We start from the raw sequence: 57,671 nt of genomic DNA, 5'->3' as shown, positions 1-57,671 counted from the left end.
CTAAGGGTGGTGTAGATAAAGGTATCGCTATTTATAATAGGAAATCAAATATAGCTGGTACATCTCAAAATGGTACCATTATACATCAAGCACCTAATGATGGTACAGGTTTTACTGTATCTCCGTTGCATCCGACTACCGTTTCATCAGCGACTGTTGTCCATGTGCGAGAGAATTATGGAAATAGTGGTGATTCACTTCGCGTAACAGGAACTTCCAATATAGATTACACTATTTCAGGAAATGGGCAACGCTACAAATTATATTTGAGATTATCTGGAGGTGGATCCGTAACTGTATCTGTTAATAATTCACAGATAGGGACAGTAAATGCGTTCAATACAAGTAATAATAACGATGGAGTTATAGATAACAATTCGAAATTTTATGATTTCGATTTACCTAACAATTTTGTTTTAAATGCTCAATCTCGATTAACTTTAAATATTAGGGGTACTTCATCTAGTCCAATTGATGTAATGAATATCATCTTGCTTTCAGTAAATGATTCTCCTCTTTATTAAATCATATATTTACTTTTGTCTTTGATAAGGTATGGAATTGTATGTATGGGTGAATAAGTAAGAATATTTGTTAAAGCCAAGAAGCTGCTTAATTTGTGCTCTTCTTGGCTTTAACTTGCAGTTGAGTATCTGGATTCCTGACGAGACATAATTATTTCACCCGCTTTTGCATGAATCCCCAATACTTTAGGTGAAAGTTTGTATAGTAGTGTTTGGGTATCTTATAATCGTTATTTTTTCATTGCTAACCCCAATTCCTTTATAATTTCATTCATTCGTTCTTCACGGGATTTCTTCGCTCGTTCTTTCTTATTTTTTCTCTTTATCCCATTTTTCATCTTCTGCACCTATATACCATTTGCGGCATGAGTAATATAGGAAAACGTTGTTAGGGGTCGTTACAGAAACATGCAGAAAAACGGCAAAAGTTGATGATATGGTAATGTAGAAGTTGACTTACACAGGTTAAAATAAAAGGATATATCCCTTTTTATTGTCAATGTAGAAGTGGAAACTAATTGTGAATAAACAGATGTTTTGAGCCTCAAGAAATTTCTATTTGTTGCATAGAAAGTATTTGTGTGAATCATGTCCTCTATAGTGTGGAATGCATCCCCCATCATCCTTTGGTTACCATAATGTAGTAGTCTACGCTTGAAAGCAATCTCTATACCTGAAGATCATTGTCAGTTCTTTAAAATTATGGGGAACTTTTAAATTCATTATACATAGGATAGATATCACCATAAGCTGGAACCATTTAGTTGGATAAATAGCCAAGCCCAATGACTATAAGGAGGGGATTGGATGAACAATAAGTTTAATGGAAATAACTTCAGCAGGAATAATTTAACTTCTATGAATGACCATTTTATTAGTGGTGATCTAGTTACCAATGATTTTATTCCCGTAAATACAATGAGAAAAAATCCTTTTCGCAGGAGAACTATACATGAATTATCAAATGAATGGACAGAATGGAAAGAAAATAGCCCTTCCTTGTTTACACCAGCAATTGTAAGGATCGTTACCGGTGTTCTTCTTGATGCATTAAAAAAAGAAGCAAAAAGAAGATTATTACAATACTTGAAAAACCTTTTATTTCCTAATTACAGCATACTAATGATGAAAGAAATTTTACGAGCAACAGAACAATTTGTTAAGCAACAACTTGATACTTTGACCTGGAATCGTGTGTCAGGAGAACTAGAGGGTTTGGAGAATAACATAAGAACCTTTAACGAGCAAGTAGATGATTTTTTACAAAACAGAATTGAGATTGCACCAGCCTCAATCATTGATTCTGTTAATACCATGCAACATTTATTTGTTAATAGATTGCCACAGTTCCGATTAAGTGGCTATGAAGTATTATTATTACCTTTGTATGTACAAGCAGCTACTCTTCATCTAACCTTTATAAGAGATGTTATCATTCATGCTGATGATTGGAGTATACCTGCAGCTCAATTGAACACGTATAAGGGATATCTTAAAAAATATGTAGTAAAACACTCTAATTATTGTTTAACCACCTATGATACTGAATTTAAAGCAAGATTTTATCCAAGAGCAACTTTAGATAACATGGTAGAATTTAAAACGTTTATGACATTAAATGTACTAGACTTTGTTTCAATTTGGTCGTTGCTTAAATATGAAAACCTATTTATAAGCACTAGTGCAAATTTATATAATATAGGAAATAATACTATTAACGAGGGCAGTTATCCGATCTCGTATTGGCCGTTCTTTAACTCCTATATTCAAGCGAATTCGAATTATGTACTGTCAGGGGTATCAGTGCGCGCCTGGCGCTGGTATTATCATAATCCTATCTTTGGACAGTACTCTCAAGATATCCTTTATAATATTAATACATCTTATGTAGGTGGGAAACTAGGAGCAACAGTTGGAGTTCAGCTTTCTTCAAACGAAATCAAAGAACAAGCTAGAGCTGATATACCAATGGACTTTGATAATATTTCATTTAATTGTGTATTACGAAATCCAATAGATGTACCATATTACTCTACCCGCTTCCATGAAATTACTGGTGGATCAGCAGGTGCTGGTGGATACCTTCGTAGTGACGGCTTCAGAAGTAATGATGGTACGTGTGGTCCCTCCTTTCTTGGTGATTGGACGTACTATCCAGATTATTATATTACGAATATTTCTGCAACTATACAAGTAAACGAAACAATTCAAGATACAAAACCGTTATATTTTGGAGAAAATAGACCCATAACTTCCACTTATGGTGTAGATAAAGTTATCGGTGTTTATAATAGAAAAGCAAATATAGCTAGTACATCTCAAAATGGTACCATTATACATTTAGCACCTAATGAAGGTACGGGTTTCACTGTATCTCCATTGCATCCGACTATTGTTTCAAGACCAACTGTTGTCCATATTCGAGAGAATTATGGAAATAGTGGTGACTCACTCCGCATAACAGGATCTACTAGTATAGATTACACTCTTTCAGGGAATGGGCTAGATAACTACAGATTATATTTGAGATTATCTGGAAGCGGAACTATAGTTCCAACTGTTGATAATTTACAGGTAGGGGCGTTAAGACAGTTCGACACCGGTACAGATAACGAAGGGGTTATAGACAACGATTCAAAATTTAAAGATTTCGTATTACCTTCCACTTTTGTTTTAAATGCACAATCCCGATTAAACTTGACTATTACTGCAAGTTCATCTAGTCCAATCGATGTAATGAATATCATTTTGCTTTCAGTAAATGATTCACCTCTTTATTAAATCATATTTACTTTTGTCTTTGAGAAGGTATGGGATTTGTATGTGTGGGTGAATAAGTAGGAATATTTGTTAAAGCCAAGAAGCTGCTTAATTTTGGTGCTCTTCTTGGCTTTAACTTGCTGTTTAATAAGTTTCTTGATTCCTGAGAGACATCGTTTCTCTGCTATTTTTGCCAAAAACAAGTAGCCCCATTAGTAGCTACTTCTCTTAATATTAAATGAATCTCTCATGATAACTCAATTTGTAATTGGCCAGTATCCAGAATGGCAACTTGTTGGCTACTTGATACTGGCTTTGGCTCAAGAAGATCAAAAAAACTAATCTGCTTATTCATTATATATACTTGATCTCTGGAAATGCCACTTTCCTTTTTCACGTAGGATATTATATAATTATACACTTTAGTTTCACTGCTTATTAAACCAAATACTTCTTTCTGATCAAAAGTTAGCTCAAGTGGATTGTAGCTAAAACCAGGTATTCCTCCCTTACGTATTTCTTCAATAATTTGATCTTTGTATGTGTTAAACTTTCTACGGAAGAACTGATTGAAGCTCTGAATCCAATTCATGAACAATACTTCAAAATTTGGTTCAACTGATTTATTTGGGGAAGGTTGGCACAGTTTAAGAGTTTCTTCAGCCAACTGATTCATTTTTAACTGTAAGACTTTTTTGAATTCCTCCTCAGATACAGTTTCTAATCCTTCATCTATATCTTTTGCAGCTAGCTTTTTCCACATTTCAGCTATATTAGCACTATCTAAATTCACTGCAAGTTCCGTCGCCATAGCTGTTTGAGAATCAATTCCGTATTGTGCTAATTCTGATCGATCAATTCTCCCTTCTACCAATAAGGCATGTGCTCTTTTTTGCATAATAGTTCTAAAAACATCCAATTGCTGACTATTCTCATAAACGGGATAATAAATTCTTACCTCTCGATCCTGTCCAATTCGCCAACCTCTTCTACTAGATTGTCTAATTTTATTGATAGAATAGTCTAATTGATTGTATATGTATGTTGGCCACGGCAATAGCGATAGGTAAACCTTTGATGTAATCACCAGTTTTTCCCCCGCTTCACACGGAACGTGACAGTTTCCCGTCATTCCGCGTTCCATCGAACAGATTGACCTTAACTACCCTTGTTGACTAACTTTCGATAGCTTTCCAGTTTCTTGTATTCTTTTGATCCTTTAAATTGCGTTTTCCGTTTTTGGCTTCCGAATATAGTTGATCCTGGATTCTTTTTAAGTCGCTATCTGTTTCCATTTTCAGTCTGTGATCCTTCATAGAGATCACCCCCATGTAACTTCGGGTCCCTCTAGAATTAGCTTTTTAACTTGCATACGACTGAAAAGTTAGCGGTTAGTTTTCCGTCCGACTATGCCCCTTCGCTCCACAGATATTATTCTGCTTCTATGCTACTACGGGCTGCTGCCCTTCAGATACAGTCGTCATTTCCTACGACTTAGTGGTATTACCTCTGATTAGGCTTAACATCCACTTCCGAAGTTCACACGTTGCATTGAACTTAGTATAATTTCACTCCTTTAGGTGCCCTTTTTACTCCGGTCGGTCTGATGTAGGTTTAACGGTAAATTCCTCCTACACCTGACATCCTATTTCAAGGATGCCGTCGATCATCCAACATGAACAGATGATCCACACTCAACTACCCTTTTTGGCTACTCTTTCGAATAGTGGCGCTTTACGAAGCTTCAGACAAGGGTTTCTTTCGTCACCATGGGAGCTACTTACGACCCGCACCACTTCACCATATCTCTTTTTAGAGACTTAGGTTACTTGGGTTACGTCTTCAACTGGCTTCATACATCTGCTGTATCAGTAACAGACGCATGCAGTAGATTAGCCTCGGAATTCTTACCGTTTATTCCGACAGGGAGCTTCCCCCTACAATTCAGTTCAATACTTCTCCTAGCTTAGCTAGTAAGCTAATCCTAGTGCCTCATTTCCCGCTAAGCGGTTATAGAGGAACGTGTCGCACTCATATCCAATCCAACCTCAACCAAAGACATTTGTGTAATTAGAACTTTAGTTCCTCTTTCTTCCTGTTTTTGAAGCCATTCAAAACGTTGGAGAGTTGACGTTGAAGTTGATAATATCTCAGATTCGATTCCCTCTTCCGAAAGATGTTCCTGGATATATTCATTTAGTCCGTAAGAATCTGTATATTTATTGTAGATTACAACTCCTCTATCTTCCTGTAGCTCTTTTTTTACGGTTTCAATTAACCATCTTAAACTAGCATGTTTATAGTTTAATGACGGGGCTGTAACGAAATATTCATGGCCCTTGTCATCCCTAAAAGAAATTTTTGGAGCAATATCTGGTCTATTGGCATAATTAATAGTGCCTGGAATGAAATTCCCCCATTTTTTTCTAAGTTTGCAGGTGTTATATAAATTTTGATGAAATATCCTATATTCCGCTTCATGAACAGAATCCATTTGAATAATATGAGGAATTTCCTTTAATTCTACCAGCGGTATTCCTAGATCACGTAGTTCAGTAAAGGCAGCTTTGTGCAGGATATGGTTAACCACAAGAGCAGGAGCAATACCTGGTTCCTCCTTAGGCTGTAAAGCCTTTCGATATCTCCTAGTTGTTACACCAGTGTCTCCTGCCTCTATTTCAATTACTTCCTTAAGAACACCATATCTTCTCGCCCATTGCACCATCCCAGTTTCATAATTAAATCCTTCTTCAATCAGTGATTTGGGATTAGCTCTCCATAAGATTTCTTTGATACTTGTACTTTTTCCTGAAGTTAACGTTCCTGTCAAATTTAAAGTTTGTTTAGCACAACGAACTAATTTGTCATAAGCATCGCCACGACCAGAAGATTCGGCAGCAGTCATTTGAACTTCATCTTGACAGAAAAGATCAAAGTATTTTTTAGTCTTTTTCAATATTTTCGATGGATTATATCTTGGCTTGTTTCTCGTTTCGAACCTACTTTTTAGTGCAGGTCTCCATAAAACACTATGACAATGAGGACATTTTCTTAATTTACTTTGATGATTCCATTTTGAAACAAATCCCATTGGAATCCCATTTGGCAGTAATAGGCCATCTTCGATCATAGATTTCCCGCTTAACATTTTTGCTGTTGTACTGCCAATTTTTTTAGCTTTATTGATATCCTGTGGAGTAGGATATCTCCCTTTAGAAACGATGTCCCAATAGAACGCTATTTTCCTCTCTTCTTTATCTGTAGTAGGAATCGATAAAACTTGGAAGCAGTCTGGACAATGCCAAGCATGATCAAAGTCATTTTCCATATGTTCTTTACTAGAAATTTTTTTGAAAATACCAGCAAAGTAAGGCTCATGACCTAGTTTAGCACGATCTATTGAGATCATATATACTTCTATGTCATCCTTATGAGGTCTATGTCCGGCTCTAATTTTATTTACTAACCGAATAACATCTTCTGTTGAATGTAATATTTCTACCTTAGCGAAATCGGGGATAGTTTTTTCGAACTCTTTACTTTTCCATTTTTGAAGGGTTATAGATGGGGCAGAAAGGATACAACTTGTTCCTTTAGTTCTCCCTCTTTCTTGTTTTATGAGGTGGTATAACAAAAGAACAGAAATTAAACTGATGGACTTTCCTGTACCCATGTCTCCAATATCGTATAATTCACTTTTGAAATCTCTTGATAACATGGCATTTACTAAGCCCTGGGCCTTATATGCTTGAGCAGGAAAGGGAGTCCGCTTCATTAAACGAAATCCCCAATGTAGAGTATCTGTAGATGGATCAAAATAAGGCTTAATAGTAGAGAGTTTTTTCGCGAATGGCACAGCGTTATTTTTAATAAACTCACGAAGTGTCCATTTAGGATCAAAAACCCCGTTTATTTTTTCCTTTTGTGTGGGAATTTGCAATATACCTTCTTTCATTGACTTTTCAATTAATGAAAGCATAGCTTTTTCAGATATTTTTAATCTTACTGCCTTTAACTTGTGCCATATTGGAAAGTTAGGATTAGAAGTTACTACAAGGGTTTCTCGCAGGTTATTTGGTATAAGATAATAGTAATCTTTTTCCCAACAATTTGGTAGATGAAATCTCTTAACAAGATATCTTCCTACTGCAAAGGAAATATCACCATCAGGTGCCAAAATTATTGGTTCTACATTAGGTTTATCTGCTAAATCATCCGTAATGTCATTCCATACACTGTTTCTAGGAATAATTATTCCATGATAAACATCTCCTAAACCGATCGGTTTCATTTTGTACCGATAAGCTGCGTTAGGAATCGATTTAAGCTGGATACCATCTACATATGAATTTCTTTTCTCAATAATTGCTGCAAAAAGAGCTTTGACAACTGTTTCATAACCCATTACTGAAGCAGATATTAGAGTCTTTTCTTTATCAGTAATGTAGTAGTGGAGAATACCTTCAAAGTTTCTTTCCGGAGTTTGAATTTCAATTGTCCAATTCGTGTTATCCATTTGGTTCCCCTTAGCAAAATAGATAAGTAGGCGGGCAGCCCTTATCTATTTACAAAGGGCTACCCTCCTCTCATTAATTTTGCTGACAAATTATTTTAGTTCTACTATTCCGTAGTGTGGATGAAAAATTCTTGCCAACGGAATAGGTTTAGATGTTATTTCCTCTCTTACTGGCTTCCCATCGTCATTTTCTATAATTTTTTTTTCTTTTTCAATTTTGGTGTAACCATTAACCCAAAAGTCGCCCATATTCCCGTCAATGGCATTTGCTGTAAGAACCAATGCCATATGAGCAGGTTTTAAAGGGAGTATCGGTCTTTTAAGCTTGCTATCTTCCTTGAGACCTGTAGGTAAAAATAGATGTTCGATCTCATCAAAGACAGCTGATTGTTGCAGATCCTCCCAAAGCTCTGTGTTTTTCAGCCGGTCCCCTCTAAAATAATCAATTTTATTTAAAGATGGAGGTATTGAAAATGTTATATTATCTGGAATATCAATAGGTGGTAAGGCTTCTGGACCTAAAATGGCCACCTCTTGCAGATATTTCTTTATCTCCAGTCTATTTTTCATGTTTGGCTTATTAAAATAACCAAAGATAATTACTTGTTGAAATCGCGGATAGTGTTCGTCTGTGAATCGGTACACACGAATTCCATCCAGTCTACTAGAAACAATTTCTGCAAGATCAGATAATACCTTTTGTTTAACACAAAAACAAACTAGAGCCCCTCTTTGGAGGATTTGTTTTTCATTTTTATAGGTGTGGAGTCGAAATGCACTTACTTCCATTCTTTCAAGATATCCGTTATCATATGGAGGATTTCCCCACCAAAATGAATGAAAAGGAGACGTTCTCAGGCTTTCATATCCACCATGTACTGTATGATTCAGTATCTTTTTTGCTTTTTCATATCTACTTTTTTCTAGTTCATTACCAAATGAGCAGATTTTGCCTCCCTGTTTTTCCAAAGAATCTTGAATAAATCGTAAGGCTTCTCCTTCACCTGCACATGTATCCAAAATATTAAACAAGCTGCCTTCTTCTATTTTGAGTTTATTGCATACATGCTTTAAGACCTCGAGAGGGGTTTTATAAAACCCCCCAAGACTTTGAGATGCAAGTGTAGACATCTTACATATTATCCCCTTCCTAAATAAAATTTTGTTTTCTTTAACAAATAAAAAAGTCCATTTGATGTACAAAAGCTCTCCTATACGGGAGCTAATGTCCAACAAATGGACTTTCTATTTTTAGAAACAAAGTCTAATCAAACTTTCCAAAAAGAAAACAAGTATTGTCCAGTATTATATCTAACAAAGAAAACAAAATAAACAATTTTTATAACCATAAGTTTAGAATACGTATTAGAGTTTAAATTCTTAATGTCAGTGCATGCGTGTTATTGTTTTTTACAAGTAATATATAGTAGTATGGAATTTTTACTACACAAAAGCCCCTTTGTGAGCGCACTCGATTTCATTTTTGTATTTGAAGAAATCGAGTTTTTTATTTGACTTTTTTAACTGTAAATCTTAGTCGAGGCTATTTTGTTGTTTATAACTATTGTTTCTCTATAGTCGTTTCCTTCAATGATTTCTCTAGCTTGTCCGAAATATTAAAAGCCTGTTTGAAGTTACTAAGTGTTTTTTCTTCTTCAGGTTGATCAGAAAGCCAATTTAAGAAGGTATCTTCACCAACATATTCAACGAGGGTATCTTCAAAATACCATTCAGGATTATCATAGTCTGGTTCAAGATTAGAATCTACATACTCATGTGGTACCAAGGTGGGACCATTGAAGATTCGTGGCCAAAAGTATTTAGGATCGATCGTATTCGATCTGGAGAACTTCTTTCCATCATAGGTTTCAGCATCATTGACATCAATATGCAGATGGTATCCATCTGAATCTTCACCAGTATTTCCTGATATAGCGATTTTTTGGCCTCTTTCTACCTTCTCCCCGGTCTTCACTTTTTTGGATTCTAAGTGTAGGTTTCTTATAACCAATTTTTTATTATTATCCGGAGATCTGTCAGTGGTCATAATAGCTACATAATTCCCACCATCCTTAAAATATCCGGCACTGAGAACTTTTCCATCCTGTGGACTGTAGACTGGATCTTTATATGCTAAAATATCCAGCCCTCTATGCTTTGAAGAGTAACCCCTACTGTATTCCGTTACGTCCGTCACGTAATACCAATTAAAATCAGCATAAGGGTTCTCACCTTTAGAGTATACTGGTTGATTGCTCCCCACAAAAGGTGAAGATAGCAGAGTAAGTCCCAGAGTACTTGCAATAAATTTTCTTATCATCTTTCCATTTATCTCCTAGAATTATATAATTTACCACAAGGGTAAAATGATTATAAGGGTGGTTGACAATGAAAAAAATAGTATTCTTATGTTCTGTATTTTTGAGCCTTTTTGTAATCTCAGCTTGCGGTAATGTAAATCAAGTTTCGTCTCAACAAACAAGTAAGAATTATCAGAAAAAAATTGACATCTTAGAAAAAGTAGAAAATAGAGACAGTACTTTGAGTAGAATGACAGATCTACTTATTGACGAATGGCCTGTTCTTTTCAAGCAACCTACTGAAGAAGAATTATGGAAATCTTATTGTCGGTTGACTTGGCATGTCGAGAAAGATCAGCAAGAACAACTCAAGAAGGATTTAATCCATCACCCTGAGTATCTTAGTTATGTGGAACTTCTAATGAGCGGGGTACTTCCAGCAAAAGAGATTTCAATAAAAGAAGTAAATTCCAAGCGTAATTCTGAAAACCTTGGGTACCTGGTAAAAGTGAACTATAATTTATTACTTAAAGATGGAACAACAAAAGAATTACAGGTGGAATTAAACGCTGATGACAATATGGAAACCTTTAATGATCGTTTCGTGCAAATGGTAGCTGGAGCAGATGAGGTAATTCCTGAGCCTGCAAATGAACAGGAAGAATTATACCGTAGGTTCCTGTTGAAGTTACTTGATTACAACGTTTCCAAGAAGATGACTCGTGAAGAATTCATTGAGATTTTGAATTAATATTCGTCTGAGGTATTTCTTGTATTCAGGAAATACCTTTTTATTTAATCTAAGGTCACCAAGAATTCCTTAGATTCTACTGCTTTATTTTTGGTTGCCAATTGCCCATCGCTTTTCATGTTGAATTTATTAATATCTTTTAATGAATACTGAAGAACATTGTTTGATAAAGTTCGGTTGTATACACTAGAAGTTCTACCCTCTTCTGTTTGAAGTGTTTGACAACTTCTACATTCAAGAAGCGTGGGATATGAATTACCCCAAATTAGACTCATAACGCCGTACCTCCTTAGTAAAATTCGCCCTTTTTTGGATGGCCACAATGTACTCATCTAGTTCCTGACTTATACGTAAGACTGCTGGACTTGAAAATGAACCTTCTTGGAAAAATACCTCCACCAACTTATTACGTAGGACTTCAGTAGTCTGTAAATCGTTATCATTTTGTTGTAAAGTGGTGGTAACGTGATGTAATGAATTGCAAGCGGGTGTTCCTTTACTATGGGGGTTAGAAATGTCCTGCTTTATTTCATAATTATATTTGATAGCAGCCTCCCTCCTTTTGAACCAAAATTTAGATACAACTGGATAAGATAAAAAATGTAATGGAAAAGGATAAGCCAATTGAAGTAAAAGAGTCATTTTGGAATGATTTTTCAGAAGGTTGGAGAATTATTGGTCATAACCGACGCATTCGAACATTGACTATCATTGATACATTGGACACGATTGGAGGGACAGCCTGGATTGGCGTGTTCGTCTTGGCTTTCGTCAAGCAAGTCCTGAATCAAAATGAAAGTTGGTTGGGCCTTATGAATGGCTCCTTCTTCGCTGGGTCAATTGTGGGAGGGATTCTTGTAGTGGCTCTGGTAAAACGTCTACAAAAGCGTAGTTTCCTCTTCATGTTATTTGGGCTTACCGTATATATCATACTAGCGGTGTTTTTTGCAATTAATACACATCCTCTACTTGCCCTCGTTCTTATGACGTTAACTGGTCCGCCTATAGAGATAGCTGCTGTTATAAGAGGGACTCTATTTCAACAAAGCATAAATGCTATTCAATTGCCTAAAGTATTAGCTGCGCAGGAGGTTTTGATAAATCTAACATTTGGTGTTTCTTTATTAATTTTGGGGTGGTTTGCGGAACAATTTGGTATGACGAACTTGTATCTTTTTGCTGCATTCTTAACGTCAGTCGCTGTTGTTGTTGTTTTTTTTAATCGCTCTATTTTTAATGATAGAGAAATGAAAAAATCAGAAGAAATAAGTACCACTATTTAGGTCTAATTTTCTAATGGAGGATAGTAAGACATAAGGTTTCGCAACCTCTGAGAAGGATAAAACGACTATTATAGTTGATGCATTAAAGAAAGAGTACAACGCTGTTCTTGAAAGTGAAAAACAATACACTTGAATAAAAAAAACGTGTGACCAGTATGTGCCACACGTTTTTTTGTTATACTATGCTATTCTATTCTACATATCTAACTACTACATAAATTCATAAAGCGAGTCGTTTATAAATACAAACAAGCTATTTCCAGTACAGAATAATCACCTACCGACAGGAAGAGAAATTGTGATATATTAAAAATAAGAACCTTTTGGTAAAGGAAGAGTTGGATGTTCAAATTATCTTTATTTGCGTTATCTAAAACAGCGGAATCTATTCCTCCATCCATCGTTGATCACTTATTTACTTACATTTATAAGGAAACTGATGGCATTTCTAAAGAAGACTGGCTAATGGAACATGTCAAAAATATACTAATTCAAACTTTTGGATACGATACTCCACACTTAGAGGATCATTCCGTAATACGAGAAAAAAATTATCGAAAAAGACAACAAAGTAAAAAATACTGGCTAAAAAAGTTCGAAAAAGAATTAGCGGAAGTCCCAAATAACCCTGTATCCATTGAAATTTCGTCGTGGAAATTGGCTCTCGAACAAATGAAAGCATCTTCTCCTGATTTAGACATTATCAAGGAATCTGAACGATTAATTGGAGTTAAAAACCTACAAGATTTGCCTAAACTTAGATTGGAACAAATCAAAAAATGGGCAACAACAAGCTCCACTTTTCTCTCTGATTATCGTTATCTATCTTCAAAGAAAAAAAATCAAATCGAAAAGGCACTTGATACTGACTTGAACTTCATCATTGCTGAAATCATTGACCAATATGATTTGACCAATGCTGTAGATATACAACCGCATGGTCTAATTGAAAATGTTGTATTCGCCGAGAAGTCTACAAGTTTAAAAATTAAGAAGGAAATCAATGCTATAACACAAAAAGAAACCTATTTTGATGACTATGAAATTAGCGATAATGAATTTCTTCGCACCATTATTAAAGTTGAAGATGGAGATTTTCTTTTAGCCGATAAAAGTCTCACAAAATCTTTAGATGCAACGGATCAAGAGATAATTTTTTATGTACTCTCCCAAAAAGATGAATCATTTTACACCGACAGAACGATTACAGTTGACATTTCTAAGCTGGTTGGGAAAGCTTACAAATCTCAAGGGGTTAAAAATTATGTGGAAATTGAAAAGAGATTAAGAAAGATCCGCTCATTTGGATTCCAGGCTGTCATAAAAAAACAATCTGAAAAAGCAAGACCTGGTTCAGCAGACTGGTCAATATTTGATTCTGTTGTCATCAACTCTAATCAAAATGGGAGACGTTATGCCGAAATTGTTATTGGGACCTATTTTCATCAGCAATATATCAATCAACAAACTGTAAAAATATACAGAGATAGCTTGAATTCCATTCAAGGAAATATATCTAAAATATTAGTACATGCTCTTCAAAAGGAACGGTTGGAACGTTATGTCCAAGGTAATAAATTTAAAGATGTGTTCCCTCTCAGCTTTTTCACTAGAAAAGTTCGCATGGACAAAAGAAAAACAGAAGCCAATATGAGAAAAATACAAGATGCTCTCGAAGAGTTCAAAGACTTAAATATTCTCATCGCAGATTACAAAAGAAACAGTCAATCTTCCTTTGAAATATCATTCATTCCATTAACAAATACCGAAATGCATGACTTTTTCGACCAAATTGACAAGCCCGTTCAGCTATCACTTCCATTACAAAACGAGCTAATCGAAGAATAAACCTATTCTTCTTAGCTCGTTTTCTTATTGCCTATGTCGTTCTCTTCTAATGATGGATCTTATTCAAACCTCATTCCTCATTACCAAAATAAATCATTTGAATTTATAAAAGCCCGAATTTTATTACCTAATTCTCGTACTAACTTAAATTTCTTACGCTTTTCTCGTACCAAAATTGACTTTTTTATGTAAGCAAATCCTCTTATTCGCCATTTATTACTTCGAAACATATCATTATTTATTTTTCTTACCCATTTTTCGTACCATCACTATTTTTTTACAATTTTCTCGTACTAAACTGCACTAATTATTTTTTTCTTACGTTTTTTTCGCACTGTAAAACGATTTACAGTCAATATGTATTATGGTTCTATTGTAAATTATTACGTTTTACTCGTACCAATATTTATTTTCTTACCTTTTTCTCGTACTCCATCAATTTTATTACGAAAACTTCGCACTCTCTGTCATGTTTTTATTTTATTACGAAAATCTCGTACTATTTTAAAAATATTTCAAGCTGAATGAAGCCAGAAAACAGTTCTATACATGGATTTTCTTACCTTTTTCTCGTACTCTTTTGATTTTATTACGCAAATCTCGTACTGAACTTTTTTTATTACCTAATCTTCGTACCAAAAACGACAAAAAAATATTCATATCTATCAAATTCTATATTAGCCCATAAAGATCAAACTTCAGCTGTTTTCTTACGTTTTTTTCGTACTAAATGAATACCCCTTGAGTTCTTATAAAACCCACTCTCATTCATTTTCTTACGTTTTTTTCGTACCTTTTCGGATTGTTTTCATTTAAATTCTTCAATGCTATAATCAATTTTGAGTTTGATAGATTCATAGAAGAAAATTATTCCTGTATACAAAAAAAAGAACCCAACCATAAGTTCTAATAAGTGGTAAGTTTGGCGACTGGCACTTATTAGACTTCGAAAAGTCGAGGTCTTGATTTTGTTTCTTAAAGATGTGTTTTCATTGTATCACATTTAAAAAAGGAACAAAAGCCAAACCTTTATTTTCCATTGCCTTTTTTTGTTGGGAACTAAGGAGAGGTCTTACAATGAAGCATCATCCTGACTTATTCGATGCTCGAACCCTACATAACGACACTCGATTGCTATTCAAGCTCAAATTATTACTTGGTAGTGTTTGTGCTTACGGCGGCGAGGTTCCTCTTTCTCATTCTGAAATTGCGAAAAGAATGGGCACTTCCAACTACAGAGTTCGCACTCTTCTACAAAAATTACTTTTCGAAGGTGTCGTACATTACGATGATTTCGGAACTCTATTTTTCAATCGATTTGTTTTTGTTCAAGAAAAAGAGAAGGCATCAGAAAGTGCTCTTTACTCCAAGAACTTTCTATTTTTTACATGCGAAGAGTTTTTAAATGAGGACAGAAATGTACAACGCTTCGTACTTCACTATGTTGGTAAAGAATTAACATACATACCCAGCAATTGGAAATGGGGACACATTAAAGATCTTTACGGTCCGGGAGGTTTACTTAACATCCGTACCCGTAAAGAAGCCTTAACGATTTTAGATAAAGCATCTAAATATTTGAAAATGAAAGTCTACCCCGAAAACTATCAAGTATTACATGTTCACCAAAAGTGGATAGATATGGGAGAAGTTTATTCAGAAGGTGCAGAGCTGTGGGTGCTAAAACAGCTAAAAAAGCATCGTTTTTGCTGTGACTTCATATCTCGCAAAGCTATCTGGCAACTGGCAAAGGTGATGGAAGATTACTATGCTAAATTTGGGTATGAATATGCAACTGAGATCTTCGATAATGCCCTTTATAATATTCAAAATAACAAAATGAGATCTCATGCTTTCTTCCATTTGATTTATAAAGATGAAGATGAGTATGTTGTAAATGAAGAAAAAAACGAACTGAATGAAATCAGTGCGTATTTTCGTGCTTGCATGGAATCTGCTGAACTTAGTTATTCTGTGCAATTATCTATGGATCTCGATGCTATTGACAACAAGAAACGCTATGCAGAATTGAATCTATTTGAAGATGATGTACTTTCTGAATGCAATCAGAAGGTTATTGAGGATGCAAATCAACAGCATGATGTCATTTGGAAGAAACTCCTCCACATGCAACGTTGCTGGTTACACCGTTTCACTCAAGATCCTAATTGGTTTATTAAACATCGTTATCAAATCGAAACCTTACCAGCACCTTTCTATGAAATCCAAAAGGAAATCAAGCGTTATATTCAGCAACAAGCATTGCAAGAATATAAACAAGATCATTTTGTAGTGTAACGCTTTAAACAAATAAAGATTTCATAGGCTTCTTTGTTGTGCTTTTAATTAGTCTTATAATCATGAAATAGCAGTGGCTTTCTATATCTGAGCGACTGCATTTTGACGTTCCTTTAATTTTCCCCTTTCTGCTCAATTCTTCTTTTATTAGTTAGCATTTTCTTCTATGAGAATTGCCCTTTTATCCCTCTTTTAACATCCATATATTGTATTTTTTCTTATAAAAGCTGTGGATAACGTTTTTTTTAGTATGAATAAATTATATCTTCTTATGTATAATGAGATGTCTGATAGGAATAAAGTTCTTATAGACGTGGATGAAGAATCTAAACATATTGATAAAGAGATTGCCAGTATGGATAAAATTCTTTCCCCTTTGGATTTCGAATCTCCTCTTCTTTTTCCAATTTGCTTACATTTCTAAATCCCTTTTCTACCAAGCGTTTTCGGTTCTAATAAACCCTCATATAAAGGTGTTAACTAATGGTATTAACCTTATGGTTTTATCTAATGGTATTAACGAATTGTTTTTATAAATTTTATTAAGGAATGATTTTAAAGAGGTATATTCAAAACATACTTACTTAATTTAACAAATCATTGATAAAAATAGGAAATCATTCTAGTAAAATAGGGATAATTAAGATATATTAGTTTGGAAAATTTCATACATAACAATAACTGAATCTTCCCGATTTTATGCAGCCTCTGTTCCTAAAGGCTATATTGGACTCGCATGTGCTTACGCTCTGTATACTGGAGCAATTAGTAGTTTAAATGATCTTGTTACAGATTATCTACCCGATTTGCCAATGGAATTATTACAAGGAACAACAATTCGTCAGCTTCTTACCCATACACATGGACTGAGTACAGAAATAAGTGGAGGCTTTTTTCGCAATTTTTGAAGAAGGATCTAATTGGCAGTATAGGAATGAAAATGTATTTATGGTTACACAAATTATTCAAGCTGTAACTGGCAAAAACGGTTGCTCAACTTCTTAAAGAATTAATTTTTGAACCGTCAGACTTTACTGAGACCGGATGGTGAAAAAACATCCTCTGATCAAATCGATGTAGTAGTAGGAAAATCGAAGCCATCAATTCCCCTCTCTAATTTTGGAGATAGTTCAGATGGTAGTCAGGCAAATCTCTTTGTTTCAGCCCGTGAATTGGCTTATTGGGGCTATTTACACCTCAACAAAGGTTGGTATAATGATCGACAAATTATACCGTAGCAAATGTACTTTTGTGCCCATAAAGAAGCACCTCCTTCGAATCATGGGACTGACCCCCGTTTGTAGGACAGGGATCAAAACACCTTACAAGTTTAAGCAGCCAGTCGTCGGAATTCAACCGGTGACTGGTTGTTTAGTTTTGTTTGAATGCGAATTGAGTTATAGTAAGAGATATATTCTCGAACGGTCTGTTCAACGATTGCCGTCGTTGTACAGGTTAATCCTTCGAGGATGAACGTTTCCGACTTGAGGCAGGCGTGAAACGATTCAATCGGGGCGTTATCAGCAGGTGTTCCCTTCCGGGACATACTCATGGTAATGCCTCTTTCCTTTACAGCTAATTGGTAAGCCGACGATGTATAGACTGACCCTTGATCACTATGCAACATGCATTGCTCCAGTGGTGGAAGTTGCTGCAACGTATCTAAAACCAAGGTAGTATCTTGCTTGTCTCCAATATTGTAGGCGATGATCTCGCCATTGTATAAGTCCATGATACTGGATAAGTACAACATTTTTCCGCCGTAAGGCAGGTAAGTAATGTCTGTGACCAGCTTCTGTAGCGGATGATTCGCCTGAAAATCCCGTTTCAAAAGATGATCCGCAACCTGTATCGGTTGTCCGATTCTCTTTCGCTTTTTTACTTTGACTCGACATTGCAATCCTTCTTCTCTCATAATTCGTTGCACTCGCTTATGATTAATTTGCATCACTCGTCGCAAAAGTGCAGTGATTTTACGGTATCCATAACGAAAGCGATGTTCCTGACACAATCTTCGGATATGGGAAACCAAAGGATTCAGAACCTGTACGTCTACTTGTTTTCTCCATCGATAGTACGTAGAGCGAGGAATGCCAAGCCACTGGCATGCTAATTGCGTTGATACTTCTCCCTTTATCTCGTTTATCCATTGAACTACTACTTCTGGTGGCACCTCCTTTCCCACTCCTTGTACTTTTTTAAAACATCAAGTTGTTGTTGAACCTATTTTCTTGTTTCAATTTCTCCAACTCTGATGTAAATTCCGCCCCTTTCCCATACGTGTACTGTTTACCTACAGGCTGCTCAAAAAGATGTGTCTCGCCATTTCTGTACCATCGCATCCATGTTTTAAGTTGTGTTTTGTTTTTAATACAAAGCTGATCCATCACTTCTTTCACGGGGATACCAGCCAATCTCATCTCAACAGCCTTCATATTGATTTCCATAGGGTAACTCACTCTCGTTGCCAAAGAAAAAACACCTCCAGGTTACTTCCATATCTTACGACATGGTTGCATTTTCTTGAAGGTGTTTTGATTTGTCTCACGTTATGGGGTCAGTTCCATACAGTAAGGTGTCTTGCTTCTTACTGTATTAACTTGGAGGGATAATCCCAAAGCGAATCTTTGACAAGCTCCCTTGGTCTATCGCTTGGCTATTTTGATGGGTTTTCTAGCAGTAAGAAATTATTAATATAGCTGTCAGGCTTTGAATATATTTTGCTAATTTTATGAGTCTTAAGATCATAATAGAATAGTCCATTCGGTGGACCATCTTCGGTTATGTCATTATTTTTCAAAGTCGATTTGAGGTTTCCTTTTATGAAAAGACCTTGTTTATCAGAAGCAAAATATGCCTCTTCGATTATACTTAGTTCTGGAATAACAAGTGGCTCTTTTTTGCCCGAATCAAAGTAATAAAGATACAATTGTTTTTCTTTAAAAACTTTAGAGCCACTTTTTATCAGTGCAACTTCTGTATTTGTTGAGACAGAGAATAATCTGATTACTTCTTTTGCTTTGTATAATTCTCTTGGTTTTTTTTGTTCTCCTTGATTCATATCGTATTCGACGACACGATGAGTGGCTGCATCAATGTCAGGTGCTTGTTCTTTTGCTGCTTTTCTGGTAAGTGTTTCATCTTCCTGATTAGAATAAAGAGTGGCATACAGCTTTTTTGTATATGGATTATACATTAGATGTTTTACTGAAGTATCATCATCATTTGGAGGAACCCAAAATGATAGTTTTTTTGTTTGTAGGTTATATGAAGCTAATTGGACCGCTGATTTTGTTTTTTCGGCAGCGGCTATAATAATTTGATTTCCCACTGGGATAATATAATTGATTGCAAATAAATTGGTTGTTAATTTCTCCTTCTTTTTCGTAGCTAGATCGAGTTTTACAAGTTGGTCAGACCCTGTAGAATCACGTTCGGAATAATAGAGTGACTTAGTATATAGATCAACAGCTCCAAGAGGATATTGAGCAGTATCAGGGGTTTTGGCCATTTCTTTTATGGTTTTTGCATCTATATCGTATGTATAAAAATGGTTTCCATTTTGTTTGTTTGTCACGGTGAGGGAAAAATATTCAGATTGGTTATGTTTTTCAGCATTTGAGTCAGAAGACGGTACAGTCGCAGTGTTGGTGGTGCTTGTATTTGGAGTACAGGCATTGATCGCTATAGATACGACAAGAATGAAGGTAGTTAAGATTTTTTTCATTTTTGGCTCCCTCCTATATAACAAATAACACTACATTTATTTTGAAAAAGAGAAAAGTGTCGTAAAATAATTCGACACTTATCAATCAGTTATAAGTAACATATTTTGTTAGTTATTTAGAAGAGTAGCTGTTCTACTTTTCGTAGTAGGTTCTTCCCTGAAATAGACCAGTTTTCTTTTTTCTGTTTACGGGAGAATCAAAGTCATCTTCCATTTTATCAGGCATGATATCTAGGACTGCATTAGGAAGGCCACCAACATCTGCCTTATATACATAGTCTACAATATCGTTCTTTAAGTTCCTGACAATTATAGGGAGGTCTTATTCTTTAATACTTATGTTTGGCATTTTCATTTTAGCTCTGCCTTACCTATCTAAAAAAGCAATGATCTCCCTTGAGCCTAGACAACTCGGGAAGTCACCCTTGGAACATTAGGTGAGTTGCCCCTGAAGGGGACAGTCTCTTGTACAAAAGACTGTAAGATGGCGCAACATCTTACGGTCTTTTGAAACTCTAATGAAAATGTTCGCTTTTGGAATACCCATAGTATTATCATCTAATATTTTTCATGATAAGGATATTTCAATTATTAGACAATATACTAATTTTCTGATGTAAGCAGCCCCATAGAGGGACGGATAACAAGATGCTATTAAGTCTTAGTCATCTAATTCATCTCGGTTTTGGGCAATACGTACCGCAAGTTTACCAGACATCTCCGCCTGACCTGATGTTAGTCCAACTGTATAATCGCCAATCCCCCAAGGCTTTTCACTATATCCTGTCCAAGGCTTTTCACTATATCCTGTCCAAGGCTTTCCCGGAGCTACCTTTCCGCTCATTTTCTCCTTGCCATTATCATCGGTAACGGAGATATTAATTGTCTTAGGTCCCGAGTTGTATGCATATACTTTGACCCACCCATACCCCTTATTGACACTAAATTCCTCTGCCATGTCGGTATTAGCTAGGTTTTTTGTAAGTATTTTTTTACTTTTCATAGGTTGAATGAGCGTAGGATTAGCATAAGATTTATTAGCGACTGTTCGATTTTCTTCAACTTGGTTAGCTTCAACAAACGTAGGCATAACGCTAACACCAGAGAGTACGCAAGTTAAGGCTAAAGCCCCAATCATTTTTTTCTTCATGATTATTTGCTCGCTCCTTCTAGTTTAGAAAATATTTATAAAGCACCCTTTTTCATTATAAACTTTATTTATGGTATTTTTACTATCTTCTCTGTTTAGCTTACCATGGATAGCTGAAAACGCCTGTTTAATTATTACCCCTACTGGGTTTCGTATATTTTCCCGTACAGCATACCCATGAAGCAATTCTGTAAATCGCAATCATTTTGTGTTAAGCTAATTGTGTGTCAATGTTTTATTGTTGGGCGTTCCTTTCTAGGCGGATAGGAACGCCAATTTATCCTTCCATCATTAATCACCTCCCTCAAAGCTAATTTATAGTCTCGTTCTTGTTGAGGTGTTGCGTGCTCTCGGTGTGTTTCATAAAATGCCACGCATTTTATAGACTCTCTATTACTATTTAAAATAGTAGCTAGAGTAAGACATCGTAAGGTTTCTACTATGCCTTCTTGAAATCGCTCATTTTTGAACAAATACATAGCTAACTGATATCTGAATTGCAGATGATAATCTACATTAGTTGGATCATAACGGCTGTTAAAAGAGTCTATTTTGTTTGAAAACTCATAAAGTACGTCATCTACAATGAATTCGTGCTTATTGGCTGATTCTAATATCGCTACTAAACCAGAAAGCACTCCATCTGGATGTTCTTTTAGATATTCAACGTAATCGCATAGAACGCTTGTATTTCCCATAAGCATATCCAGTCTAAACGCATACTCTAATCCAAAATGTTTATACTTTTCCACCTCTACTCGCCCCGTTTCATCAAGTAGCTCAAACCATTTAAGATCGGTGCAGTAGCCGACAAATACTTTAGCTTGTTCGTACAGCCCCTGTTTTTCGAGAGAAATAGCTTTTAACAGATACCCTTGTCCATAATATGCGACTAAGTTGTTCTCTAGTTTAAATACCTTAGTTGTTTTGTTTTTATTTCTTCTTTCCTCGTATAATTGATCATAGATTGAATCAGCTTGCTCCAATAATTTATCTGCATATCTACCTACTTCTGTCCATCTATGCAGTACCTTATAGCAACCAGCTAGTTGTAAAAGAGCATCAAGTTGTTGCCCTTCCTCTAGTCTCTTCCAATATGGTTCGAATTTAGCAACAGCCTTCCATACTGCCTCAGTATTAGTTTTTTCAAATGCAAGGAAAAGACGGTAGTGACTCAAAACAAAACGTCCTTTTCTACTAGGTATTTCGTTATCAATCACCAACTGGTAAAAATAAGCAGATTCTTTCTGTCTACCTCTACGGAATAATCTCTCTGCTACAAAAAAAAAGATATCAATGGCTTTATGAGAAGCTGGCAATCTGTCAACTACTAACTTGATGTAATCTTTTCTACCTATCTCCGCACAATGAATTAAATAGTTCTTGACTCTTCTAGTAGCAACTTTTCCGTCTGGAAAGCATTCATCAATATATAGGTCATACAGCCATCCGACAGGCTGATCAAAGACTTTACCAATCGAGTCAAGTTGATCGACTGTTAAGTCCCTTTCTCCCTTCAAGAATCCACACAAGTGCCCTGAATTAATATTAGTCAATTCACTGAGTTTACTAAGCGTGTAGTTATATGATCCGAGATAGTATTTGATTTCTGTTTGAATCGGGCGTAATACACGAAGATTCGGAATAGTCATGTAAAAATGCTTATTACGGTCGGATTTAAAAATGAGCCCTCTTTGAGATATTGCTCAACTAATTGTTGCTTGAGGTCTTCTACAGCTTTCAGTAAATCCTTCATGATTAAGGTACAAAAGCTAATGTCGACCACCTCCTTATTCCCTCTTATGTATTATTTTACCATGCGTCACGTAAAATACCCGATTACGAAAAAAACGAAACGTCTGATAAATTACGACAAAATTCTACAAAATCCACACAAAAAAAGAGCACTGATAACAGTGCTCTAGACATTAGAGAAAATTAATGACCGGGGTTGTCAACATACGATTTAGCGCTACTGTAGATTACATTATTTTCAGAATTATCGAAGGCTGTTACAGTGAAAAAAGAACTACACAATACCAGTGAAGCAGTCATCAGTACAGTTAAACGTTTCTTCACTTTTACCTCCCCTTTCATCTCCATTATTTACTTTATTATACACTTCTTTCATTTTTTTCAAAAGACCCAAATTCATTTCTTTGCCATGTTCGCAGTGGTATGCGTAAATCTTTTCCGAACATTCCATAATACCCTCACGGTCATTGATTTTGCTAAAGTAATTCATGCCTCTGAGGTATGAATCAATCCCCTTCTCAAACAATCCCTGATCTGTAAGAAATCCACCCTTATATTTGAAGTATTTCCCTAATTCGGATAAGTTATAGACATTGTCATAGTCAAACGCAAAATTATTCTCTTCTGTCTCAATGACTTGTTGCACTGAGTCAACATCATTGCTACTAAGTAGTGCTTCTAATAATGCGTTAACTCTTGGTAAGCGGTTAATGCTTTCAGCCTCTACTACGCATTCTTTCAATAATGGGATAGCATCCTCGAGCTGACCAGTTTTTGAAAGCAAAACTGAGCGAAAAACCTTAGTTCGTTCGACCATAGATTGATAACCTAATCTCTCATACATATCAAGATGCTCTTCTAATTTTGAAAAGTTGTCCGTTCGAAGGTAAGAATTACATATAGCTAAGGCAACACGCTCTTTTAACTCATTCATTGTCTCGTCTTCGGTATGACCTATCTCGCCTAACTCTAGGCATTTGTCATATTTTTTAATATTATGTGCGTGAAGCGACATCCTGTAATAAAGCATGATTTTTTCTTTTTGAGAAAGAAAATCTACATAATGAAGGCATTCTTCTCCAACTTTGAACGATTCCTCCAAACGTTTAAGGTTTTCTCTTTCAATCATGTATTTCTCATACAGCCCCTTGGCTATGTATTGAGATTCACCGTGTAATCTAGCGTACTTGATCACGGTGTTGTAAATAGTTAAGCTAACTTGACTGTTTTCAAAAGTTCCAGCAATTTCTACCAAGTTCTGCAACAACTCGTTGGTACTTTTCTTGGAGTTTTCAAGGAATTTCATTGCTATTTTTTCTATCAGTGAGAGATTCGAAAACTCAGCAACTTCTATCAAGAAGTCATGTAAAATTGCATTTCGATTCTCCGATTGAATATAATATTCGATGACTTCCTCATACGGCATTTCTAGCACATCTGTAATTGGTTTTACATGCTTCATTCTAGGACTTTTTATTTCACCCGTCTCTATTTTTGATATAGTGCCTTTAGTGACTCCAGTCATCCTACCTAATTCTGATAATCCAATCCCCTTTTCTTCTCTTTTCTTTCTTATCAACTCACCTATTGTTGTGTAAGTTAGGTTGTGACCCATGCTGATCTCCTTTCTAATCTTTACAAATTTCTTTGTACTATTTTATTAATCTTAACCTCAATTTAACATTAATGTATAATAATGTAAATATAAATAAAATTTCACAGATCGATTTGCTTTTCTTTATTGAAATCTAGTTAAATTCACTTCCTTTAATAATCAACGTAATATTCCATAGATATACCATTAAAGGCTAGATGAAAGGGAGACTTGTCTAATTAGGTCATGAATAGAAGTGATAACCACCCAACTATTAAGACTACCGTGAGCATCTTTTACTGTTTCCATCTCTATTCGTGTCTCTTTTCTAACTCCATCACTATAAATTAGTTCCATCGATACTCTATTAGAGATATTATCTAATAGTCTAATGTCTGTTAATGTTCCTCCTCTAGTTAATTGGTTAAAACAATCACTTTGTTTTGTACTCATTGATGCAGCATCAGGAAAATCAGTAATCCTAAGATTCGGATCAAATTGCTCATAAAATAACTCTTGTTCATCCATGATAGCCAATGTCCAGAAGTATATCGCTACATTACTGCTATCTTTGAAGAAGCGGGCAACTTGTTGACTGTATTTAGGGTCTCCGGTCTCAGTAGGTTGCTCAGAATCAGTGATTTGTACCACATGTATTTCATTTATTAAGCTTTTAACCTCTTTAAGATCCTCAAATGAATTATTATATTTTTGATATTCAAAGTAGAGATATACACCATAGCTACTTAAAACAATGACCAAAGATAGTATGGATGCGATCTTTGTGATTCTATACTTTTGTTCTCTGTTCATTAATACACACCTCTAATTTGGTCTTACTACAGTAAGCGGATCAATCCTTTTTCCACTAATAGTTGCACTGGAAGAATGATGTCCATTAATGATTACTTCCAAGTGAAGATGCGGTCCAGAAGAGGCACCTACTATACCATCTCCTATTTTACCGATGAATTGACCCTTTTTTACCTTATCTCCTGTCTTAACACCGTAACCATTGTACTGTAAATGGCCATATACCGAATATAGACCATTCCCATGATAAATATATATTGCTTGTGCAAATCCTTTAGGGTTTCTTGGTCCAGCATGTATAACTAAGCCATCTGCCATAGCATAAATTGGAGTGTGACCACTATGTCCATTTGAAATATCGATTCCTTTATGGAAGGTACCATTTCTAATGCCAAATCCACTACTAATCCTAGAAATTGAAGGAACTGGCCATATCTTATCTTTCATTAATAGTTCAGGTGGAAGATTATTAACAGGAGAAGTATCGATTTCTCCTACTAAATCATGATTATTAGTACCAGTAGTTGATATGGGAAGTCGATTCGTGTATTCAGGAGAATTACCATCTACCTGTGTATTATAAAGAATGTAGAATATTTTCTTATCGTTATTTCCCATCTTTAATTCCTGTAATTTCGCTAACAATCTTATGTAGTTTGAACTGTAAACTCTATTAATTTCGTTTAGATCTTCCTCCATTTCGAAAACTTTGGTTTCACCATCATCGGAAACTAACTTGTATTCAGTGGGGGTGATATCCCACTCCAACGTATAAATTCCTCTCCAGGTATCCACTGTTACAATTTTATTATGTTGAGTAGTGTCAACAACTCGTGGTTCTGTTTTTCTCGATATGTGACCACCTTTGCCATCGGGTACTTTTATGATTTTATATTGCCATTTTTGGGTTTCAAATTTTTCATATTGAAAAGATGGTTCTAAACCTGTAGATGCTTGTTTTGCCAACTTTACATATGGGACATCGCCAGATAAAAGAACAGATGAATCAACTTCAGGTTTTCCTATTTCTTTTTTTTCTTCCTCAATAGGGTCATTTTTTACTTGTAAGTATCCTTGTGCAATTGCTAGTACAGATTTCACATATTTATCACTATGATTGTAATTATATATTGCTCCATATGGATCACTTTTCACTTTGTTCTTCGACAAGTAATAGGATGCGGTAAAAACCGAATCCATCAGGTTCCAGGGATCAGCCCGACCATCTCCATCTCCATCAACGCCATAACCTGAACCGGTTTTAATGACACTTAAGCTAGTAAGATCAAGAAGCGGGTTCACATTGCCGACTCCATCAGTTGCATATTTCCAACCTACCCAAGTTGCCGGCATAAATTGCATATGTCCAATTGCTCCAGCTGAAGAAATCATCTTGTTACTAGTTGAAAACGTGGTTTCTTTATAATGTATAGCAGCTAAGATGTTCCAGGGTGTACCGTATTTCTCTTCAGCTGCTTTATAGATAGGGATAAATTTTGGAGGGATTTTTCCCCCAATCATTTCTGGTATTACTTCATCAACAACAGTAGAATTTTTACTTAATTGAGATATTTGAACAATGGCACCTATTAACCCTGTGGGGACTTTCCATTCAAGTTGTTCTTCTTTTGATTTATCAATAGTCAGTTGGGTTACTTGTTCAAAATCAACCTTTATGGTGTCAACATCACCTTTACCATCAAAGTTAATATCCCAAACAAGAAATGCCACAATGATGATAATAATGCCGAGACAGACGGCAGCAAACCCAAATATTCCGAGAAAACCAACGATAGAGCCAATTATTTTTACTAGAACATTAACAAGCATTTTCATAACTGCCTTAAAAAAGTTTGCAATAGCTTGCTTTGCAAACTTTTTAAGACTTGCTTTAAAAACTTGTTTATTAATTTGATTTTTAATCATTTTTTCAAGTTGTTTTTGTGCCTGTCTTCTAGCTACGTTTTGTGATATGCGTTTTATTCTTTCTTGTTGTTCATACATACCTGAGGAACTGGTTTGTCTTTTAAGTTCTTGACTCATCAATGACCTCCCTATACAATCCCTTGTTTAAAACGATTGCTTTGGAAGTATTTTTCAGAGCCGTCATTTCTATTTTCAAAATAATCATAAGGATTTGCATTGTAGTTTTTTGATACTTTCATTTTCCCCTGTTGCGAATCTTCATGATAAAAGTCTTTATTTTGGTCGTATGGACTATTACCATCTAATATTCTTCCTTGGGTGATAAAGAGATCCTTGTAAACTATTTTATTAGTATCTAGAGTGGCATCACCACCGCGAAAATTGGAGATTCTTTGCTGTTTATATGAACCATCATTTTGTTTGACATCACCAGTTAAACAAGAAAAGTTTCTGGTTATGTTTAAACGAATATTTTTTACATTATTAGCCTCAACTTGTTTATTTAAATCAGTAAATTCCCAGCCTTTGTCTTGTATTTTCCTATTAAGACCACTCATATTCCCTAAAGACTGTGAAATTTTCTGCCCCAACTCTACTCCGCTTTCACCTAGTAAGATTCCACCAGCGAAACCAGCATTTTCGAGCTGCTTTCTTTGATAGTTTGCTAAACCACCATTCTGTTCAATCTTCTCATTAGTCATAAGATTTACTTCTTGTTGAGCCGATTTATATGTCTCAGAAAAAACGGAAGGAACACTCCCTAATGACACACCATTTTTTGCTCCTTTATAAGCTGCTGATCCTACTCGACCTAATTGACTTAAGGAGGAGGGAACTATTCCTTTGGCCACTCCTTTACCTGCTGCATACATTCTACCAGCGGTATATTTCATTCCTTTGTACTTTGAAAAGTCTGTATTACCATCATTGGTTCCAATTTGTTGTATTTGATTTAATCCTAGATTTTTATCCAAGTTATCCAATTCGGAGTTAATATTGTTTACCATTCGATTTGCAGAATTTTTTGTGCTGGAGCCGATTGCATACAGACTTCTGCCGGCTAAACCTGCTGAAGCGGAGCCAATATTTCCACCTGTTATTCCACCGGAGATGACACCACCTGGTCCAAAAGGTATACCCATTGCTGAACCCATTAATGTACCTAATGGCTTACCAATTCTGTTTCCGATAAAGGTCCCTGTCTTTAACATTCTTTGTGTAGAAGTACTCGTAGGATTGGCTGGAAGAGAAGACCCCTGATTTTCTTGATTTAAACTTCCTACCCTATTGGAATTCCCAAGATATTTTCGTTGTAAATTATCAAAAGGAGAATCTTTACCCATAGCACTTTTGGTAGCTGAAAATACAGAAGCTAAGGAAGCACCACCTGTCATCATCATCATCGTTGCTGTTCGTCCAGTTAAAGTTGCTTGAAGACCAAATAGGCCTTTTATTCCTTCAGCTAAAGGGATGAAAGAACCCAACATAACGATTTTTACCAACCAGTTGTCAGTCACACTATCATCTAAGTTAAGAAACATCCAGAAAATCGATGCGTGTATAGCTTGAACTATAATAGTAGATACAAATTCTTTAAACCAGGTAAATGTTACTTGTCTCAAAGGAGCAAATAGAAACATGGTGATAAAGACTGGTCCAAACAGTATTAGTAAAAGTGCTGTAAATTTCCGCATTAGATAATAAATATTAGCCCATATGCTTAACCCTAAATAAACACACCAAATGAGTAACCATCCCAATCCTTTCTCTTGCAAGTTATCTATCGATAGGTTTCCGTTTGTTATGCTTAATTGTATTAATTGCACAAGAAACCGATTAACAGAGAAGACTAAACTATAAATGACATTTAAATTATGTAACAATAACGCTACTAAGAGGAATGATCCAGTCATTTCTAATAAACTTGTCCGAGTAGCAGGGTTAATCCCAGATTTTGAAATGCTCACAGAGATATACATAAGTCCAATAAGGAGGACGTAGTAAGCAACTTGAATAAATATGCGTACACCTTTAACAGCTAAATTGTTCCACTCGGCTTTTGTGAATGTTAACCACAATAATTCCGATCCGTCTGTATCGAGGCCAAAGACTAAATCACCCACCGTTTTAACTCCTTCTGTAAACGGAGAAATAATTGCTTTTATTAAATCGGCAAAGATTCCGAATATAACGTCTGGTAGAGAACTTATCCAATCCATTTCCTCACTCCTTGTTCATTTATTGAAGACTTTTACTTGATAGGCGAGGAATTTTCATCTTCTTCGATGTGTCTTATAAGTTTGTCTAGCTCTTCAGAATGGATTTGTATATTATTAGCTGCTTCTTTTTCGCGTAATTTTCTCTCTAATTCTTTCTTCTTCTTAAAATTGGATTCAAACAGTACTTTTTCATACTCAAAAGGATCTGTACGGATATGAATACTCTCATTCTTAATTTTAAATAACCCCTCGCCTTTTTTAGGATTACCAACCAAAATACTCATCTCTCCATCAGAAAGGTTGAAGGTTTTTTTTATTAGTTCATAACTGGAGCTATCTTGTCCTAATAGAAATTTCATGGTTGTGTTTCTTACAACACCAGCAGCTTGTTTATTTTCTAAAATCCTCTCAGCATCTTGACTGGCAATTACAAAGGAAGTGTTTCTTTTCCTACATCTTCGTCCCATTACTTCTGCAAAGGAAACCGTCTCAGGCTGATCTACCATTTGCCAAAACTCATCGGCAACAACAATTTTAAATAAATCTGAGTTCCTTTCACTTTTAACAAATTTTTGCCATATCCAGTTAAGGCACACATGATAACTTGCTTTTCTCAATACACTTCCAATCTCAAATTCAGATAGATCAAATGAAACTATTTTTGCGTTATCAATATCTGTAGAAATACCTTCACCAAAATACGTTTGACCATCAAAAAAACCACGGGTTCCATCTCTAAGCCATGTTTTAATGGCAGCTAGAAGTCGTTCTACTTTAGGTTCTTTTATTAGATGTTCACCGTTACTGCCATAGTAATAGCCATATTTTTTATTTAACTGATGGTAAATATCTGAAAGAGTTATTTCTGGTTTCATCACTAAGTCATGATAAATCTCTCCATCTCTTTCTACAGCTTGTTCTTGGTATAGCGACATGGGGGAAGAATTGATGCCTGCATGTTTAAAGCAATCTCGAATTGCCTCCATGACATATCCTTCCTCATAGATATCTAATACACTATTTCTACTTTTCATACCTTGAACTAGAACATTAATGAAAGCGGTTATTTCGTTTATTTTCTCCTTTATTGGTACAAAACGTATGTATTCTTTTCCATCCTTCTCTAGGATTTCACGTCCATCTTCCACAAACTTAAGTTCTTCATCATCTTCGTCTAGTTCTATTTCGGTTATGGAAAGAGCACAAGGATTTATTACAGCGGGATAATCAGACCCGAGTTTTATGTATAGACCGCCTATTCTTTTTACAAACTTTTTAGTTTCTCCCTCGGGATCGATGCAAACCGTATGGCAGCCTTTGAGCAAATTTCGTCCTATCAATGTTTGAATGAAGAAGGTTTTTCCCGTGCCTGACTCGCCACAAACAAAAACATTATAGTTGTTATTATCCTCTGCAAATAGATTAAGAAACACAAGATTGCCGGTCGTCTGATTCACAGCAAATGGGACTCCTCCTTTATACTTCATCTCTCCTGAAGCAAAAGGAAAGAGGGTTGTAAGAGACCTTCTATCTAGATTTCTTGTTGTGTCAGTTAATTCATTTTTCCCTCTTGGAAGTGTGGATAGATAACCGGAATCGATCCTCTCGTATGCTGTTCTTAAATGTATCCCTGCCCCTCCTAAATCGTCTTCTAAAAAGTTAGATAATTGGTCTAACATCTCCATATTTTCAGCATAAACACAAGCTTGGACACTGCAATGAAACAGATCGTTTTCTCCCATTGAAATATCTTCTAGTAAAGCATCAGTATCTTGAATTTTAGTTCCAATGTCATGTAACTGGTCTATGTTACCTCTCTTATTTTCTTGATTATAATTTGACCTTAACATGGTCATCATTCGTTGAAGACTTTGAATGGCATGACGTGGAAGAATTTTATCATTGTAAATAGTGACGTCTACTTCTCCAAGTCCCAGAAATTTAGAAATCCAGTCAGTACCTAATTTACGTGGCCATCCCGCTCTTGTTACGTATATAGGACGAAAAGGCCTTCTATCTGTCAATGAATCTGTTAGCCATCCATGATTCTGTGGTCGTACGTCTATTCCATCTGGGGATAATATATCCCAAATATCCCCTTTTCCTTTATCAAATTTTTTAGTAGGGTCAATAGAATCTATTACGTTTATATCAGTAGCTTCTTGAGTCGATTTCAGTAATTTATTTTTTTTAAAACGTATCCAGTTCATGTTTTTCTCCTTTATACAGCTTGGCCTACACACTCTTCTGCTTCTTTCTCTTCTTTAATTTCCTGTAGTACCTTTTGTATTCGAATAGAGTCTTGTGGTGAAGTACAATAAAGAGCCAACATCTCGTTTAGCTTAACGTCTTCAAATCTAGCCTTAGAAGCACGTTTTCTATTGAGAGAGTAATAAAGCATTTCAGCTAACATCTCAGTGGAACAAATTTCTGATTCAACTCCACACCCTTCTAAATAATTTTGAGTTGAAGTTACTCGTCTATACAATTCTCTAAAAGCCCTTTCTTGATTGTTAATTTTTTTTCCACTCAATTTTTGTATTTTGTACGGAAAGAGTATATAGCGGACGATCTCAAAGCGTGGCTGCATTAAGAGCCAAGAATTCATATATTCTAAAGTCATATAGCAATACTGTTTTGAGATTTCATTGAGGTTTTTATCCTTTTCAATGTTAGCTGTATACTCGTCTACTTGATGCTTTAAATCTAAATATCTACTTTGTAAATGCCAAACAGTGGGATAATCTTTACTTACCAGCCACTGTTCAAAACGAGTATCGATCCCTTCTTGTTCAAGATTGTTTCGTAGGTCATAATTAACGGTCCCACATTTCAAGGCCATGACATATTCATTTTTGTTAAGTTGAATCATGTCCATTTTGATATCATGTATACCAATAAAATTCCGAACCGTTTTTTTGTTTATGTTTCTAACGCTTTCTTTTTCCTCCTTTTTCCCATTTGTAGAAAAAGGAATTATTTTTTCTTGTCTATGAACTTTCCATGCAATCCAGGCACAAGCACAAATTAATATGAAAAATAGTATATTTACCATTCGATTTTCCTTTCGGATTTATAGGTCACTACCATGGCGGAAAATTTTGTTCTCTCTATTTAAGTTGTATACGATTTTAATAAATAGATATTTGTCCCAAAACATATCGTCCTCTTCTTTTTTCCAAAATCCTAAAAAGAAGACAATTCCCCCTATAATGCTGATGATTATACTGATGATCACCATGTTATAAAGGTCCAAAAGACTTCCATCTCCTACAATAATCCCTATTAGGTTGTATGCAATGGAACCACCGGATATAAGATAAATTAGCTGCCGTATGGAACAATAGCCTAGGATAACTTTTTGTTCACTAACAAGATCCACAGGAACAACTGCTCTTCTCAAATTTGAAACCCCATTTCATTAGAAAGCTATCCCCTTTAAAGGAGATAGCAAGGAGGAAAGTTTATTATAATTTTTGACCAAACTGTTGTGTCCATTTTGCGAGGGCACCTGTTTTATATAAAACCCAAGAACCTAAAAGAGCCATACCAAGTGCAACAAATCCTCCTGTTCTTCTATTTGGATTATTACCAGCAGTTGATAACATTAAAGATGCAACTATTAGAGATGCTAGGGTACCAAAACCACAAAGATAATATATGAGGTTAATAATACTATTTGCATCTTTATAAATTTGTTTTTCATCTACTGTTTGACTTTGATTTACGATATCAACTTCTTTTAAAGGATTATTCGTATTAGCAAAGGTATACGAAGGGGTAAAAGTCATATTTAGAACCATGCATAATGCTAAAATTTTTGCTAAAATACCTTTCAATTTCAAAAAATGAACCTCCCTTAGTTTTTCGAAGAGAAAACAAAAAAAGGCACACTTACTCTATTGATCAGTAAGTGTGCCTTTGGGTTTTCCATTCGGCTAATATGTTTTTTTATATATTATCATAGTTAAGAAAAAACTAGCAATGATTATTTGTTAATGCAACTTACAATTGTACTCATAAAGAATTACATTGTCTATGGTTTCTAAACTGTATAATTCATCCTCTATTAAATCCTTCTCTATAGTAAAAAAATATGTATTTCGATAAACTTCTGGAATTGAATTTAATTCAACCGTTTTTTCTTCAGCTTTAATTATTTCATAGTACTTCATTGTTTGATTGATTTCGTTAACATAATAAATTGTTGTGTAAACCATGTATTCTCTACCAGACAATTGTCGATAGGAAGCAGAAATTTTTAATCTTTTATTCAAATACACCATCTCCTTAATGTGATAACAACAAAAGGAAACGATTACTTACACTTGTTGTGTAGGCAATCGTTTCCTCCCTAAAGATAATGTATCAAACATATAAAATTTTGTCGTTTAAGTTCTTAATCTATGTTATACAGCTTTTTTAATATCAAGAATTTCAAACTTGTCTGAGTGAGTAATATAACCATTTTGTTTTAAGATGCTGAGTTCTTTCTTTAATAAGTCTTTTTCTAAACGTGTTCTTTGTTTAATGTATTTAAAACTAGGATATTTATCATATTTATTTTGAAATTTTTGAATGACATCCATTATTTTTATTCTATTTTTAGTGAGACGTTCTATTGGCAAGACTGTTATATCAAAGAAATTTTTAATCATATGCATTTCAAGGGTTGTAAGGTCCCATACCTCAGATAATTCTTCTTCTGTTCGATATTTTAAAGCTATTTTTAAAAAAGATCTAGTTAAATATAGTTCGGATTTAAGACTCTTAACCACAATACATTCTCGTGATCTAACTTCGCAAAATAAGGATAGTTGTAACAACATAGATGATCTCTCCTTCACAAGTTTATGCCCGTAAACTTATCCTTATTTTAGCAAGGAGAAGCTGTTAGGTCAATATGTTGTATTAATTATCGAATGATATCATAAATATAGTAGTTTAGTTCATCAACTAGTTTCTTATAGAATCTGATTTTCCTAACACCACCTATTTTAAATAAAAAACAGCGCTTAAACCTCAGCGCTGAATGTGACTGATATATTAAATACTAGTGCAACACGACCCCTTTTTATTTTCCAGAGTATTAAATAATTCAATAGTTTTTGATTCGATATATGTTCCTTTACTAAGGCATAATTTCGAGTTGAAATTAACGTAATGCCAATATATTGTTCTTGTATGGAATAAATTATTTATAAATGAATTAGCGATTTGCGCTGCAAATTTATTAGTATTACACCTTTGGGGATGATTAACTATTAGATCCCCGCAGCTTTCACCCGGAAAAATCGTATTATTATCTCTCATTATATTTTCATAAACTCTCGTAACTGGTTTTAATACAACACGACCTTTCCATTTTAAACCCGCGACGACTTGCCCGGAAAAACCTGAGCGATTTTGATCTTCTATAGACAGTGTTTCATCAACCCCTTCAATCCCCGCGTCAAGATAAATTAAAGATTCTAAGTAAGGCGAGTAAAAGAAATCATCAAAAAGTTGTCTTGATCGGTTGTAGGGTAAGCACCCGGCGCCTTATCATCTTTCGATGACAGGTTTCCAAGCACTCCCCCCCGAACCGTACGTACACCTTTCAGCGTATACGGCTCTCTAGATAAATCATTCGTCTTGAATTAGTCAAGTCTTCCTGCATGGAGATCAACGTGCCACCTTTTGCAAAGTACCATCGTCTTTCTTACCCTTGCAATCATGATTTTTTCCCATAGTCTTTTCCCTTTTAGTTCTTTCAGCTTCCGAACATGATGTACCTCAAACTGTCCTTCCTCTGTACCACACCACTCGCATTTGTTTGCTAGAATTCTATCTTCTAGTGAGGTCCCAGTGAAATAGGTCATCCAATTAGGGATGAAGTCTATTTGCTCGTTTGTATTGGGGACATCAACCCTCTCAAACGGTCCTTTAAACAAATATGCAATCTTCATGTTTCCTTTTTTATTCCGATACTCCACGCCCAGTTTTCCGTCGAAGGTATGACTGTCTCGAATTTTCTTCGAGGTAGTTTTTCCCTTGTTGGCTAGGGTTTTCTGGAAGCTTTGATGGATAAGGAAATAAGGATTGTGGAATCTGAAAATGTTATTAGCAAGCTTGTAATATTCATAGAAACCTTTTATTTGAGAGTTGTATGTTCTCAGTATCTCTAATTTGGAGTAATTGAGGTATTTTTTTACATGCGTTGCTTTCCAGGTTCCATCCTCTTTGATCTTCATGAAGCAGTTCCTTAACATGAAGTCTCTTATTCTGTCGTGGGGCATAGCAAGCAGTACGTTTCCGCTAAGCTGTCTAACTTTTCCTTTGGCAGTGTTGAGAACTTCTTGGCTGTGATTGATTTTGATGTCATAGCCTAGGAATCTGATCGGTTTTGTGTTGTGTGTGATAAGAGTTTTTTCTTCACTAAGTTCAAGTTTGAGTCCGTTTTGAAGAAAGTTTTTGATCTGTTCTTTGATTACTATCGCATCTTCTTTGCTCCCAATAACGCTGATTAGGAAATCATCGGCATACCTAAAGTATTTGAGTCTTTTGAAAGAGTCGTCCATATCATCCTTGGAGGATATGGAACGGTATTCTTTTTCTAATGCTTTGATTTCTTTCAACAACTGTTCTCTCCGAGATGGATCATCGCTTTCTTTGTACTTCTTCCTTCGCTGCCCAGCTTTGCTGGTTGCATTCATATAGGCTCGGCTGTAGCCCCTTTCTTTGCCTTTGTTGAAGGTTTCGATAAGGTTTTCCATGAACCTATCAAATTCGTTAAGATATATGTTTGAGAGAATTGGACTTAAAACGCCCCCTTGTGGTGTTCCACTATAGGTGTTTTCAAATTTCCAGTCTTCCATATATCCGGCATTGAGGAATTTACGAATTAGGTTGAGGAACCTCTCATCCTTAATTCGCTTGCGAAGAATACTTATCATGATCTCGTGATTAATTTTGTCGAAGAAGCCTTTAATATCGCCTTCAATCCACCATTTTGTGCTCTTTCCCAGTGTTTTGATCTGGGCTAAGCAAGTATGACAGCTCCTATTAGGTCTATACGCATGAGAGAAATCTGAAAATGTATCTTCATAGATCGCCTCAAGAATGACCCTAATAAGGTCTTGTACAACTTTATCATCAAAAGTTGGAATTCCTAGGGGCCTCTTTTTGTCAGAGTTCCGTTTCGGAATATAGATTCTTCGGACTGGTGCTGGTTGATAGCTTTCGTCGCGGAGTTTGGCGATCACTTTCATGATCCTCTCGGTTCCGAAGCCATCAATCGTGTTGCCATCGGTTCCAGCAGTCATATTTCCAGTGTTGGGAGCAAGTTTGGTATACGCCCTTAGATGAAAATTGGGGTTATACAGCATTCTGTACAGATCTTTAAAGACATAATCTTTGTTGCTCGACTTTGATTTCAAGACGCTTAGTAAAGTAGATGGTCCTTGCATGGTCTTTCACCAAAACCTTTCTGCTTTAATTAAGCGATATTATCCTGCTTTCCTTCGCCATGTGCTAGGCTTTCCCCAGCTCGGACTACTACGAAAGCTCCGTTACCATATTGGATATTCAGATTCTACAATCATAGCCCGTATAGGCGTTCCAACTTAGGTAATCCCCATTTAAACATGAAATGATAATAGCCGAGGTTGGTTAGGTTCCCATTTCGTTCAGTTTAGTTGCTTATTGCAACCGGCAAGACCTAGGAATGACTGATTATAGGGACAACAAACCTATGACCACCTGGTCTACCTGCCCACTTTCCCACGGTTACGAGCAGGGAGATGGTTCTACCCGCCTTAGAACTTGGGTTTAAGCAATCCAGCTTTAACCATACAACCTCTTTTCCCCCTCAGTTAAGCGCACCCATGCGTGGTTCATGAAAAGTGCCTCACCTTTACACCATGCTACACTCCCCGTCCGGTTTCCCTTTCGGATAAGGTGTTAGAAGATAGGAGTCATTGTCCTAGCGTTTTAAACGCAATCACTTCATGCCCTTATGGGCGCACGTTATCGACCATGCTAACTAAAATAGGTATCTCAAATGTCACATTTACATTCGCAAACAGTTTTTGTAACATTTCAATGTCTCTGCAATACTGAACTACTCTCTTAATATTTAAATCGTATGCTTCCCCGTATCGTTCCGCTAAACAAACAACTTTTGGCTCACCAATATCATCACTAGTAAAAACTTGGTTACCTATATTTTTTTGTTCAACTATATCTGCATCAACTATTGTTATATCGACGGATAAGTCATCTTTAACGTTTAAGTAACTACGAACATCCTGACACATGTTTCTAAAAAAATGTGAACCATTCCCACCAGCTCCTATACAAACGATTCTATATTTGACTTTATCTGAATTAGTAAGACAAATAAACTTTGACATGTTAAAATCCTCCTTGTAAAAAGGAGCAGGCTTTCACCCACTCCCTTATTTATTCAGTTGTTACTTTATTAGTCCATTCTGTTGGAAATGAAGGGATACTACTCCTTTGATCAAATTCAAATAAATCATTTATATTCACTTTGATAAAGGATCCTGACTTTCCAGCGCGGAAATTAATACCTAGTATTTCAGAATTTAACGTGCCAATAACTCCATATATTAAAAACGCTTGCTCATCTAAATCATCTGTTTCGGAGAATTCAGCTTTCATATAATGGTGACTATGAATATGCATAACCAAGATATGATCTTTGAAGTCTTGAAATGTACTGTCATAAACAATACTTGAAATAGATACCTTTTGCTGCGGAACCTTTATAAAGTACTCGTTATTTTTTTGGTCAAAATATAACTCTACCATTACTTCATATGGTCCTCCGGGTTTCTCACAATAGTATCTAAAAAAGTTGATAATTTGGTTTAATAGTACACCGGGCACTTTTGGTAGATGGAATACAAAACTCGATTCTATTTTATCTAACTCTTTTATGTGCGAAACAGGAGTTGTTATAGTACCCATTCTATTTCCATATTGTTCGTATATTAATCCATTCTGTGAAGCAAAGAGATTTATTTTTTTTCGTTTGTTAATATCAACTGCTTCAAACTCTTTTTTTCTCCAAAAAAATTGTTTAAATCCAGTACGTATTGAGCCTTTTGATTCTCCCCTTATTATAGGAAAAAGCATTTTCCTTTCTTCATCTATTTTCCAATGTGTTCTTGATTTCGAGAACTCTGCAAATTCTAACTCCATCTGTTCTCGAATTTGTTCTAATGTCAAACCAGATTCTGGGATCATATCATTGAAGAATTCAGCCACATTAAAGGTTTGAGTTGCATATGCTATTTTCCAACCGGTTTCTTTTATAAGAAAATTTTTGTGTTTTTCTTTAATGGTTGAACCTTTTTTCTTACTCTCCTTTTCTATGACACTCTTTGAAACGTTATTATTACCAGCTTCACAACAATCAGAAGTTGTATTATCAAATAATAAATCAGCCATACTTACTTGGTTTTTGTTGATACTCATATTCATTCCCCTTTTTTATAAAATGTCCTTAACTAGTATCCCAGTGAATACTAGCTCTTCGTCGTTAAAGTCATTCTCAGAAAGTGAAGCAAATTTATCCCTTACGTTACTTCCTTGATACCCATGGTTATTTGACGGGGATGTTAAAAAAACATGAGGCAATGTTGAAAGTTGAAATAATTTTTTTATTTTGTGATGCCTTAACTCCGGCCAGCAGGCTTTATGGTTCTCAAAAACATTTGTAAAAGGATATCTATATAACCTTGTTCGCTCTCTAATAATTGAATCTTTCACGGCATATATTGAGCAGCTTTCGATAAATTCATCTTTTATTCGAAAAACAAATATCATTTTCGGATGACCTACAGATTTGATTACGGAGTCATAGTAAGTAACGTTCCAACGTTGTTTATCAACTTCAATAATTATTTCCCTTAAACCCCCAGTGAGTTCTCGATAGCCAATGCAATTTTTAGGCAAAATTGGTGTACTTACTAAAGTTCTTCTTTCTTTTGCTAATAAATCCATCACTTCGTCTATCCATTCTTTTTTTGAATGCATAGCAAGTTTAAAAAACATACTATGCAACAACTCTTCCTCCGTTTCTTGCTCAATTCTTTTAGATAATTGTTCCAATGTGGAAGAAACAAGATCATGATTCAAAGTTGTTAGAATATCAGCCTTATTAAGTAAAGTTAGTAATAGTTTCTCAATAACGCTTGAATCATTAATGTCTTGTACTCTTGACAATATGCTTTTCAAAAAAATGTTCAAATTTGATTCACTAATCTGTTGTATATTGACGTTTCGACAAAACACAAGAAAAAGTTCCATTTGTTTTTTTATGTGTACATCATTTTCAATATCAATTGAATTCAATACTGAATCCAGAAATAAAACCAATAAATCTGGACCAGAATTAGCAATCATTTGTTTTTGGATATTCTCGAAATGCCCTTTATCTTTAAAAATAATTTTATATAGAGTTCTATATTCTATTAGATCAAAAAGCCCTTCTACTAAATCTTCTACATCTATTTTTGAAGAATATATACACAAACCATTCTCCCATTTTTCAATAGTGGGTAATTCTGTATAACTATTTGTATTAAAGGAGATTTTTGTAATAGGTTTATTTTGTACGTCCATCGTCTTTTATTTCCTCCTGGTTTGCTTCAGAGAAATTTAGAATAAGTCGATGTATCTCGATCATTTTTTTAAAATAACCAGAAAAAAATACCCAGTACCCCTCCCCTTCTAATATAAGCATCGTATCCTTTATATGGCCTAACATTACATAGTCAAGAAATCTATCACAATCATTCATAGTTTCTAGTTCTAAATTTATTTGTGCATATAACAAATTAACTTTCTCAGATCGGCCTGTTGTGTTCATGTCTTCAGAACCTAAAATGTCTAGTGGGATTTTGATTATTATTTTTATTTCACCCTCAATTTGTACTTGAACTGGAACAGAAAATAATCTTTCTAAGCATGAAACAAAAAAAGAACAATCTAAATATTGTTCTCCGATGTAATGTATTTCTTTTTCTAAAGGTTTCCCATAATCATATAATAATTTAGCCATCAAAAGGTTATCCGCAGTAAACTGATACTCATATAATTGAGTAACACTGACAAACACAACTTTACTCATTTTTTCACATCCTTAAATAAATTTTTTTCGTCTTTTTTTTGCGGGTTTTAATGAATTAATCAAATTAAAAACCCCTGCCAATTTGTTGATTTCTGTAAGTATATTGAAATCATTAATGTCTTGATATTCTTCGTCTATAGTTTCATCACTCTCATAGTACATAAGATGCTCAATTACATCATTCACATCATCTTGTGTAAAAAGACTCATATCAATATTTGTTATTTGATAATTGTCGGAATAACAAATTAAATCAATGACAAGAAGGTGTCTTTCTTTTTCTTTCAATCTTTCTTGTTGGTTACTCAAAAGTAAACTTCTCCCCTTTACCTCGTATTCTTTCGAAGATAAAAAAAGATCATCCTATTGAAAGAATAACGAAACAAGTCGCTTTCTTCCAAAGAAGATGATCTTTTAATGAAAACACTCAGCTTATAAGCTGGCATAATAAAATCTAAAATGTTTAGACGTCATTATACTATCAATTATTACGAATGAAAAGTGGTTTTATCTATCTAATTTTTATTGCTCTTTGTTACCTTCTGGTAAGTCATATTTAAATTCTTTCATTTTCTCTTCAACATACTTTTGAATGTAGACCTCTTTTTGCTCGTTTGTACTAAAGAGATTTTTCAATTTCCCTCTACGATCCCATTCAATCATAGCTTCTAATCTAAACTTCTCCCTCTTTCTTAACCGCTGATTCATTTCCTCGTCAATATTTCTAAGCTGATGCTTTATTTGATCTTCTGCTGCATCCAAATTTGTTTGTATAGTAGTAAGATCGTTTTGCATTTCTAATCGATTAGCTTCTAATTTCCGTTCCATTGTATCTTTTGATTGATGTATATCCGATTGTAGATCGCTAATGTTTTCTTGTACTTCCTGCTGAGCTTGCTGCACGTTTTCTGCAATTAATGTAATGGATTCTTTTATTTGTTCCATTTCAGCGAGTTTATCTTCATATTCATTAATTCTCTTTTCCGTAACCAGCGCGTAGTTAATAATTAGATCTCTTAATTCGGAATTGGAAATCCCTTGTGCGTTTCCACTTACAATAAGTGATACTACATTTTCTGTAGTTATTTTAGAAGGCTCGTAAAGGATCCCCGTAGCATAAATTTGAATCTGCTTTTGTGAAAATCCATTAACATACCTTAGTATTGAGACAATTTTGGCTCTAAGTATCCCGAAAACATCCCAAGTCCAGTTCTTACCGGTTCTTTCTATCTGTAAGTAAGCTAATAAATTATCATCTCTACCTTCAAACAACCACCATCTTATTCGATTATCATCAACATAATACTTTCCATTAGTTGGATTATACAAATAACTGTAGTTCTGGAGAATAGCTGCTACTTCAGATGTCGTATACCTTTTCTTCGGATTTAATCCCAATATATCATTCGATATTATTTCTTCTTCAAAATCTTTAACATATCTATACAAGGGATCTTTTTCAAGTGTTTCAATTAAAGTATTTTTCCATTGTATTTTTTCGTTTTCATCTATCTCAAAATTTCTGTCTATTTCACTACTCATAAATACCACCGCCCTATTCTTTCTATAATTAATTTTACCAATAGCTACGGATGCTTTCAATCATAGATAAAAAAATCTACATCTACGGTGGTATTTGTATTCATTGTCTAATCGTAGATAGTACTTTCTATAGAAATCAATAATAAATCTCAACTAGTTGATAATCTAGTTTAAACTGGTTGATAAACTAGTTGAGATTGCGCAAATCAACAAATAGCTGCATAGATATACTATATCGTAGATGTAGATTGATTATATTCAATCGTAGACAACGTTTAACATGTGCAATTGAACATAGATTAGAAAAAGAAATGAATAATTACTAAATAGGTTATCTAATTTTATTTATAGTATATAAAAATATAGTTAAATCAAATGTAGACTATGATAAACAGACATAATTAAACATAGAATAGATGATGAAATTTATAATTTCACAATAGATGATACGGTTTTATGTTTTAATCTATAAATATATAATCAAATCAAATGTAGGCAATGATATCTATGGAAATTTAGATTAAGAATCAAAGTAAAATATTGGTTATCTTGGAATTAGATAAGGATATAAAACAGAGGGGAGAGCCATTGATAGAAGATTTGAAGAAGAGAGGAACAGTTACATTGCTTGTTTCTTAATCAAGAGACAAACAATGTAAAAAACTAGTTAATTATTATAGAAGTGAAGTCACAGGACATTTGTGTTTTATTTCATGTGTTCAAATAGCCGCATCGATTCAGTTCAGTATCCAGAATAATGTTCAATTAGTTTAGGGGAATATTTCAAAGCTCATTCAGGAGAAAAATATTCTTTGAAAGCTTCGGCAGGGGTTAAATGGAAAAGATTACGAAGTGATAAATAGTGGTATTTATCAAATATGAAAGAGGGGTGAAAGAAAGATAAAAAATAATTCTGATTATTCGAAAAGGGTGACAAATTTATATTGATTTATGAGGTTTTTACATATCTAATAGATGAAGATATCTATTTCGTGATTAGAAAAGAGGGGATAGTTAGTAATAATGAGATGGCGGAAAAGAGAATTGAGAGATATAATTGATTTCGTTTATACATGTAAAACTCGATTTTTTGGGCGGAGGGCAAGACAAGTACATAAGAGGAAAGACCAACAACGTAGACGTAAATTAGGCATTACTAAAGTTATTAGCCATGGGTCACAAAAGGTAAAATGTAAATTAGTGTCTTTGCGAATTTAGTAGTCTAAAATTTAAAAAGGCTCTTTTCTTATTCAGATAAACGGGATCATTAGTTGAACAAGCTAATCAAAAAAAGTCGATTCCTTTGACTTCTTTTGATTGGAATTCGTTTAGTGAACAAAATTTCTGAAGGGGGGACATCTATAGGGCATTGTATTGGGATACACCGATGAGGCAGCCTTGAGCTAGGAGAACTACCGATAACAAACAATACTTGCGATTCCAAAAAACGACTGATAAAGAAGGGGAAGAGCTTACTCTTTTTATGGATGGAAGTCTTTAATATAAGGATTAGAACTGATCGAGATAGATAACCGTCGTCGAGAGATGAATCGGGGAGTAAATACTTATGTCATAGAAAATATATTATCTACAATAAAAGATAATAAGGCTTTTACTTTGAATAAATTCATACAAAGTAGAAGCCTTATTTTTTGGTATCTTTAGAAGTTATATTTTCATTGAATCAAGTAAAGCAAAAAGTTCATCTTCGACAGAACTTGGACCTTTTTTATCTGGTTCTTTGGAATCCACGGTTTTGATCTCAGTTGAAATATTATTAGTAGGGGGGGCAGGAATGGATTGGTTTATCTGGGTGTCTAAAGTAAATAATGGTGTTGAACCCATTCCGAGTATCATTTTTATAAGGTTTTTAAGAATTGTTTGTCCTTGATCACTTTTAAGCAAAGCAATTTGCTCAGGGGTAAAATCTTCTCCAGGAATAATAATGCTCGTACTGTTTGTAGCAAGGTTTTTCAGACCTTCTTCAATTAATTGCTCTGTTAAAGCATTCCGGCTTACTCTTAAACCAGAATTAAATTTATCCTGTAGTATTTTGTTAAATTCCTCAACCCATCCAGCGTTCTTAGATGGAGTAAAGGTTTTTCCTCTACCAGGTTCATAACCTTCTTGACCATATACTGCCATTAAATTCCCTCCAGGAAAAAGGGTTAAAGCCAAGAGATATGAAGCTCTTGGCCATACATATAAATTAACCTACCTTATGCTTTCTCATTTGTTCTGCATAATTAGCAATGAGGTAAGCGATGGAAGTAGTGTAAGCTGCGTTTTCTAGATCATCAGGAAATTCAAACCGATCTTTATAATTTCTAAGTACCAAGTAACCAAACAATAGCCCGCCACCAACAATAAATAGCTGATCACAATTGGTTCTAGCATAAAACTTGTTTAATTCAGTAATAGCATTCTCGGTATACTTTTCAATCCATTTAACCACGATGCTAGTTACATTGACATTCTTTACCCATGCCCAATCTACACTGAAGGTAGGATCGTATTCTTTCCCTTTTTTATCGAGCTCAATCATTGTTGAGACTTCAGGCTCAATTACTTTTTCTACAAAGATATCTCTCGAATTATAAGGACTAGCGGTTTGACTATCGACTTCATCAAAGGAGTTTCTTACTTCTTCAAATTCATCAAGTTTAGTTATTTCCCTAATCATTTCATCAATATACATATTAGTACCTAGATTGAGGTTATAGCTAAGCTCTTTGTTTAATCCGTTTTCATCAAATAGCGCTAGATCCATTGTTCCAGCTCCTAAATCAGCAATCCCATATTTCCCCCTAATTTTATCTGATAAAGAAGTGGCTGTTAACTTATTTCCTTTTATTCGGAATCGGAGCGCTAACGCGGTATGAACTCCTTCAACCAAAGCTAACGATTCTTCTTCTGAAATTGTAAGCTTAACATTGTGGCCTTCCAAAGGACCATCTAAAAATTCAATTTCATGCTGCCCAGCATATAAACGTAAAAACTTTTCTTCGCCTATTTCTTTATATTCATTTATAGGTAGGCCAGTTGAAACTGAATATGTTATTTCATCTCGTTCTTTTAAGATTGCAATGTAAGCTAAAGAAGTCAATGTTGTAACAATATGTAACTCGTTATTATATTTTTTATCAGCATCACCTTTGGATTCTAACATTTCTTTTTTTCCTTTAGCAGCTTCACCTACATAGTAGAAGGCGATTTTTTTGTTAGCTGGTAGGGCGCTACTGGATATTTTCACATGTAAAAAAGATGATGGAGATACATTTATGTTTTTATGAACGCGTTTACTTTCCAGTACAATTTTGGATGAAGGAGCTGGAGCAATCACTGTAGGTATTGAAAATGATTGAATATCTCCCTTGTCATCTATAAAAGAAGCTTTTACAGAGTCATTTCCAGCATCTATGCTAGTCAGTTCAACCACTTCTTGTGGACTTTTTTTAGTCACTTAAATCAACTCCCATTAATATATATTGTTATCTTACATGCAAAACACAAAGATGTAAATAAAAACTAGTTTAGATTTCGATGTTTTTTAAACTAGTTTAATTTTACCCATTTTCTAAACCAGTTTAAAGCACTTTCATCATTTCTACGATTAAAAAATCTACAATATTTAGAGTGAAACTTTAAATAGAATATCTACGATATGTTTTACTTTATCTTTACGTGTAGCAAATTTGAAATCATCCAATCTCTTATACTAATAACATAGAAAACCATAGATAGAAATGTAGAGATATATACCTTATAAACTACTAAAAACTCCGGTACAATAATGTTTATTCTTCAAGTCCATAGTTTATTAATAAAGAAGGGATAAACCGTTACTAAATACAATTTTTCTCATAGAATTTTATACAAGTATTTATCTATGCAAATCTACATTTAAATTCAAATAATTTCTGTTCTTTTCTATTCAAAAGAAATGAAGTATACTTTTGATTAATTAATATTAAATTGCTGAATGGAAAAACCAGAGGCAAATATGTAGAGTGGATATCTACGTATTTGCCTCTGGTTTTTTTGTTTAAGGAGGTAAATTAAAAATGGAATCAACTAAATCACATCATAAAGGGGTACAGGAAAAAATAAAAAGTAAAAAAAAGGCGTACAACCAATATAACGCTAGAATTACTAAATTGGATCGAATAATATTCTCAATATTATATCGTCATCGCATGTTAACTATAGAGTTAATACATCAACTAATTAAAATTCATACTAGCACTTACAAACTTAATTCATTAAGAGTTAGATTGAATAAATTAGAAGTCCATGGATATTTGAGGGGATGCTATATAGACCCGGTAACAGCTTCTAAACCTAACAAAAAATATGTATCGGAAAAGGCGTATGAACTAACAGATGATGGTGTTGCTATTGCCGTAGATGAGCTTAATCTTGATTATAACTTACTTAGTAGAGATGGTTTCTTCGAAAAAAATCATTACACCGCTTCAGAATTACGGATAAATAAGCAAATACCTCATCATTTTCTAACACAACGTATCGCTGTACAGTCAATACTTTCAATTATTAGTAGTTCTGGTATTGAATTTTTTGATATTGAGTATGGGTATGGAGAAAAATTTTCCCTTACTTGGATTGATAAAGCTGGGAAAGAAAAAAAGGTCCAACCCGATTGGATGTTTGTTAATGCTATTAATGGAACTGAGCAAAAGCATGTGATTGCCGTTGAAGCCGATAGAAGTTTTATGAGAGCAGAACAAATTGAGAGGAAATATTTGGGGTATTCTCATTACGTTCAAACTCTTAATAATACGATTCCTTTAGATTTAGTGGTGGCTGTTGAAAGTGAAGAGAATAAAAAAATTAAAAGAATTCGTTCCCTCCTGCATAATGCGTTAATAATAATGGAAAATTTACTTCTGGAGGATCTGATCCGAGTATTTGTCCTTCGAAGTGAAAATGCTTATTCACAGATATCAGATATATATCTAAGAAGAGAAAAAGAGAAAGGTGATGTCAAAAATGTTCTGATAAACCTAATGAGAGGGGTAGGCTATTCACTTCTAAGAATTGTAATGGATTATGAATTAGAAGAGAAGTATAGCTTCATTCCTTGTGCTCCAGATTATAATTTAAGATTTGTTAATGAAAATGGTAAGAAAGTCAATTTATTTGTTGTACATATGCAACATGGTCTTCTAAACGATCAGGTTAAATTAATACAGTTCTATAACTTATATACGAAAAATGTGAAACACATGGAAGAAATAAATATCATCTTAGGGGTTTATCAAGATAAAGAAGTACTTCAAGAGGAGGTATTTGTAGACTTAATAAAAAATGAACATGTACGTTTTTCCTTACATGACAACGTACTGCTTTCTTCCATAGATGAATTAGATTATGGCCATACATATAAGTTAGAAATCAATGATAAGAATACGCAACGTTTAAAGGGAGTGAGTTTATTTAGTGAGCTCTCTTAAACGATGGACCCCATTTGTTTGTATAAGTCTAGCCTACGTATTATTGCTTAGGATCTGTATTATAAGCATTAAACAAATATGCAGCATATTTATGTTAAAAGAATTTGAGAGTATTTCGTTACCACCAATTGAAAGCGCAGGTGATGTAATCTACGCAATTCTGTGCAAGATTATTTTTGTATCTCCACAATCTGTCGTAATTGGAGAAGGCTTTATAGATACGCTGATTGAAACAATTATCTCATGTACTTATGGGATATCATTGGGGATTTTCGCCACCTATACCTGGTTCCTTTCAACCAAAGTAGATTTGGATATTAAACAAGTGAGATGGTGGTCAGGGGAGATACCCCGTTGGATTATGTTCCTTACAGCATTAGCAGCTGTCTTTTTACAGTTTATTGTTTGGAGCCAGCTTCCTATCTTAAATAAATACTTACCAATAATTACAGCGGCCATCGAATCATATAACCATAGCGAGTTGAAGGAGTACCTAATAACCGAGATTAAGAATATTACATTATTATCCAGAGTGCTTCTGAGCATACCTGTTTTTTGTGTACTGGGCTTAGTATTTTTTATAAATAAAAAGTGGAAAGACCATTCTGAGGAATTAAATTCAATTTTTTATGAATGGACATTCCGATCAGCTAAAATGTCTAATCTCTTTAAGTATCAAGAAAAAGTTAAATATCCAGATATTGAAATTGGTTTGGATGCTAATACTGGAGAACCAGTCATTCAAAGCGGTAAAGATCGAAACCTTAATAACCTCATATGTGGATCTATAGGGACAGGAAAAACCAGTGCGAGGGGGATTCCCGAATTAAATCAGGATCTTAACTATTTAGTGGACTACATTAATAATTTCTCGCAATTGACAGAGGAAGAAAAACAAAATGGTTTAAATGGTATGATAGTTATTGAGCCTTCTAATGATCTTTGTAAAAAAATATATCAGCTAACGAAATCCCATAACATCCCAGAGGAGGCAGTTTACTATTTAGATCCTACAAACCCAGAAACGATAGGAATCAATCCATTAAGGGGTCCAGTAGAGAAAGCTGTTGAAACTTTTACTCAAGTTATTTCAGGTTTAGCAGCTAACTCTGAAGAGTTTTTTAAACAAGCTCAAAGATCACACCTTAAACATTATGTATATTTGTTGAAGCTAACCAAAAAAAATGAGGCTACCTTTGAAGACTTGATGGAGATGTATCATGATATATACGTTGTTCTAAACTATCTAGACGAATTAGAGAAAACAATCCCACATGATTATAACGAGCTTGAAAATAGAGACTTGCGTAATCATTGGATTATAGTCAAAGGTATTTCTGCTTGGTTTAGAGAACGAGGGATTCACGTTGTAACAGATCGACACGGTAGCCCAATGTATCATGAAACAGGTAAACATCGAGGAAAACCAATGATTTTAGATAAGCAAGCTGAATTTGTTCAAGGATTACACAATATCTTAGATGATCTTGCCGCTTCTAAGTTATTAAGACGTGTGTTATTTGGAAATAGTGACTTTGACATAGACACCCATTTAAAAGCTGGAGGAATTTTATTAGTAAACACTGCTAAAGGGGAACTGTTAGACCTATCAAATGCATTTGGCAAATTCATATTATTATTGTCAGCTAATGGTCTTTTTAGACGGAATCCTGAGGGAAAGGACCCATTTCATCATATTTTTATAGATGAATTCCCGGATTATATTTATGAAAGCTTCCCATCCATTCCTGCTCAATCTCGAAAGTACAAAGGTATTATTACAATTGCGTCTCAATCCTTGGCTCAACTAGCGCAGATATACGGCGATGACTATATGTATGTACTCATGAATACATTGCGAAGTAAAATGGTTTATGCCGATGTTGATCCAAAAACGGCACGTGCCTTTAGTGAATATTTTGGAGAGGATGAAGTATATGAGCAAACTTTTCAAGAGGCTACATCCGCTGCTAGTATGAGTTCTCCAGGAAGACGTGATGCTGTAACTGTTAAAAAAACACTAAAGGCCCGGTTAAGTGTCTCCGAAATCATTCATTTACCTGAATATCATGGTGCAGTGAAACTGGCAAAAAAGACGGTACAAATCGTTAAAGCAAATTTTGTGCCTGAGAAGGAATTCATTAAAGCAAAAAAGAGGGTTCATAAAGAAATGTCTCGAGAATGGCTTGAATATAGAAAAGAAATAATGGCTGACATGGAACAACAGTTACTAAAAGAAATGGGTATCTTACAAGAAGGAAAATCTAATCCTGTCGATGCTGTTCCCCTAAAAGAAATAGAAAGAATGTTTACGGTAGATGTTAACCATCCCATACATGTAACAGAATTAGATAAATCAATTATTAATAATGTACCATTTGGCACAAAAATTGTTTCTAGTGAAGAAGAAAATAATAAACGAAATTTAATTAAAGATACGATTACTTCCTCTACAGAACCCGTCATTTGTGAAAATACAGAGATCAATTTAGATGACTTCTTCTCAACCGAAGAGGAATCCATTGTAGATGAAATAAAAGAGACTGAACCAATTAATATATACGATGATTATTTCTTATCTGCTTTATTGGATCAAAATTTGGCTGCTCAATCAGAAAAAACAAGATCAGATTCATTAGAAGTAGCAACTCAATCAATTGACAATCGAGAACCTTTGTCTACAGACGAATTGTTTCAACATCTAACAGGTGAAGATTAATATTGAACTACTCCTACTTACTTCCTTGAAGTGGGAGTCTTCTGTCGGAAAATGATAAAAAGGCGGTTTCCATAAAGGACCGCCTTTTATTTAGGTTTAAAATTCATCAAGTCTGTCAAAGATACTAGTAAGAAGGAATCTTTAAAATGAGGTGCTAATTATGAAATGTAATTTATGTTCCAACAAAATATCAGTTAAAGATAGTAAGAAAAGAACGGATGTTTGTGCATCTTGCCTATCCTATATGAAGAAAGCTAGTAAGGAAATACAGATACTCAAGTTTTGATCCGCTGCCCCTCAAACAAACGTATTAGCTTACATCGTTTGTTCTCAAGGACCGGTACTACTCGTAATGGATGATCACCAGGAACCTTATACTTGTCCTGTATCCAATTAATAAAAGCAGGGGTCACAGTTACAATGTCCAAAAAATCTTCAGCCAAATCATGAATAGATACCTCTTTTTGTGTATTTACAGCTTGTCTAAGTAGTTCTAAATTTTCAGCTGTAGATTTTCTTAAATACGGATAAATTCTCTTCTTCTTATCGGAACGTTCAGTACGAATGTGAGTACCCATTGTGTACCATCTCCTCCATCAATGATTTACAATAAAATAGCCCCACTAAGTTACTACCTTACAACCGTAGTACTACAATACTAATTTGCTATAGTTATATGGTTAATTAGGACATCTTAGAACACGAACTATAAAGATGTTGTCATCATCCAAGCTTTACATTGAATAGTTGTATTTATCTGCTATCTTTTAAAAGACTGTCACCCAGTTTTAAGTTCTTTGTGAGTATAAATCCTTTTAAGTGATTTCCTAGGTCTTGGTATTATCCCCTTTAGGTAGACAGTAAGAAGAAAGCGCTCCTATAAAATGTCTTAGCATATAATATCCGCATCTTGCCTTCCACTAGTTTGACGGGCATGTGTCAGGACCCTTGAATTGATAAAGTATATGTCTCATTTGTTCATGATAATGCTTGTGCTAGTGTTATCATGCTGTTTTGCATTTGCTCAAACAACTCCAAGTGAGTTAGAAACTAAGAGCTCGAATGGAAGTACAGAATATAAGCCTCCCTAGAGAGTGAATCTTCAACCAGGGCATCGGATTTGGTGTCATTTCATGTGATAGCGAAGGGGTTGTGACTGGAATGTTAAGGGATCAGGTGATACCATTAGCTACGGGACGACGATACTACTACAGATTATCAATAATAATCGCAATTACAATATTCCAGTATCTGGGACTTTACAAAAAAATAAGCAGTCAGGCGAATCCTGACTGCTAAAGTTTGATCAAAGAACTATTTCTCTGTGGCAAAATAAAGCAGTGCTATGACCGGAAAAGCTATTCCAATCCATAATGCTGCACTCCATCCACCTAAGGCGTATGCCCATCCTCCGATAGAGGATCCAATAGCACCACCCAAAAAGAAAATAGCCATGAATAACCCGTTTAATCGACTACGAACTTCTGACCCCAACGAGAAAATCGAACGTTGACTGAGCACAAGGTTTGCGGATACTCCCATGTCCAACAGAATAGCTGTGACTACTAGAACAGCTATTCCGACGGGCGAGCTACTCCGAATCATGAGTGGTAGTAATAAAGAAACGAGGACAACAGCGAGAGCTATCCCAGTGGCAAGTCGAGTCCAGCCGCGATCAGCTAGACGGCCACCTACTGGCGCAGCTATCGCACCCGCAACTCCGACAAGTGCATATAGTGCTATAGCTTTCTGAGAAAAATTGAAAGTAGGGCTAGACAATAATAACGGAACAGTAGTCCAGAATAGACTGAAAGTTCCAAATACACACGCATGATAGATCGCCCGACGACGTAAGATCGGGGTAGTTCGCAGCAGTTGCCACATTGAACCGAGTAAGGCGGTATAGTTTGTGTTTGCAGTTGGCCTCCTAGTAGGGAGTACTTTTGATAATACGATCGCTAAGACAACAATTACTGCGGCAGACAAGGCAAATATTGCATTCCATCCCCAGATATCAGCTACTAGGCTTGATATCGGACGCGAAAGCATGATGCCAAGTAACAGACCACTCATAACATTGCCAACAACGCTGCCGCGTGTAGCTTCCGATGCAAGGTATGATGCAAAAGGTACGAGCACTTGTGCTGCGACCGATCCTAACCCGATGAAAAATGAAGCCACTAAGAAAAGTATTCCGTGTTTCACAAATACTGTGGCAGTCAGGGCGACCGCACTTAGAAGTAATGATATAACCACCAGTTTTCGGTTTTCAACAATATCTCCCAAAGGTACAAGAAATAGTAAGCCGACAACGTATCCAATCTGGGTTAACGTTACAATCAAGCCAGCACTACTAGTAGAAAGACCAATTGCAGTGCTAATTAACCCAACCAAGGGCTGTGCATAGTAAAGATTAGCTACAATGATACCACATGCAGTTGCTAGAAGTATGGTTAACCCTGCTGAAATACCCTTATCAATTATTTGATTTTTAAAATTAGACATAGTTAACTCCTTATTAGAAATAATCTTTCATTTCAAGACGTTTGAATTTTATTCAATATTTATTAACAGGGAGCGAATGATGTTCAATAGATCGGAAGGCTCCATACGTTTACTGTAGTCTGGGTCTGCAAGCCCAACCACGATTAGGTTTTTCGGTCCTGAGCGATATAAATCACAAAGCCGCAGAGAAATATAATCTTAAATTCGTAGTCCTTGAATATCTGCATGAAATTCAAAAAGCATTTGATATTCCACTTGATAAATATAATGGTGAAAATTCTTGGGAACTTCCAGTACCGGCTACGAATGTTATGCAATCAATTGAGCGCCAGCTTTTTTAATATCATTCATAATACGTTGGCATGCTTTTAACTCGGATTGCAGAACGGACACCATTCTCCACGATGGAAAACAAGGATAACAGGACCTTTAGCTAGTTCTTCAGATAATATTATTTTTTTTCATTAACATCTCCTCCAGTTTAAAATTAGGAGCTTTTACACCAACACTTAATCCATTATCCATAACTTGATCCCGAAATTCCTGAATCATCTTGGGAAATGCTGCTGTGGCATCAGGGGCCATTGTACTAAATTGAGTCTCAACTGCATCCAACTCTTCTAACAAGATTTTCAATTGTGCCATCTTTTTATTCTCCTTTTCCATGTATTTTTAGTAATAAGTTCTTGAGAGACTTAGGCTTAGCTGCAGCTTATTAACATCACAAGGTTTCTTAATAAATACTAAACGTTTAGTTTCTAAATTACAAATAAATAATATACTGAACGTTTAGTATTGTAAATAGGTTATTCTATTTTTCTTTTTTATTCATATTAAGTATACTAAACGTATAGTTTATACTTTTGAAAGGAATGATTAATGTGCAGGGCAAAAGAGGGCGTCCGCGTAATGTCGAAACGCATAAGTCTATCCTTTCCGCATCCTATGAGTTATTGTTGGAAAATGGCTTTAAAGAGGTCACATGCGATAAAATTGCAGATCGTGCTAAAGTTAGCAAGGCTACGATTTATAAATGGTGGCCTAATAAGGCTGCCGTGGTAATGGATGGTTTTCTTTCTGCTGCCGCGGCCAGATTACCTGTGCCTGATACGGGCTCGGTATTGAATGATATTCTAATTCACGCAACGAGTTTAGCCAGGTTTTTGACAAGTCGGGAGGGGACCATTATTACAGAGTTAATAGGGGAAGGGCAGTTTGATTCAAAATTAGCGAAGGAATATCGTATCCGATATTTCCAGCCCCGTCGACTCCAAGCTAAGCAGCTTCTTGAGATGGGAATTCAGAGAGGAGAATTGAAAGAAAATCTCGATATTGAATTAAGCATCGATCTCATTTACGGGCCGATTTTCTATCGTTTGCTCGTAACCGGCGAAAAGTTGGATGATTCCTATGTGCAACAATTGGTGAAGAACGCATTTGAAGGAATCCGATCGACCTGAATAACATTCGAACACAATTTATTTGCCACTAATTGCCGATTCTCCACTCCCCCGATATAATCCTTTCATCGGTTTAATATCACTGAGCGATAACGACCACCGAAGAGTCGACGAGCACTTTTCGAATCCGTACATAACCGAGTTCCTTAATGACCGCTAATCTTAATTAGCGGTCATTAAGGTGTTTTCAGAATAAATAAATGAGGGAGAAGAAACGATAAAAAAGTGCCAAACAAAAGTAGAGGATAACAAATACAAGAAAACAAATCAATTTCCTTGAAATACGATTTATGGTCTGATATCCTAATGACAATATTTAATATCGTTTTATTTTGCAACCGTGGGTTAGCGTTAAAAACACAAATACCAACTCTTTGCGAGAATTAGTCTTAGATTATGGACTTTTTTGCAAAGAGTTTTTTTGTGTGTTTAAAGAACAAGTACAAATAGGGATCAAAAAATATTCAGAAGGAGATGCACAATTTTGCATCTCTTATTATTTTAAGGAGGGAACTAAGTGAAGTCTTTGAATCAATTAAAAAAAGTTGTTATTGGTAATGAATCCACATTTTTAATTCAAAAGGATGGAATAGCAGTAGTTAGTGGTATTAACAGTCATAATAAATTTGGATTAAAAGAGGACAAACTGAAAGTTAGACCATATCAATCTGTAGACTTATTAGATATTTACGATATATCTACTTCTTCTTTTCATAGCTTATTCGTTACGAGTAAGGGGGAGGTATATAGCGGGGGATCAAACACGAGAGGACAGTTAGGCCTGGGGCATAACAAACCCCCATATGTAGGGCCACTTATCCAGATTCCTGAACTTAAATATGTAAAAGTGAAAAAAACATGTGCTTCTGAATTAATCAATATGGCCCTCACGTGTGATGGTGAAGTTTATGTGTGGGGAGAAAACAGACATGGAGCGATGGGAAACGGATCAGATAAATACTTTTTATCTAGTCCCATACCCTTACAGTTCAAAGGTATTGTTGATATTGCTTTAAGCGATAATACATGTTTTGTCTTAGATGAAGATCAGAAAGTATATGCATGGGGAGAGAACAGTTCCGACCAAATCTACGAGGTATCTGAATCTAATATTTGTAAACCCGTTTTAGTGCCTTATCCTGTTCCGATTGTGCAAATTGTTGCATCTCCTAATTTTATGGTAGCTTTAAGTCAACATGGGGATGTATTTTTTAATGGTCGGATGTTATCTCGAATAGAGAAAAAGATATATAGCACCGAAATTCCAATTGTTGAAATAGCGTGTGGGACTCAACATGTTGTAATGATTGATTTTAATAGGAACCTTCATGTGCTGGGGAGTAATTCTTGCGGTTGTTTAGGTGTTGGAAAGAGAGCAAGTGTATTACAGCCAGAAAAAATTGAGGATGTAACATCAATTAATGAAGTTTACGCTGGTGGTTACCAAACGTGGATAAAAATAAATGATCAGTGGTATGCTGCAGGTCAGAATAGTTATTTACAGCTGGGAATTCATTCAAGTAAGAATCAAAATAAATCTATAAGAATTCCGGCATCTCCACAGTTGGAAATGGTATTAGATGATTGGCAGCACGTTAACAACTTTATTCCGGTTGCGTTTTAGGCACAACCAAAAATGACCCACTTGACCTAAATAAGTATTAGGTTAAGTGGATTCCTCATCTGCAACTGTCATAGTTAGCATTTCAAATAATAAAAGCTCTTTGTGAGTATACGAAATAAGCCAGAAATTTCGCTTTCTCGTATGGTCACAAGGAGCTTTTTTTGCTTCTTGAAAACGGGTATCTAAAGGAGTGAGGATAATATGGCTAAAACAATCAATATCCTTTCTGTCTCAGGCGGGAAGGACAGCACAGCTATGTGGTTATATGCAAAAGAACAAGGTATAGAAGTATTGCCAGTCTTTGCAGATACGGGCCATGAGCATGAAAAGACCTATGAGTATCTGGATTATCTTGAAAATAAACTGGGGCCAATTCAGCGTGTTCGGGCAGATTTTTTAGAACGGATCGCAAAGAAGCGTTTGTACGTTAGAGATCATTGGCCGAGGAAATTGACACTAGACGTTGGTGGGCACTGGTATTCGGATAAAAAGGAGTCAGGTGATGCTCCAGACTGGGAACCAGAAGACAGATCTGCACAAGGTCTAAAGATAGGTAATTGGAAGTGGCTTCCGTTCCAAAAAGGTATGTCCGAATTAGAAGCTCCATCTGTTGTAAAACGAGCTTTAACAATTCTATACCCTACCGGTATCCCGTTCCTTGACCTCTGTCTTTGGAAAGGAAGGTTCCCTTCAACTAAAGCGAGGTTTTGTACTACATATTTAAAAGTTGAACCTATTGAGCAGCAAGTTTATCTGCCCATTTTATCAGAAGGAAACGATATATGTAGCTGGCAGGGCGTTCGAGCAGAGGAGAGTCCAGCAAGAGCAAAACTACCAGTTCATGAATATAACGAAGGGTTTGAAGTCTATAGACCCTTACTATATTGGACTGTAAAAGACGTCTTCATTATGCATAAGAAACATGGTATTGAACCAAATCCGTTATATAAATTGGGAATGGGCCGTGTAGGTTGTATGCCATGCATTAATTGTAAGAAAGGTGAATTGTATGAGATTGCGAGACGTTTCCCTAAAGAAATTGAGCGGGTGGCTGAATGGGAACGAGTCGTGGCTAAAGCATCTAAACGAGGGCTTTCTACCTTCTTTCCAACAGCAAATGGGAATGGAAACAATATTGATGAAGTTGTGGAATGGTCAAAAACAGCCTATGGAGGTAAGCAATACGATTTGATAAAAGCGATAGAGTTCGATAACGTTCCGGATTGCTCTAGTGCCTACGGGCTTTGCGAATAAGGTGCCATATGAGAAAGTTTCACGAATTTACTTGCCGAAATTGTGGTGGATATGGCCAGGAAATCAGACGAATTGATTTGATGCGCCAATGTCCTTGGTCAATAGTAGCTCAAATGGCCTGTAAGTGTGGTAACAAATGGATTACTTATATTCGAGATAAATCACGTTGTACACCGTTCGACGTTTAAAAGACAAAGAGAAAATAAATTTTTGGAGGATCAAATGGAACATAACATTAAACCTACAGAGATTAATCAATGGGTAACATATATTTATGAATGGGAAGTAGCAGAAGTTTTAAAAACAGGCTTACAACCAAATATGTATTCCAAACAATTTATACCCGCTATTCCTATTTTTTATGATTTACAGAAAAGAGATTTACTTTGTGAATATATAATGGATTTCACAACATTTGACAAAGTACCTGAACATTTATGTGAATTGGTACATTACAAGGACTTATTAAGATATATTTGCCCAGTAGTT

47 protein-coding genes (2 of these 47 running past the window's edge) are annotated in these 57,671 nt (G+C 35.2%); 14 read left to right on the top strand and 33 right to left on the bottom strand.

Annotated elements, in window-relative coordinates; all coding sequences use genetic code 11:
* Positions 1–524 carry the final stretch of an insecticidal delta-endotoxin Cry8Ea1 family protein gene (locus O0550_RS13435; RefSeq protein ID WP_258426594.1) on the top strand. The gene continues 1,480 nt to the left of window position 1, outside the view, so only the last 524 of its 2,004 coding nucleotides appear in the window; its start codon lies off the left edge, out of view; its stop codon occupies positions 522–524.
* Between the two features lie 807 nt (positions 525–1,331).
* Positions 1,332–3,305, top strand: a complete 1,974-nt coding sequence (locus O0550_RS13430) for an insecticidal delta-endotoxin Cry8Ea1 family protein (RefSeq protein ID WP_258426593.1) — start codon at positions 1,332–1,334, stop codon at positions 3,303–3,305.
* A 226-nt stretch (positions 3,306–3,531) separates the two neighbouring features.
* Here O0550_RS13430 and O0550_RS13425 read toward each other — a convergent pair whose 3' ends face one another.
* From O0550_RS13425 to O0550_RS13405, 5 genes are all read right to left on the bottom strand, one after another.
* Positions 3,532–4,371, bottom strand: a complete 840-nt coding sequence (locus O0550_RS13425; protein ID WP_258426592.1) for a hypothetical protein — start codon at positions 4,369–4,371, stop codon at positions 3,532–3,534.
* Positions 4,372–4,459: 88 nt separating this feature from the next.
* Positions 4,460–4,600, bottom strand: a complete 141-nt coding sequence (locus O0550_RS13420; protein WP_258426591.1) for a hypothetical protein — start codon at positions 4,598–4,600, stop codon at positions 4,460–4,462.
* Between the two features lie 686 nt (positions 4,601–5,286).
* Positions 5,287–7,800: a DEAD/DEAH box helicase family protein gene (locus O0550_RS13415; RefSeq protein ID WP_258426590.1), complete on the bottom strand. Its 2,514-nt coding sequence runs from the start codon at positions 7,798–7,800 to the stop codon at positions 5,287–5,289.
* A 90-nt stretch (positions 7,801–7,890) separates the two neighbouring features.
* The gene (locus tag O0550_RS13410; RefSeq protein WP_268900759.1) at positions 7,891–9,003 is read right to left on the bottom strand and encodes a DUF6094 domain-containing protein; all 1,113 of its coding nucleotides are present in this window, start codon (positions 9,001–9,003) and stop codon (positions 7,891–7,893) included.
* Between the two features lie 358 nt (positions 9,004–9,361).
* On the bottom strand, positions 9,362–10,120 hold the full coding sequence (locus tag O0550_RS13405) for a M23 family metallopeptidase (protein ID WP_258426588.1): 759 nt from the start codon (positions 10,118–10,120) through the stop codon (positions 9,362–9,364).
* Between the two features lie 68 nt (positions 10,121–10,188).
* Between O0550_RS13405 and O0550_RS13400 the strand changes: the two genes are divergently transcribed.
* Positions 10,189–10,851: a hypothetical protein gene (locus O0550_RS13400; RefSeq protein ID WP_258426587.1), complete on the top strand. Its 663-nt coding sequence runs from the start codon at positions 10,189–10,191 to the stop codon at positions 10,849–10,851.
* A 44-nt stretch (positions 10,852–10,895) separates the two neighbouring features.
* Here the strand turns inward: O0550_RS13400 and O0550_RS13395 are convergent, their stop codons facing one another.
* Positions 10,896–11,126, bottom strand: coding sequence for a hypothetical protein (locus O0550_RS13395; protein WP_258426586.1), 231 nt, complete (start codon positions 11,124–11,126; stop codon positions 10,896–10,898).
* Positions 11,107–11,493: an aspartyl-phosphate phosphatase Spo0E family protein gene (locus O0550_RS24530; protein WP_258426585.1), complete on the bottom strand. Its 387-nt coding sequence runs from the start codon at positions 11,491–11,493 to the stop codon at positions 11,107–11,109. Before O0550_RS24530 ends, O0550_RS13395 begins: the two co-directional genes overlap by 20 nt.
* Between O0550_RS24530 and O0550_RS13385 the strand changes: the two genes are divergently transcribed.
* The 5 genes from O0550_RS13385 to O0550_RS13370 all read left to right on the top strand — a co-directional run bounded on the left by O0550_RS13385 (position 11,457) and on the right by O0550_RS13370 (position 17,518).
* Positions 11,457–12,134, top strand: a complete 678-nt coding sequence (locus O0550_RS13385) for an MFS transporter (protein WP_258426584.1) — start codon at positions 11,457–11,459, stop codon at positions 12,132–12,134. The genes O0550_RS24530 and O0550_RS13385 overlap by 37 nt on opposite strands.
* Positions 12,135–12,476: 342 nt before the next feature.
* On the top strand, positions 12,477–13,982 hold the full coding sequence (locus O0550_RS13380; RefSeq protein WP_003345611.1) for a hypothetical protein: 1,506 nt from the start codon (positions 12,477–12,479) through the stop codon (positions 13,980–13,982).
* A 1,077-nt stretch (positions 13,983–15,059) separates the two neighbouring features.
* Entirely contained in the window at positions 15,060–16,280 is a 1,221-nt protein-coding gene (locus tag O0550_RS13375; RefSeq protein WP_258426583.1) for a hypothetical protein, read from the top strand.
* A 647-nt stretch (positions 16,281–16,927) separates the two neighbouring features.
* Complete coding sequence (locus O0550_RS24705) at positions 16,928–17,188, top strand: serine hydrolase domain-containing protein (RefSeq protein WP_396125769.1); 261 nt, start codon at positions 16,928–16,930, stop codon at positions 17,186–17,188.
* Positions 17,189–17,296: 108 nt separating this feature from the next.
* Positions 17,297–17,518 (top strand): hypothetical protein, encoded by a 222-nt coding sequence (locus tag O0550_RS13370; protein WP_258426582.1) that lies wholly within the window; start codon positions 17,297–17,299, stop codon positions 17,516–17,518.
* 92 nt (positions 17,519–17,610) lie between these two features.
* Here O0550_RS13370 and O0550_RS13365 read toward each other — a convergent pair.
* The 23 genes from O0550_RS13365 to O0550_RS13250 form a co-directional block, all read right to left on the bottom strand.
* A protein-coding gene (locus O0550_RS13365) for an IS3 family transposase (RefSeq protein ID WP_258426581.1) occupies positions 17,611–18,751 on the bottom strand; the annotation gives its coding sequence in 2 pieces (ribosomal slippage) (positions 17,611–18,483 and positions 18,485–18,751; 1,140 coding nt in all).
* Between the two features lie 185 nt (positions 18,752–18,936).
* Positions 18,937–20,007 (bottom strand): hypothetical protein, encoded by a 1,071-nt coding sequence (locus tag O0550_RS13360; protein ID WP_003345618.1) that lies wholly within the window; start codon positions 20,005–20,007, stop codon positions 18,937–18,939.
* A 661-nt stretch (positions 20,008–20,668) separates the two neighbouring features.
* Complete coding sequence (locus O0550_RS13355; protein ID WP_258426580.1) at positions 20,669–21,157, bottom strand: hypothetical protein; 489 nt, start codon at positions 21,155–21,157, stop codon at positions 20,669–20,671.
* 227 nt (positions 21,158–21,384) lie between these two features.
* Positions 21,385–22,809: a DNA-binding protein gene (locus O0550_RS13350; protein ID WP_258426579.1), complete on the bottom strand. Its 1,425-nt coding sequence runs from the start codon at positions 22,807–22,809 to the stop codon at positions 21,385–21,387.
* A 377-nt stretch (positions 22,810–23,186) separates the two neighbouring features.
* Positions 23,187–24,527 (bottom strand): helix-turn-helix domain-containing protein, encoded by a 1,341-nt coding sequence (locus O0550_RS13345; protein WP_258426578.1) that lies wholly within the window; start codon positions 24,525–24,527, stop codon positions 23,187–23,189.
* A 186-nt stretch (positions 24,528–24,713) separates the two neighbouring features.
* A complete protein-coding gene (locus tag O0550_RS13340; protein WP_003345623.1) occupies positions 24,714–25,319 on the bottom strand; it encodes a hypothetical protein in 606 nt (201 codons plus the stop codon).
* A gap of 12 nt (positions 25,320–25,331) precedes the next feature.
* Entirely contained in the window at positions 25,332–27,362 is a 2,031-nt protein-coding gene (locus O0550_RS24405; RefSeq protein ID WP_276565004.1) for a peptidoglycan DD-metalloendopeptidase family protein, read from the bottom strand.
* Positions 27,363–27,373: 11 nt separating this feature from the next.
* Complete coding sequence (locus tag O0550_RS13325) at positions 27,374–29,464, bottom strand: type IV secretion system protein (RefSeq protein ID WP_258426577.1); 2,091 nt, start codon at positions 29,462–29,464, stop codon at positions 27,374–27,376.
* 32 nt (positions 29,465–29,496) lie between these two features.
* On the bottom strand, positions 29,497–31,674 hold the full coding sequence (locus O0550_RS13320) for a VirB4 family type IV secretion system protein (RefSeq protein WP_003345629.1): 2,178 nt from the start codon (positions 31,672–31,674) through the stop codon (positions 29,497–29,499).
* A gap of 11 nt (positions 31,675–31,685) precedes the next feature.
* Complete coding sequence (locus tag O0550_RS13315; RefSeq protein ID WP_258426576.1) at positions 31,686–32,519, bottom strand: hypothetical protein; 834 nt, start codon at positions 32,517–32,519, stop codon at positions 31,686–31,688.
* Between the two features lie 18 nt (positions 32,520–32,537).
* Entirely contained in the window at positions 32,538–32,867 is a 330-nt protein-coding gene (locus O0550_RS13310; protein ID WP_035319192.1) for a PrgI family mobile element protein, read from the bottom strand.
* Positions 32,868–32,931: 64 nt separating this feature from the next.
* Entirely contained in the window at positions 32,932–33,309 is a 378-nt protein-coding gene (locus tag O0550_RS13305) for a hypothetical protein (protein WP_003345635.1), read from the bottom strand.
* Positions 33,310–33,459: 150 nt separating this feature from the next.
* Positions 33,460–33,741, bottom strand: coding sequence for a hypothetical protein (locus tag O0550_RS13300; protein ID WP_258426575.1), 282 nt, complete (start codon positions 33,739–33,741; stop codon positions 33,460–33,462).
* Between the two features lie 132 nt (positions 33,742–33,873).
* Positions 33,874–34,293, bottom strand: coding sequence for a hypothetical protein (locus O0550_RS13295; protein ID WP_258426574.1), 420 nt, complete (start codon positions 34,291–34,293; stop codon positions 33,874–33,876).
* An 810-nt stretch (positions 34,294–35,103) separates the two neighbouring features.
* The gene (locus O0550_RS13290) at positions 35,104–36,912 is read right to left on the bottom strand and encodes a reverse transcriptase/maturase family protein (protein ID WP_258426573.1); all 1,809 of its coding nucleotides are present in this window, start codon (positions 36,910–36,912) and stop codon (positions 35,104–35,106) included.
* A 546-nt stretch (positions 36,913–37,458) separates the two neighbouring features.
* Positions 37,459–37,857 (bottom strand): ThiF family adenylyltransferase, encoded by a 399-nt coding sequence (locus O0550_RS13285; RefSeq protein WP_258426572.1) that lies wholly within the window; start codon positions 37,855–37,857, stop codon positions 37,459–37,461.
* 49 nt (positions 37,858–37,906) lie between these two features.
* Positions 37,907–38,947 carry a hypothetical protein gene (locus O0550_RS13280; protein ID WP_258426571.1) on the bottom strand — a complete coding sequence of 347 codons (1,041 nt, stop codon included), beginning with the start codon at positions 38,945–38,947 and terminating at the stop codon, positions 37,907–37,909.
* A gap of 15 nt (positions 38,948–38,962) precedes the next feature.
* Positions 38,963–40,096, bottom strand: coding sequence for a hypothetical protein (locus tag O0550_RS13275; RefSeq protein WP_258426570.1), 1,134 nt, complete (start codon positions 40,094–40,096; stop codon positions 38,963–38,965).
* Positions 40,080–40,604: a hypothetical protein gene (locus O0550_RS13270; protein WP_258426569.1), complete on the bottom strand. Its 525-nt coding sequence runs from the start codon at positions 40,602–40,604 to the stop codon at positions 40,080–40,082. The genes O0550_RS13275 and O0550_RS13270 overlap by 17 nt, the downstream gene beginning before the upstream one ends.
* Positions 40,605–40,616: 12 nt before the next feature.
* Positions 40,617–40,913: a hypothetical protein gene (locus O0550_RS13265; protein WP_258426568.1), complete on the bottom strand. Its 297-nt coding sequence runs from the start codon at positions 40,911–40,913 to the stop codon at positions 40,617–40,619.
* A 213-nt stretch (positions 40,914–41,126) separates the two neighbouring features.
* Positions 41,127–42,146 (bottom strand): hypothetical protein, encoded by a 1,020-nt coding sequence (locus O0550_RS13260; protein ID WP_258426567.1) that lies wholly within the window; start codon positions 42,144–42,146, stop codon positions 41,127–41,129.
* A gap of 1,668 nt (positions 42,147–43,814) precedes the next feature.
* Positions 43,815–44,291 (bottom strand): hypothetical protein, encoded by a 477-nt coding sequence (locus tag O0550_RS13255; protein WP_050816558.1) that lies wholly within the window; start codon positions 44,289–44,291, stop codon positions 43,815–43,817.
* 64 nt (positions 44,292–44,355) lie between these two features.
* Positions 44,356–45,609: a ParM/StbA family protein gene (locus O0550_RS13250; protein ID WP_258426566.1), complete on the bottom strand. Its 1,254-nt coding sequence runs from the start codon at positions 45,607–45,609 to the stop codon at positions 44,356–44,358.
* A 601-nt stretch (positions 45,610–46,210) separates the two neighbouring features.
* On the opposite strand from O0550_RS13250, the gene O0550_RS13245 reads away from it, so the two are divergent.
* Both O0550_RS13245 and O0550_RS13240 read left to right on the top strand, forming a co-directional pair.
* Complete coding sequence (locus O0550_RS13245; RefSeq protein ID WP_258426565.1) at positions 46,211–47,620, top strand: replication-relaxation family protein; 1,410 nt, start codon at positions 46,211–46,213, stop codon at positions 47,618–47,620.
* A gap of 91 nt (positions 47,621–47,711) precedes the next feature.
* Positions 47,712–50,339, top strand: coding sequence for a type IV secretory system conjugative DNA transfer family protein (locus O0550_RS13240; RefSeq protein WP_258426564.1), 2,628 nt, complete (start codon positions 47,712–47,714; stop codon positions 50,337–50,339).
* Positions 50,340–50,614: 275 nt separating this feature from the next.
* On the opposite strand, the gene O0550_RS13235 is transcribed toward O0550_RS13240, so the two are convergent.
* The 3 genes from O0550_RS13235 to O0550_RS13225 form a co-directional block, all read right to left on the bottom strand.
* On the bottom strand, positions 50,615–50,917 hold the full coding sequence (locus O0550_RS13235) for a hypothetical protein (RefSeq protein ID WP_258426563.1): 303 nt from the start codon (positions 50,915–50,917) through the stop codon (positions 50,615–50,617).
* Between the two features lie 736 nt (positions 50,918–51,653).
* Positions 51,654–52,844, bottom strand: a complete 1,191-nt coding sequence (locus O0550_RS13230; protein WP_258426562.1) for an MFS transporter — start codon at positions 52,842–52,844, stop codon at positions 51,654–51,656.
* A 441-nt stretch (positions 52,845–53,285) separates the two neighbouring features.
* Positions 53,286–53,489 (bottom strand): hypothetical protein, encoded by a 204-nt coding sequence (locus O0550_RS13225; RefSeq protein WP_258426561.1) that lies wholly within the window; start codon positions 53,487–53,489, stop codon positions 53,286–53,288.
* 227 nt (positions 53,490–53,716) lie between these two features.
* Here O0550_RS13225 and O0550_RS13220 point away from each other — a divergent pair, with 227 nt between their 5' ends.
* The 4 genes from O0550_RS13220 to O0550_RS13205 all read left to right on the top strand — a co-directional run.
* Positions 53,717–54,304: a TetR/AcrR family transcriptional regulator gene (locus tag O0550_RS13220; RefSeq protein WP_081476766.1), complete on the top strand. Its 588-nt coding sequence runs from the start codon at positions 53,717–53,719 to the stop codon at positions 54,302–54,304.
* Positions 54,305–54,821: 517 nt separating this feature from the next.
* Complete coding sequence (locus tag O0550_RS13215; RefSeq protein ID WP_003345808.1) at positions 54,822–55,928, top strand: RCC1 domain-containing protein; 1,107 nt, start codon at positions 54,822–54,824, stop codon at positions 55,926–55,928.
* A 201-nt stretch (positions 55,929–56,129) separates the two neighbouring features.
* The gene (locus O0550_RS13210) at positions 56,130–57,182 is read left to right on the top strand and encodes a phosphoadenosine phosphosulfate reductase family protein (protein WP_258426560.1); all 1,053 of its coding nucleotides are present in this window, start codon (positions 56,130–56,132) and stop codon (positions 57,180–57,182) included.
* Positions 57,183–57,404: 222 nt separating this feature from the next.
* Positions 57,405–57,671: the 5' portion of a hypothetical protein gene (locus O0550_RS13205; protein WP_258426559.1), read on the top strand. 135 nt of this gene lie beyond the right edge of the window; only the first 267 of its 402 coding nucleotides appear in the window; the start codon lies at positions 57,405–57,407; its stop codon lies beyond the right edge, outside the window.

This window comes from Brevibacillus halotolerans (assembly GCF_026891775.1).
GTDB lineage: Bacteria > Bacillota > Bacilli > Brevibacillales > Brevibacillaceae > Brevibacillus_B > Brevibacillus_B halotolerans.
This window is presented reverse-complemented; position numbering and strand designations above follow the sequence as displayed.

Bases quoted from the DNA above. Each gene is read 5' to 3' on its own strand.
- O0550_RS24530 (WP_258426585.1), bottom strand. From the start codon at position 11,493: ATGACTCTTTTACTTCAATTGGCTTATCCTTTTCCATTACATTTTTTA.
- O0550_RS13225 (WP_258426561.1), bottom strand. From the start codon at position 53,489: ATGGCACAATTGAAAATCTTGTTAGAAGAGTTGGATGCAGTTGAGACT.
- O0550_RS13340 (WP_003345623.1), bottom strand. From the start codon at position 25,319: ATGAACAGAGAACAAAAGTATAGAATCACAAAGATCGCATCCATACTA.
- O0550_RS13270 (WP_258426569.1), bottom strand. From the start codon at position 40,604: ATGAGTAAAGTTGTGTTTGTCAGTGTTACTCAATTATATGAGTATCAG.
- O0550_RS13295 (WP_258426574.1), bottom strand. From the start codon at position 34,293: ATGTTGTTACAACTATCCTTATTTTGCGAAGTTAGATCACGAGAATGT.
- O0550_RS13360 (WP_003345618.1), bottom strand. From the start codon at position 20,007: ATGAAAAAAATCTTAACTACCTTCATTCTTGTCGTATCTATAGCGATC.
- O0550_RS13380 (WP_003345611.1), top strand. From the start codon at position 12,477: ATGTTCAAATTATCTTTATTTGCGTTATCTAAAACAGCGGAATCTATT.
- O0550_RS13420 (WP_258426591.1), bottom strand. From the start codon at position 4,600: ATGAAGGATCACAGACTGAAAATGGAAACAGATAGCGACTTAAAAAGA.
- O0550_RS13355 (WP_258426580.1), bottom strand. From the start codon at position 21,157: ATGAAGAAAAAAATGATTGGGGCTTTAGCCTTAACTTGCGTACTCTCT.
- O0550_RS13280 (WP_258426571.1), bottom strand. From the start codon at position 38,947: ATGAGTATCAACAAAAACCAAGTAAGTATGGCTGATTTATTATTTGAT.
- O0550_RS13400 (WP_258426587.1), top strand. From the start codon at position 10,189: ATGAAAAAAATAGTATTCTTATGTTCTGTATTTTTGAGCCTTTTTGTA.
- O0550_RS13430 (WP_258426593.1), top strand. From the start codon at position 1,332: ATGAACAATAAGTTTAATGGAAATAACTTCAGCAGGAATAATTTAACT.
- O0550_RS13285 (WP_258426572.1), bottom strand. From the start codon at position 37,857: ATGTCAAAGTTTATTTGTCTTACTAATTCAGATAAAGTCAAATATAGA.
- O0550_RS13320 (WP_003345629.1), bottom strand. From the start codon at position 31,674: ATGAACTGGATACGTTTTAAAAAAAATAAATTACTGAAATCGACTCAA.
- O0550_RS13345 (WP_258426578.1), bottom strand. From the start codon at position 24,527: ATGGGTCACAACCTAACTTACACAACAATAGGTGAGTTGATAAGAAAG.
- O0550_RS13220 (WP_081476766.1), top strand. From the start codon at position 53,717: ATGATTAATGTGCAGGGCAAAAGAGGGCGTCCGCGTAATGTCGAAACG.
- O0550_RS13245 (WP_258426565.1), top strand. From the start codon at position 46,211: ATGGAATCAACTAAATCACATCATAAAGGGGTACAGGAAAAAATAAAA.
- O0550_RS13255 (WP_050816558.1), bottom strand. From the start codon at position 44,291: ATGGCAGTATATGGTCAAGAAGGTTATGAACCTGGTAGAGGAAAAACC.
- O0550_RS13385 (WP_258426584.1), top strand. From the start codon at position 11,457: ATGGAAAAGGATAAGCCAATTGAAGTAAAAGAGTCATTTTGGAATGAT.
- O0550_RS13350 (WP_258426579.1), bottom strand. From the start codon at position 22,809: ATGACTATTCCGAATCTTCGTGTATTACGCCCGATTCAAACAGAAATC.
- O0550_RS13415 (WP_258426590.1), bottom strand. From the start codon at position 7,800: ATGGATAACACGAATTGGACAATTGAAATTCAAACTCCGGAAAGAAAC.
- O0550_RS13240 (WP_258426564.1), top strand. From the start codon at position 47,712: ATGTTAAAAGAATTTGAGAGTATTTCGTTACCACCAATTGAAAGCGCA.
- O0550_RS13375 (WP_258426583.1), top strand. From the start codon at position 15,060: ATGAAGCATCATCCTGACTTATTCGATGCTCGAACCCTACATAACGAC.
- O0550_RS13405 (WP_258426588.1), bottom strand. From the start codon at position 10,120: ATGATAAGAAAATTTATTGCAAGTACTCTGGGACTTACTCTGCTATCT.
- O0550_RS13325 (WP_258426577.1), bottom strand. From the start codon at position 29,464: ATGGATTGGATAAGTTCTCTACCAGACGTTATATTCGGAATCTTTGCC.
- O0550_RS13210 (WP_258426560.1), top strand. From the start codon at position 56,130: ATGGCTAAAACAATCAATATCCTTTCTGTCTCAGGCGGGAAGGACAGC.
- O0550_RS13290 (WP_258426573.1), bottom strand. From the start codon at position 36,912: ATGCAAGGACCATCTACTTTACTAAGCGTCTTGAAATCAAAGTCGAGC.
- O0550_RS13230 (WP_258426562.1), bottom strand. From the start codon at position 52,844: ATGTCTAATTTTAAAAATCAAATAATTGATAAGGGTATTTCAGCAGGG.
- O0550_RS13275 (WP_258426570.1), bottom strand. From the start codon at position 40,096: ATGGACGTACAAAATAAACCTATTACAAAAATCTCCTTTAATACAAAT.
- O0550_RS13395 (WP_258426586.1), bottom strand. From the start codon at position 11,126: ATGAGTCTAATTTGGGGTAATTCATATCCCACGCTTCTTGAATGTAGA.
- O0550_RS13235 (WP_258426563.1), bottom strand. From the start codon at position 50,917: ATGGGTACTCACATTCGTACTGAACGTTCCGATAAGAAGAAGAGAATT.
- O0550_RS13260 (WP_258426567.1), bottom strand. From the start codon at position 42,146: ATGAGTAGTGAAATAGACAGAAATTTTGAGATAGATGAAAACGAAAAA.
- O0550_RS13315 (WP_258426576.1), bottom strand. From the start codon at position 32,519: ATGGTAAATATACTATTTTTCATATTAATTTGTGCTTGTGCCTGGATT.
- O0550_RS24405 (WP_276565004.1), bottom strand. From the start codon at position 27,362: ATGAGTCAAGAACTTAAAAGACAAACCAGTTCCTCAGGTATGTATGAA.